Source organism: Streptomyces sp. NPDC003943 (assembly GCF_053605265.1).
In genome coordinates this window covers 57,672-105,585 of record NZ_JBSGIW010000017.1, presented here as the reverse complement: position 1 = coordinate 105,585, position 47,914 = coordinate 57,672, and the positions used below count along the sequence as shown (strand labels likewise).

The window sequence follows — 47,914 nt, the reverse complement described above, 5'->3', positions numbered from 1 at the left end:
GGTCGACCGCCGGCTCCGCGGCCGGGTTGGGCGTGGCGTAAGCCTCCGCCACGCCCTACGGCCCTCCGACCTTCCGACCTTCCGACCTTCCGGTCTTTCGGCCCTTCGGTTCAGCGAGAGTGACGTCGGCTCAGCGCCGGCCCTCGTCGCGGTCCGCGGCCCCTTCCGCATCGGCTTTCGCCTCGGCCTCCTTGGCCTCCACCTCGGGATCGAGGGACGCGTCGTCGTCGACCGACGACCGTGCACTCCCCTCGTCCACCTCGGTGGGCGCGGGCGGCTCGACCAGCCAGTCGGGGTTGGCCTGTTTGTCCCACCACTTCCAGGCGGCGAACGCGCCGCCGACCAGCACGCCGAGGATCAGCAGACCCTTGGCGACGCGTCCGGCCCTCGCCCGGCGCTCATGCCTCCTGATGATCATCCGAACGTCCTTCGGCGTCACCTGACCGCGCAGCGCGGCCCAGGCGGCTGTCGAACGCGACCCGGCCTCCTCGTAGAGCTCCTCGAGGACGGGACCGGTCGCGGAGACCGCGTGTTCGACACGCGGAACGGTGTAGTCGGTCGCCTGACGGGCGGCCTTACGGGTCACGGCCGCGGCACGTTGCGCGACTTCGTCGACCCGCGACGGCACGTGTGGCGCGACATACGCGTCGTACTGCAGACGTGCCTGATTACGGGCCTGTGACGCGGCCTTCGAGACCTTCGGCGCGAGGTAGACGCGCGCCTCGTGCGCGTACTGAACGGCCTGGTCCCTGGCCGAGCCGGCGTACGGCGCCACCACTTCCGCGGCGTGCAGAACGCTCTCCTTCGCCGAACCTGTCGCGGCGCGCACGCTCTCCATGCGGGTCACGGGATTCCTCCTCCTCGGTGGCGATGTCGGGTTTTCACCTTTCCATCCTTTTCGGAATCATGCCTGCCCGGCCGTTCCCCGGCATGCGGGACGGGCATCCGGGGCATGCGGCCATGCGAGGATGCGCACGAACGTGTAGTGCGTGGAGTGGTGGAGGAAGGCAGAACGTGGCCGAGCAGCTGTACGCGACCCTGAAGACCAACAAGGGGGACATCGAGATTCGGCTGCTGCCGTTCCACGCCCCCAAGACGGTCCGGAACTTCGTCGAACTCGCCCGCGGCGAGCGCGAGTGGACCCACCCGGCGACCGGCGAGAAGTCCACGGCCCCGCTCTACGACGGCACGGTCTTCCACCGGGTGATCAAGGGCTTCATGATCCAGGGCGGCGACCCGCTCGGGAACGGCACCGGCGGCCCGGGCTACGAGTTCGCCGACGAGTTCCACCCCGAGCTCTTCTTCGACAAGCCGTACCTGCTCGCGATGGCCAACGCCGGCCCGGGCACCAACGGCTCGCAGTTCTTCATCACGGTCGCCCCGACGAACTGGCTCACCCGGAAGCACACGATCTTCGGCGAGGTTGTCGGCAAGGACAGCAAGGCGGTCGTGGACGCCATCGTCGCGACCGAGACCAACCCGCGCACGGACCGCCCGGTGGACGACGTCGTCATCGAGACCGTCGTCATCGAGAGCCGCTGACACCCGCCCCCGCCGGCTCTCCGGGAACCTTCCGGGGGCCTTCCGGGAACCTTCGCGCCCCGCCCGTCCGTAAGGAGGGCGGGGCGACGTGCTGACCGCGCCCGCCGCCCGCAGACCCGTCCGTCCTCGGAGGACTCGATGCACTGCTACCGCCATCCGGACCGCGAGACCGGCATCCGCTGCACCCGCTGCGACCGGCCGATCTGTCCGGAGTGCATGGTTCCGGCCTCCGTCGGCTTCCAGTGCCCGGACTGCGTCAGGAACGGCTCGGGTACGGGCCACGCGCCGCACGTCAACCAGCCGCGGACCATCGCGGGCGGCCGGGTGTCGAAGGACGGGCGGCTCGTCACCAAGATCATCATCGCGGTCAACCTGGCACTGTTCATCGCGGTGCAGGCGGCGGGCGCCCGCTTCGTGGACGAGCTGGTCATGATCGGGTACGCCTACAACCCGGCGCTCGGCGAGGTCGTCGGCGTCGCGGACGGCGAGTGGTACCGGCTGATCACCTCGGCCTTCCTGCACCAGGAGGTCGCCCACTTCGTCTTCAACATGCTGGGGCTGTGGGTGATCGGCGGGATCGTCGAACCGGAGCTCGGCCGGATCCGCTACGCCGCCGTGTGCCTGATCTCCGGGCTCTCCGGCTCCGCGCTGGTCTATCTGCTCGACGCCCCGAACCAGGCGTCGCTCGGCGCCTCCGGGATCGTCTTCGGCCTGATCGGCTCCTGGGTGGTGCTCGCCCGGCGCCGGCGCTACGACATGCGGCCGGTCTTCCTCTTCGTGGCGATCTCGCTCGTCTTCACCTTCGCCCGGCCCGGCGTCTCCTGGGAGGCGCACATCGGCGGCCTGGTGGCCGGCGCGCTGGTGACGTACGGGCTCGTGCACGCGCCGCGGGCCAGGCGGGACCTCGTGCAGTACGGGGTCTGTGCGCTGATGCTGCTGATCGACCTGGGGATCGTGCTCGGCCGGACGGCCGCGCTCACCTGAGCGGAGAGGGCTGTGGACGAGCTTCCGGGAAAGCTTTCCCCAGAGTTATCCACAGTGTGTGTCGATCGGCACACTCTGGTCTGGACATGACCAAGCCCTCCGCCTCTGACCTGGGATTTCCGGTCAGAAGCGGAGGGCGAAGTACGTATGCGAACAGGTTCGATCAGAGGTCTCGCGGTCGTACTGGCGTCAACCTGGTGCGAGTTATCCACAGATCTTCGTAAGTTATCCAGTGCTGTGCACAACACTGTGGATAACTCAGGGCAGAGCTTTGCGCGTCACTTCCACTGCGTGGAGACGCCGAACCCGGCCGCGATGAAACCGAAGCCCACCACGATGTTCCAGTTGTTGATGGCCTTGACCGGCAGAGTGCCGTCGGTGACGTAGAAGACCACGATCCACACCAGCCCGATGGCGAACATCGCCAGCATCACCGGCGCCACCCAGCTGCGGTTCGTCAGCTTGATGGACGCGGCCTGCTTCGTCGCGGGCGGCGGCGTGTAGTCGGCCTTCTTGCGGATCCGTGACTTCGGCACGAGGGACTCTCCTGTCGATGCGCTGCGTGACCGCGCAGGGAACTGTGGCTGGCGCCGGGACGGGACGGGGGCGGGACGTGACGAAGCGGACCGCTGAGTCCCCCCGGGCGTCCGTTAGCGTAGTGGTTCCGCGGCACCGAAGGGGATCAGGGTACGTTGAGCAATTCCGCCGACTCTCCCGAACGGCCGGGCCGAAGCCTCAGGTGGCGCCCGGTCCGGGTGCTGACCGCTGCCGTCTTCGCCCTCGCCGGACTGATCTTCGTGACCAGCTTCCTCGCCGCGAAGGGCACCAACCTCCGCACCGACGCGTCGCTGCTGCGGCTCTCCGACCTGATCGAGGAGCGCAGCCACAAGAACGCCGTGCTCGACGAGAACGCCGCCGGCCTGCGCCACCAGGTCGACGCCCTCGCCGCCCGCGACGACGGCTCAACCAAGGCCCAGGACGCGCGCCTGCGCGCCCTGGAGAACGCCGCCGGCACCACCGAGACCTCCGGCCCCGGCCTCAGCGTCACCCTCAACGACGCCCCGCCGAACGCCCAGGCCGCCCCCGGCTACCCCGAGCCGCAGGCCAACGACCTGGTCATCCACCAGCAGGACCTCCAGGCCGTCGTCAACGCCCTGTGGCTGGGCGGTGCCAAGGGCATCAAGGTCATGGACCAGCGGCTCATCTCCACGAGCGCCGTGCGCTGCGTCGGCAACACCCTGATCCTCCAGGGCCGCGTCTACTCGCCGCCCTACAAGATCACCGCTGTCGGTGACCGCGACAAGCTGAACAAGGCCCTCGCCGACTCCCCGGCGATCCAGAACTACCGGCTCTACGTGAAGGCGTACGGGCTCGGCTGGAAAGTGGACGAGCACAAGGCGGTGACTCTGCCCGGCTACTCGGGCACAGTGGACCTCCACTACGCGAAGCCGGTGAGCTGACAGCGGGAGGGCCGCTTGCGTCTCGTCGTCAGGACCCTCAGCGAGCTGTGCATCACCGCCGGAGCCCTGATCGTCCTCTTTGTCGCGTACGTCATGTACTGGACCGGCGTCCAGGCCGAGGACGCCGTCGCCGGACAGCTCGACACCCTCCAGCAGGAATGGGCGGCCCGCCCCGTCGACCCCGCGCCGGCCCCGCCCCCGGGGGCCGGTACCCAGGAGGCCGCGCCCGAGCCGTACACCGCCGGCAAGGGCATCGCCGTCATGTACGTGCCCCGGCTCGGCGCGGACTGGGAGTGGCCCGTCCTGGAGGGCACCGGGCCGGGCATCCTGAAGAAGGGCCTCGGCCACTACGCCGGCACCGCCCGCCTCGGCGCCACCGGCAACTTCTCCGTCGCCGGACACCGCCGCACCCACGGCGACCCCTTCAAGGACTTCCCCCGGCTGCGCCCGGGAGACGCCGTCGTCCTCAACGACGGGACGACCTGGTACACGTACCGGATCGACCGCGCGCCCTACCGGACCGTCCCCACCGACACCGGCGTCATCGACCCCGTACCGCGCAAGTCGCCCTTCCGGAGCCCGGGCCGCTACCTCACCCTCACCACCTGCGACCCGGAGTGGGGCAGCAGCCACCGGCTGATCGTCTGGGGCCACCTGGACGCCACCCGGCCGGTCACGGCCGGTCGTCCACAGGGTTTGGACAGCTGACCCCTGACCGCCGCTGCGACCCGTACTCTGGTCCCCGTAACGAACGGAAGGGGCTGCGGACGTCATGTACGGATGGATCTGGCGGCATCTGCCGGGCAACGCCTGGGTGCGGGCGCTGATCTCGGTCGTGCTGGTCCTCGCGGTCGTCTACGTCCTCTTCCAGTACGTGTTCCCCTGGGCGGAGCCCCTGCTTCCGTTCAATGACGTGACGGTGGACGGCCAGTGAGCGCGCGAATTCTCGTCGTCGACAACTACGACAGCTTCGTCTTCAACCTCGTTCAGTACCTCTACCAGCTCGGTGCCGAGTGCGAAGTGCTCCGCAACGACGAGGTGGAGCTCTCCCACGCGCAGGACGGCTTCGACGGCGTGCTGCTGTCGCCCGGTCCCGGCGCGCCCGAGCAGGCCGGCGTGTGCATCGACATGGTGCGCCACTGCGCCGCGACCGGTGTGCCGGTCTTCGGCGTGTGCCTCGGCATGCAGTCGATGGCCGTCGCGTACGGCGGAGTCGTCGACCGGGCCCCCGAGCTGCTGCACGGCAAGACCTCCCCGGTCACGCACGAGGGCAAGGGCGTCTTCGCGGGCCTGCCTTCGCCGTTCACCGCGACCCGCTACCACTCGCTGGCCGCCGAGCCCGCCGCGCTGCCGGCCGAGCTGGAGGTCACGGCGCGCACCGAGGACGGCATCATCATGGGGCTGCGCCACCGTGAACTGCCGGTCGAAGGCGTGCAGTTCCACCCCGAGTCGGTGCTCACCGAGCACGGCCACCTGATGCTCGCCAACTGGCTGGTGGAGTGCGGCGACAAGGGAGCGGTCGCACGGTCCGCGGGGCTCGCCCCGGTGGTGGGCAAGGCCGTCGCGTGACGGCCGGGTCGCCGTGGTTCCGGGCGACGAACCCGCCCGGACCGGAAGGCGAGCCCGGCCCCGTACAGCCGCCACAGGCGCCGTACGAGGCGGAGACGGCCGTCTACGGGGCGATACCGGCCCCGGGCGGCTACGGGGCCCCTGAGCCGCCCCAGGCGCCACAGGAGGCCTATCAGGCCCCGTACGAGGACACGGCCTACCCGACCCCGACGTACGAGACGCCGTACGAGACCTCGCCGCACGGGACGGCGCCGTACGAGACGCCGTCTTACGAGGCGCCGCAACACACCTCCTCGTACGAGGCGCCACAGACACCCCCGCCCTCCTACGAGACGCCGTACGAGCCGCCGTACGACACCCCCTCGTACGAGCCCGCCCCCGAGCCCGTCGTCGACGAGGAGCCTCCCGCGCGGGCCGCCGAGCCGCTTCCCGGGCCCGGGCGGGCCGAGCGCCGCCGTGCCGCCAGGCGCAAGGGCCGCGGCGCACCCGAGCCGGCCCCCGCAGTCACCGCGCCGGAGCAGCCCGACCGGCCGCTCTCCCGCGTGGAGGCCCGGCGCGCCGCCCGCGCCGCCAAGGAGTCCTTCGGCGTCGTCCTCAGCAGGGGCGTCGGCGAGCTCTTCATCACCTTCGGCGTCGTCATGCTCCTGTTCGTCACCTACCAGTTGTGGTGGACGAACGTCCGCGCCGGACAGCAGAGCGACGAGGCCAAGCAGGAGATCGAGAACTCCTTCAACCAGGGCGGCGACCCGGCGGGAGCCTTCGAACCCGGCAAGGGCTTCGCCATCATGTACATCCCCAAGCTGGACGTCGTCGTCCCCATCGCCGAGGGCATCAGCAAGACCGAGGTCCTCGACAAGGGCATGGTCGGCCACTACGGCGAGGGCAGGCTGAAGACCGCCATGCCCGCCGACAAGCAGGGCAACTTCGCCGTCGCCGGCCACCGCAACACCCATGGCGAGCCGTTCCGTTACATCAACCAGCTGAAGCCGGGCGACCCGATCGTCGTCGAGACCCGCGACGCGTACTACACGTACGAGATGGCGAGCATCCTGCCGCAGACCTCGCCGTCGAACGTCACGGTCATCGAGCCCGTGCCGAAGCAGTCCGGCTTCAAGGGGCCCGGCCGCTACATCACCCTCACCACCTGCACGCCCGAGTTCACGAGCACCTACCGCCTGATCGTGTGGGGCAAGATGGTCGAGGAACGCCCGCGCAGCAAGGGGAAACCGGCCGCGCTCACAGGCTGACCCCTCACACTCAGGCTCAGGCTCAGGTCATTCAGGACGGGACGACGCAGTGGCACGTGCGCGCAACCGGATCGCCGGGATCATCAGCGTCTTCGGTGAACTCCTCATCACCGCGGGCCTGGTGCTCGGCCTCTTCGTCGTCTACTCGCTGTGGTGGACCAACGTCGTCGCCGACCGCGCCGCCGACAAGGAAGGCGACCAGGTCCGCGACCACTGGGCCGCCGCCGGCCCCGGCGCGCTCGACACCAAGGACGGCATCGGCTTCCTGCACGTGCCCGCCATGGGCGACGGCGAGGTCCTCGTCAAGAAGGGCACCGGCACCGACGTCCTCAACGGCGGCGTCGCCGGCTACTACACCGACCCGATCAGGGCCGCCCTCCCGCAGGACAAGCAGGGCAACTTCACGCTCGCCGCGCACCGCGACGGCCACGGCGCGAAGTTCCACAACATACACAAGCTCAGGACCGGCGACCCGATCGTCTTCGAGTCCAAGGACACCTGGTACGTCTACAAGGTCTACAAGGTCCTCCCGGAGACCACGAAGTACAACGTGGACGTCCTCAAGGCCGTCCCGGAGGAGTCCGGCAAGCACAAGCCGGGCCGCTACATCACCCTGACGACCTGCACCCCGATGTACACCTCGGACTACCGCTACATCGTGTGGGGCGAACTGGTCCGCACCCAGAAGGTCGACGCGGCGCGCACGCCGCCGGCCGAGCTGCGGTAGGCACCGCACGGTACGGAGCAAGCCCCGGCATCCATGGATGCCGGGGCTTGCTTCACGAACCGGGGTTCTTCAGCGGGTGGGGGCTGCTACTGGCCGAACCAGCCTCCGCCGCTCTTCTCCGTCTTCACGTTGACCGCCTGGTTCGGCTGGCCCGGAGTGCCGGGCTGCGGGTCCTGCTCCTTGACCTTGGCGTCGCCGCCGTTGGGGCCGTCGACGTTGCCGAGCTGGTAGCCGAACGCGGCGAGCGTGGCGCGGGCCTGGTCGAGGGTCATGCCCGTGATCGGCGGGACCGGCTGCCCGGTCGGCTGCTGCGGGCCCTTGGAGACCTTCAGCGTGATCTGGACGTCCTTCGGCTGGCCCGTGTTGCCCTTCGGGGTCTGGTCGATGACCGTGCCGGCGGGCTGGTCCGAGTCGACGTCCTGCCGGGCGATGTTGCTGAAGCCGAGCGTCTGGAGCTGCTGGACGGCCACGTCGTACTGGCGGCTGGTGACGTCCGGCAGGTTCGACTTCTGCTTCTTCGCCACGGTGATCGTGACCTTGGAGTTCTTCTCGGCCTTGGAGCCGCCGTCAGGGCTCTGCTTCAGGACCCGCCCCGGCTCCTGGTCGGACTCCTCCTCCTCGATGGAGACCTGGAAGCCCTTCTCCTTGAGCAGCTCCTCGGCCTTGTCCTGGAACTTGTCCGTGACGTCCGGGACCTCGACCTGCGGCGCGCCCTCCGACACCACGACGGAGATCGTGTCGCCGACGTTCATCTTGGCGTCCGCCGTGTACGCGGGGTTCTGGCTGCAGATCGAGCCCTTGGGCTGGTCGCAGCGCTCGCTGCCGCTCTGCTCGACCTTGACCTGCGAGTTCGTCGCGAGGCCCTGGGCCTCCTTGAACGACTTGCCGACGAGCAGCGGTACGGGCACCTGGTCCGCGTTGTCGTTGCCGGAGGTCAGCGAGCGGCCGATCAGGATCGCGCCGACGAGCACCAGGAGGCCGGCCACGGCCAGCAGTATCGTCGAGGTGTTCGACTTCTTCTGGCGGTTCTGGCGGCGGCCGCCCGTGTGGTCGTCGTAGCCGTAGCCGCCGTTGTCCGGGTTCATGGGCGGCAGCATCGTGGTCTGCGCGCCCGCCGAATCCGCCTGGCGCAGCGCCGTCGTCGGCTGGTCCTCCGGGTAGCCGCCGTAGCCGCCGCCGTAGCCGACCGCGCCCATCGCGGCGGTCGCCGCGACCGGCTGGCCGTCCAGGCACGCCTCGATGTCCGCGCGCATCTCGTCGGCGGACTGGTAGCGGTAGTCGGGGTCCTTGACCAGGGCCTTCAGGACGATGGCGTCCATCTCGGGCGTGATCTCGGGGTCGTAGACGCTCGGCGGCTGCGGCTCCTCGCGCACGTGCTGGTACGCGACGGCGACCGGCGAGTCGCCGACGAACGGCGGCCGCACGGTCAGCAGCTCGTAGAGCAGACAGCCGGTGGAGTAGAGGTCGGAGCGGGCGTCGACCTGCTCGCCCTTGGCCTGCTCCGGGGAGAGGTACTGGGCCGTGCCGATCACCGCGGCCGTCTGCGTCATGGTCATGCCCGCGTCGCCCATGGCGCGCGCGATGCCGAAGTCCATGACCTTGACCTGGCCGGTGCGGGTCAGCATGACGTTCGCCGGCTTGATGTCGCGGTGCACGATCCCGGCGCGGTGCGAGTACTCCAGCGCCTGGAGGATGCCGACGGTCATCTCCAGCGTGCGCTCGGGCAGCAGCTTGCGCCCGGAGTGCAGCAGCTCGCGCAGGGTGGACCCGTCGACGTACTCCATCACGATGTACGGGATGGAGACGCCGCCCGCTCCGGCGGCGCCGTCGTACACCATGTCTTCGCCGGTGTCGTAGACCGCGACGATCGCGGGGTGGTTCAGGGAGGCGGCCGACTGGGCCTCACGGCGGAACCGGGCCTGGAAGGACGGGTCACGGGCGAGGTCGGCCCGCAGCGTCTTCACGGCGACGGTGCGGCCGAGCCGGGTGTCGTGCGCGAGGTACACCTCGGCCATGCCACCACGGCCGAGCACCGAGCCCAGCTCGTACCGGCCGCCGAGGCGACGCGGCTCTTCCATAGCTACTCCAGCCCTCTCCGTCTGTCCCGACCGCACCCGTGTGTGGTCCGGCGGTGTGCTGTTCGCGCATACGCTACCGGCCGCGAGGAGGCGCTTCGCCCGCCGACCGCCACCTGATACCCGACCGGTACACGGCCCCGAGCGCCCCGGAACCGCTCCGGAACGGTCCCTTCCCAGGTCGCGGGCGGGGACCCGGCCGCGGGCGTGGTATCGGTCACGGTTCCGTCCGTTTCCATCCGGTCTGTCCAGTTCCGTCGGATTCCGGCCACTCTTCGGCCGGTTACCCGCTCCGGTCATCCGCTCCGGTCATCCGCTCCGTTCATTCGCCGGTCGGCGGACGGTGCCGGTCGGTCCCGGGCCGGGTTCCGGTCGGAAGGCTCAGTTGCGGTTCTTGAGGACCGCCTTCATCACGGCCTTGGCGATCGGCGCCGCCAGACCGCCACCGGAGATGTCCTCGCGGTCGATGCCGGCCGAGTCCTCGACGATCACGGCCACCGCGACCGGCGAACCCTGGTCGGTCCTCGCGTACGAGATGAACCACGCGTACGGCCGCTTCGAGTTCTTCTCGCCGTGCTGCGCCGTACCGGTCTTGCCGCCGACCTTCACGCCGCCGCCGAGGGCCGCGTTCTGGCCGGTGCCGTTCTCGACGACGTTCTCCATCATCGACTGGAGCTGCTGCGCGGTCTTCTGCGAGATCGGGCGGCTGAGCTCCTCCGGCTCCGTCTTCTTGATGACGTCCAGGTTCGGCGCCCGCAGCTCGTCGATCATGTACGGCTTCATCAGCTTGCCGTCGTTGGCGATCGCGGCCGTCACCATCGCCATCTGCAGCGGCGTCGTCGCGGTGTTGAACTGACCGATCGAGGAGAGCGCGTTGCCACCGCGGTCGGCGTTCTTGTCGTAGACCGAGGCGACGGCGCGGACCGGCACGAACTGCTCGGAGTTGAAGCCGAACTTCTGCGCCATCTCGAGCATCTTGTCGCGGCCGACGTCGTCACCGAGCTTCGCGAACACCGAGTTGCAGGAGATCCGCAGCGCCTCGTTGAGGCTGGCGTTGGCGCAGCCGGAGGCGTGGTTCTTCATCGGCATCGTCGAGAGCGGGATCTTCCAGCCCTCGGGGGTGTCCGTCGGCGCGTTGATGTCGGTGATCTTGCCGCTCTCCAGCGCCGCCGCGGCCGTGACGACCTTGAAGACGGAGCCGGGCGGGTAGATCTCGCGCAGCGCGCGGTTCAGCTTCGGCTTTTCCTTGTCCTTCTCCAGGGCGTTCCACGCCTCGGAGTCCTTGTTGTGGTAGCCGGCGAAGGAACCGGGGTCGTACGACGGCGTGGAGGCGAGCGCCAGGATCTTGCCCGTCGACGGCTCGATCGCCACGACGGCGCCCGTCTTCGAACCGAGCCCCTTGAACGCGGCCTTCTGCGCTTCCCCGCTCAGGGTGGTGACGACGTCGCCGCCCTTCTTCTTCTCGCCCGTGAACATGGCGAGCGTGCGGTCGAAGAACAGCCGGTCGTCGTTGCCGGTGAGGATGCCGTCCTCGATCTTCTCGATCTGGCTGGCGTCGAACGCCTGCGAGGCGTACCCCGTCACCGGCGCCCACATGGGGCCGTCGACGTACGTCCGCTTGAACGCGTAGAAGTCGTCACCGGAGTCGACCGAGCCGGTGATCGGCTTGCCGTCGACGATGATGTTCCCCCGCGCGTTGGAGTAGCGCTCGATCGTCACCCGCTTGTTCTTCGGGTTGGCGTTCAGCTCTTCGGCGCGGGCGAACTGCAGCCAGTTGTCCCGCAGCAGCAGGGCGAGGACCAGCAGGCCGCAGAAGATCGCGACCCGGCGCAGCGGCTTGTTCACGGACGGACCACCTGCGTCATCTCGGCGTCGGGGTTCGGGGCGGGGGAGGGCGCGGGACGGCGCGCGGTGTCGCTGATGCGGATCAGGATGCCGATCAGCGCCCAGTTGGCGATCACGGACGAACCACCGTAGGCGAGGAACGGCATCGTCATACCGGTCAGCGGGATCAGGCCCATCACACCGCCGGCCACCACGAAGATCTGCAGCGCGAACGCGCCGGACAGACCCATCGCGAGGAGCTTGCCGAACGGGTCGCGGGCGGCGAGGGCCGTGCGCACACCGCGCTCGATGATCAGCCCGTAGAAGAGCAGGAAGACCATCACGCCGGTCAGACCGAGCTCCTCGCCGACGGTGGCGAAGATGAAGTCGGAGTTGGCGGCGAAGCCGACCAGGTCGGAGTTGCCCTGGCCCAGGCCGGTGCCGAGGATGCCGCCGGAACCGAACGACATCAGCACCTGCGTCATCTGGTCACAGGCGGCGGCCATGTTCGATCCCTCGGGCGCCGTCTTCAGGCACTCGAACGGGTCGAGCCACGCGGCCACACGCGACTGCACGTGGCTCGCCGTGGAGCCGACGACGACCGCGCCCGCGGTCGACATCAGCAGACCCATCACGACCCAGCTCGTCCGCTCCGTGGCCACGTACAGCATGATCACGAACATGCCGAAGAACAGCAGCGACGTACCGAGGTCGTTCTCGAAGACCAGGATGAGCAGGCTGATCGCCCAGATCGTCAGGATCGGGCCCAGGTCACGGCCACGCGGCAGGTAGAGCCCCATGAACCGGCGGCTGGCCAGGGCCAGCGCGTCCCTCTTCACCATCAGATAGCCGGAGAAGAACACGGCCAGGACCAGCTTGGCGAACTCACCGGGCTGGATGGAGAAGCCGGCGACGTTGATCCAGATCTTGGCGCCGAAGACGTCCGCGCCGAGGCCGGGCACGAGCGGCAGCAGCAGCAGGACGAGCGCCGCGGCCATGGAGATGTACGTGTAGCGCTGCAGCACCCGGTGGTCCTTCAGGAGCAGCAGCACGCCCACGAACATCGCGATGCCGATCGCCGAGTACATCATCTGGTTCGGCGCGTCGGGGCTGAAGGTCTTGTACCGGGCGATGATCCGCGGCGACTGGTCGAGCCGCCAGATCAGCACCAGGCCGAGCCCGTTGAGCAGCGTCGCCAGCGGCAGCAGCAGCGGGTCCGCGTACGGGGCCCACTTGCGCACCACGAGATGCGCGACGCCCGCGAGCAGGGTCAGGCCGGCCCCGTACCCGAGCATGCCCGGCGGCACCTTGCCGTCGATCGCCAGACCGACGTTGAGGTACGCGAACACCGGGATGGCGACGGCGAACGCGAGCAGCGCCAGCTCGGTGTTGCGACGGCTCGGCGCCTCGATGGCGCCGATGGTGGTCGTGTTGGTGACAACGCTCATGGTGGTGAAAGGCCCCCTACGGGTCTGCTTACTGCTTGCCGCAGTTCGAGGCCAGCTTCTGCTCCTCCGCGGACAGGGTCGGTCCGGGCGACGGCGCGGCCGTGGTCGGCTTCTTGTTCGACGAGCTGGGCGACGCGGCGCCGTCGGTCGGCGGCGGGTTGCTCGCCTTGTCCGCGGCCTCCGCGGCGGCCTTGTGACGCTGCTCGGTCTTCTTGCAGGCCGACGCCTGCAGCCCGAGCTCGGCGATCTTCGTCTGCGCCTTGTCGAGGCTGCCGCCCGCGATGGTGTCCTCGACCTGCTTGCGCTGGTACGCCGGCAGGTACTTGAGTTCGATCTCGGGGTGGTCGGTCTCGACCTCCGAGAGCTTCAGCCACGCCAGGTCCTGGCTGATGCCCCGGTACAGCGCCACGTGCTCGTCCTTCGAGCCCACGAAGTACTGCGTCTGCGTCCAGCGGTATCCGCCGTAACAGCCGCCGCCGACGACGGCGAGGGCGAGCACCAGGAAGAAGGAGCGCTTCAGCCACTTCCGGCCCGCCGAACGCGGCTTGACGAAGTCGTCCTCCGTGTACGCGTCGAAGGAGCCCCGCGGCGGCATCCCGCCGTACCCGTAGCCGTGGTCCTCGCCGCTGCCGGGCGGGCCGAAGCTGCCGGCGGGCGGCTGCTGGTGCGGGGCCGGCCGGCCGAGGCCGGAGGCCCGGCCCGCGGGCGTGTGCATGGCGCCGCCGTCGTGCAGCTGCGGCTGGTTCTCGGCGACCGCGCCCACGATCACCGGGGTGTCGCTGATGTGGCCGGCGAGGGTGTCGCCGCCGTCGACGTCGAGGACGTCGGCGATGATCACCGTGATGTTGTCCGGGCCGCCGCCGCGCAGCGCGAGCTGGATCAGCTCCTGCACGGTCTCCTGCGGGCCCTGGTAGCTGGCGAGGGTCTCCTCGAGCGTCTGGTGCGAGACGACACCCGACAGGCCGTCGGAGCAGACCAGATAGCGGTCACCGGCCCGCACCTCGCGGATGGAGAGGTCCGGCTCGACGTGGTCGCCGCTGCCGAGCGCCCGCATCAGCAGCGAACGCTGCGGATGGGTGGTCGCCTCCTCCTCGGTGATCCGGCCCTCGTCGACGAGCCGCTGCACCCAGGTGTGGTCCTGCGTGATCTGCGTGAGCACGCCGTCGCGCAGCAGATAGGCGCGGGAGTCGCCCACGTGCACCAGGCCGAGGCGCTGGCCGGTCCACAGCAGGGCGGTGAGCGTGGTGCCCATGCCCTCCAGCTGCGGGTCCTCCTCGACCATCATCCGCAGTTGGTCGTTGGCGCGCTGCACCGCCGTACCCAGCGAGGTGAGGATGTCGGAGCCGGGGACGTCGTCGTCGAGCGTCACCAGCGTGGAGATCACCTCCGACGAGGCGACCTCACCGGCGGCCTGGCCGCCCATGCCGTCGGCGATCGCGAGCAGCCGGGGACCGGCGTAGCCGGAATCCTCGTTGCCCTCGCGGATCATGCCCTTGTGCGAGCCCGCGGCGAAACGCAGTGAAAGACTCATGCCCACCTGCCCTGTCGGCGCCGCCTGGGGGTGCCGCCGGTCTCGAGCCACACTGCCCACCCTCCGGTCGCTCCGGTCGGGAGCCCGTACCCGCCCTGGCCCGCTGCCCGGGCTGCCGCGCGGTTCCCGGGGCGGCCCGTCGTGGGGACCGTCCCGGCGCGCCTGCTCCGCTCGCTCATTGTCGTACTACTTCCGCAGCTCGATGACGGTCTTGCCGATGCGGATCGGCGCGCCCAGCGGAATCGGGGTGGCGGTGGTGAGGCGGGTCCGGTCGAGATACGTGCCGTTGGTGGACCCGAGGTCCTCGACGATCCACTGACCGTCCCGGTCCGGGTAGATCCTGGCGTGCCGGCTGGAGGCGTAGTCGTCGTCCAGCACGATCGTCGAGTCGTGTGCCCGGCCCAGCGTGATGGTCTGGCCCTGCAGGGCGACCGTCGTGCCGGTGAGGGTGCCCTCGGAGACGACGAGCTTGGTCGGCGCGCCGCGGCGCTGCCGCCCGGCCGCCGCGCTCGGCTGGCCGCCGCGCTGCTGCGGGGGCGCGGCCTGCTGCCGCCCGCCCTGCTGAGGGCGCGCCTCGGCACGGCGGGAACCTCGCTGGGTGACCCGCGTGCCGAACAGGTCGCTACGGATGACCTGGACGGCCACGATGACGAACAGCCACAGAACGGCCAGGAAACCCAGCCGCATGACCGTCAGGGTCAGCTCTGACATTGCCCCCGCTTCACCCTTCGGCTTGCCGGTAAACGATGGTGGTGCTGCCCACGACGATCCGCGAGCCGTCGCGGAGCGTAGCGCGGGTGGTGTGCTGCCCGTCCACCACGATGCCGTTGGTGGACCCGAGATCCGCGATCGTCGAGGGCGTTCCGGTCCGGATCTCGCAGTGCCGGCGCGAGACGCCGGGATCGTCGATCCTCACGTCCGCGTCGGTGCTGCGGCCGAGGACCAGGGTCGGGCGGGAGATCTGGTGACGCGTGCCGTTGATCTCGATCCAGCGGCGCACCTGGCCGCCGCCGCCCGCGGTGGGCGCCGGCGGACGGTGCGCGGGCATGGCCGGGGCGCCGGGCGGCGGGGCCGCGGGCATCGGCGGAGCGCCGGCCGGCGGGTAGCCGTAGCCGCCGCGGGCCGGCTGCTGCGCGTGGCCCTGGCCCGGGTGCTGGCCGGGGTGCTGGGGCTGGCCGGTGGGCGGCTGCGGCTGTGACGAACTCGACGCGAGCGTGCGGCTGCGCACCCGGTACAGACCGGTGTCGAGGTCGTCGGCCTTCTCCAGGTGGACCTTGATCGGGCCCATGAAGGTGTACCGCTGCTGCTTGGCGTAGTCCCTGACCAGGCCGGCGAGCTCGTCGCCGAGCTGCCCCGAGTAGGGGCTGAGGCGCTCGTAGTCCGGCGCGCTCAGCTCCACGATGAAGTCGTTGGGGACGACGGTCCGCTCGCGGTTCCAGATCGTCGCGTTGTTGTCGCACTCGCGCTGGAGCGCGCCGGCGATCTCGACGGGCTGGACCTCGGACTTGAAGACCTTGGCGAAGGTGCCGTTGACGAGACCTTCGAGTCGCTGCTCGAACCGCTTCAGGACTCCCATGGGGCACCTCCTCCGTCGTTGTCGTCCTGGTACTGCTTACTGATCGTATCCACGCGTCGGGAAATCGGCTGGTTCCCCTTCTCTGCCCTGTGGACGAGTGTCACCTCTCACAGGCATTCCGCCAGGCTTTCCCCACGGATCGTAGAGGCGGCCTGTGGACAGTGTCCCGCACCGGGCGTTGGAGCAGGAGGGTCTGGTGCGTCACCTGTCTCACCCTGTCCCCCCGTCTCCCCCCGTTCTCCCGTCCCATCCCTCTCCCGCACCCGTCTCCTGACTCTCCTCCTGACGCACCTCCCGCCTCTTCTCCCGCCTCTTCTCCAGCCCCTTCCCTGCCTCCTCCTCCGTCCCTGCCCCGTCCCTGCCCTGCCCCTGCCCCGTCCCTTCCCTGCCCTTTCCCTGCCTCTGTCCTGCCTCTGTCCTTGGTCGGTCGGGGCGGGGGCGAAACAACGGATGTGAATCCACGGCCTGCGACGTGCTAATCTTCAGATGTCGCCAGGCGAACGAACCGAAAGGGGAGGGAGCCGGGAGACCACCCAATGCGCGGGTGGCGGAATAGGCAGACGCGCTGGATTCAGGTTCCAGTGCCCGCAAGGGCGTGGGGGTTCAACTCCCCCCTCGCGCACCAGACGGAAGCCCCGTAGGTCCAAGACCTACGGGGCTTCCGCGTTGTTGTCGCCCTGTTCGTTCTCCTTCCGCGTGGCGTTCGTCGACCTTCGTCGGTGCGGGGAACGACGAAAGAGGAACGCGGACGGGCCGGGCCGGTGCCTATCGTTCGGGCGTGGAAGCTCGTACGAAGATCCGCGATGTCATGAACATCCGGACCGTCAGGTCGTGGCCGGCCGCCGCGTGGCACTGGTTCGTGGTGCCCGGGCACTGGTCGCGCCGCAGGACCGCGGGCGAGCTGGTGCTCGCGGTCGTCATGGCGCTGCTGGCCGCCGGCACGCAGGAACTCATCGGCGGGGAGGGCTGGAAGACCGCCGCGGTCGCGGTGGCCTCCGCCGTGCTCTCGCTGGTGCGGCGCCGGCTGCCCGCGAGTGTGCTGGTCGTCACATCGCTCCTCGCGCCGTTCATACCGGGCTTCCTGGCGCTGCTGATCCTCATCGGCTGGTCGGCGGGCCGCTACATCGCGGGCGCCGGGCGGGCGCTCGCCGCCTTCTCCACCGCGTACGCGCTGAACATCGTGGCCACGCTGCTCGAGGCGTGGGACCAGCACCGGATGCTGACGGTGTCGTTCGTCTCGACGCTGTACTTCCTCGGTACGACGCTGGCGCCCGGCCTCGCCCACCGCTACTGGACCCAGCGGCGGACCCTGCTGCACGCCCTGCAGGAGCGCAACGTGCAGCTGCTCCGGGAGCGGGCCATGCTCGTCGGGCAGGCCAGGATGCGGGAGCGGCAGCGCATCGCCCAGGACATGCACGACAGCCTCGGCCACCAGCTGGCGCTGATCTCCGTGCACACCGGCGCCTTGGAGGTCGACCCGCACCTGACCGACCGTCAACGGCAGGCGGTCGCGGTGCTGCGCAACGCCTCGGTGGACGCCATGCACGAACTGCGCGAGGTAGTCGGCATCCTGCGCGACGGCGTGGAGGCCCCCGACGACGGCCAGGGCGTCCCGGTCCTGCCGCCCGGCGACGAGACGGGCAAGGCCGCGCGCGGCACCGCCGGCATCGAGGGGCTCGTGACGGCCGCCCGGCACGCCGGGACCACGATCGGCCTGACCCGGCACGGCGACGCCCGGGCGCTCGCGCCGGCCGTCGACCACGCCGCGTACCGGATCGTGCAGGAGGGCCTGACGAACGCGTACAAGTACGCGCCGGGCGCCACGATCGCCGTCGAGGTGCGCTACGAGCCCGACGCGTTCATCGTCGAGGTCTTCAACGAGGACCCGGCCGAGAAGCCCGTCGGGGTCGTCAGCGGCGGCCAGGGCCTCACCGGACTGCACGAGCGGGCCCGGCTGGTCGGCGGCATGATCCACGCCGGACCCGCGGACGGCGGCGGCTTCCGGGTCGCCGGCGTACTGCCGTACGGGGCGGTGGAGGCCGCGCCGTACATGGACCCGTTCGCCGTCCCGGACGACGACAACCCGTACGCGGCGCCTTCCGTCGCGCCTTTCGTCGATGCGGCCGACGACTTCCGGCAGCAGAGGAAGGGACCCCCGCGCGGCCATCGTGGTCGGGTCGCAGTCGGACCGTCCGACTGGACGGTGAGCGAGCGGGAGCTGGCGATGGCGATGCAGGCAGGCAGGGGTCGGAGCACGGGCGCCGGGATCGCGATCGGCTGCGGGATAGCGGTCGCCGCGGTGGTGCTGCTGATCGTGGCGGCGGGCTTCGGTCTGTTCTTCGGGGTGAAGAACGCGATGAGCGACGGAATGATCGACCAGGGACAGTACGACGCGGTCACCATCGGCCAGAGCGAGAAGGACGTCCGCGACAGCCTTCCTTCGGGGGACACCATCGCCACCACCGGCCTGCACGGAAAGGGCCCCAAGGAGCCCGAGGGATCCAAGTGCCTGGTGCTGATGAGCGCCGAGATCGGCGACGACCCGGAGGGGGAGCCGGTTTTCCGGTTCTGCTTCAAGGACGGCAAGCTGATCGAGAAGAAGTCGTACGACGTGGTGCGCTAGCGCGGACCGGCGCCGGAGGCGAGCGGCCAGTGGCCGACGCCGTGGCCGGCTGCGGGACGCGCCCGGGCGAACCGGTAGCCGGTGGGGAGTGGCTGTGGCTGGGGCAGGGGCGGGGCAGCGGATCAGGGTCGTGATCGCCGATGACGAACCGCTGATCAGGGCGGGCATCCGGATGATCCTCACCTCCGACCAGGAGATCGAGGTCGTCGCGGAGGCCGTCAACGGCCGGGAGGCGGTCGACCTGTCGCGCGCGCACGCGGCGGACGTGCTGCTGCTCGACATCCAGATGCCCGTCCTCGACGGCCTGTCCGCCCTGCCGGAGCTGCGCCGTGCGGCGCCCGCGACCCGGGTGATCGTGCTGACCACCTTCGGCGAGCGGGAGAACGTGCTGCGGGCCCTGGAGCACGGCGGCGCCGGGTTCCTGCTCAAGGACACCGCCCCGGCCGAGCTGATCCGGGCCGTGCGGGCCGCCGCGGCGGGCGACGCCTATCTGTCGCCGGCCGCCACCCGGCATGTGGTCGAGCGGCTCGCCTCGGGCCGGGAGGCGGCCCGCGCCGAGGAGGCACGCGGCCGGCTGACGGCGCTCAGCGAGCGCGAGCGCGAGGTGCTCGCGCTGCTCGGGGAGGGCCTCTCCAACGCGGACGCGGGACGGCGGCTGCACATGAGCGAGGCCACGGTGAAGACGTATGTGAGCCGGATCCTGGCCAAGCTGGGCTGCGAGAACCGGGTGCAGGCGGCGCTGCTGGCCCGGGACGCCGGCCTGTAGCCGCCCGGGAGCCCTGGTAGGGCGGCGTCGGGTGGTCAGGCCGTGGTGTCGGGGGTGGGGAGGCCGGCGTCGCCCGCCGCGTTGTAGCGGAGCAGATAGCCGGCGAAGGCGGCGAGGTCCTCGGCGGACCAGTCCTTGAGGCGTTCCTCGTACGCGGCGAGGCGGCTGGCCTGCGTCGAGGCGAGGACCTGGGTACCCGCCTCGGTGGGGTGCAGGACCTGGACCCGGTGGTCGTCCGGGTCGGGACGCCGCTCGACCAGACCGAGCTTCTCCAGGGTCGCGATCTGCCGGCTGACCGTCGACTTGTCCAGGAGGTAGTGGGCGGCGAGGTCGGTGGCCCGGCAGCCCTTCTGGTCGTCGATATGGGCCAGGAGCGTGTACGAGACGAGCGGCAGCTCCGGGTGGAGCCGGGCCGCGGCGGCCCGGGCCCGGCGGGCGAAGGCCGTCAGTTCCCGCTGGATGGTGTCGAGAGAGGTCTCCCGCGCGCCGCCGCTCATGGTGGCTCCTAGGTGCTGCCGTGGGGGTGCTGCTGTGTGTGGGGGGGGCATTCGCGACACCCGCCCTGTCGGTTGTATAGTACAACGTTGTTTAGTTGTAAAAGCCAACCATGGAGGTTCAGGTGTCCGCAGGACCCACCACCAAGGGAGCATTGCGCCACGTCCTCGGGCATCTGCTCACCCCGCTGCTGATGTGCGTCGGCATGGGCCTCGCCTACCTCGGTGCCTTCCACGCCCCGGAACCCCACGATCTGCGCGTCGACATCGTCGGCTCCGGCCCCCAGGTGCAGGTCCTCGCCCAGACCCTCCAGGACAAGGGAGCCGGCGCGCTCGACGTCCGTACGGTCCCTGACCGAGCCACCGCCACCGCCGCCCTGCGCGACCAGTCCAGCTTCGGCGCGTACATCCCGGGCGCGGGCGCAGGTGCGAGGGCGGGTGAGGAGACGGGCGCGGCCAGGGGCACGGGCGCGGGTGCCCGTTCGCCTGAGCTGCTGGTCGCCTCCGCCGCCTCCGACACCAGCGCCATGGCCGTCGAGAAGGTCTTCACCAAGGTCGCCGCCACCCAGGGCGAACCCCTCAAGGTCACCGACGTCGCCCCCGTCTCCTCGGGTGACCCCACCGGCCAGGGCGTCTTCTTCCTCCTCGTCGCCCTCAGCATCGGCTCCTACGCCTCCGTGGCCGTCATCGGCGGCGCCGGAGCCGTACTGCCCATGCGCATCCGGGCACTCCTCGCCGCCGGCATGTCGCTCGTCGTCAGCCTCGTCGGCGCCGTCTTCGCCGGACCCCTCTTCCACCTCGTCGACCACGGCCTCGGCGGCGTCTGGGCGCTGTCCTGGCTGTACAGCGCGGGCATCCTGTTCATCGGCGTCGGACTGCACACGTATCTGAAGCGGTGGACCACCCTCGGCGTGATGGTGCTGTTCGTGATGCTCAACTTCACCAGCTCCGGCGGCATCTACCGGCCCGAACTCCAGCCCGGCTTCTTCGGCTCGCTGCACGCGTTCTGGAACGGCGCCGGATTCGTGGAGGGCGTCCGCGGCCACGTCTACTTCGACGGCCACGCGCTGGGCGGCAACGTCCTCGTCCTCGGGCTGTGGTTCCTCACCGGTCTGATCCTCGTCGCCGCCGCCGGATTCACCGAGAGCCGCCGCCGGGCCGCCGCCGTGCCCGCGCCACGCGCCGAGACCGCCGCCGCCGTCACCGCCGACGCTGCCGCGGCCGCCGAGGCCGAGGAGGAGATGGAGGAGGCGGTCGGCGTCTGAGCGCTGCGAACCGGGCCGCCGAAGTTGTCCACAGGCCGTTGTCCACAGGGGGAGACGGCCTGATGGCCCCGGCTGTACCGTCATGCCCAGTCGACCGAGTTGATGTTGGTCAGCCGGTCGGCACAGGCACGACAGCGAACAGCGGGGGAGGGCGTCCGATGGACGAGACCACGACAGCGGTACCGGAACAGCGCGGGCACGAGCGCACCGCCGACAGCGGCGCCGTCATCACCGTCGACGGCGCCGCCCTCACGATCGGCGGCAGCGGCAGCGGCAGCGGCACCGGCAGCCAGGCTCGTATCCCGCATGTCCCCGGCTTCGCCCGGCGCACCGCCGGCACCACCGCGGCCGACGCCACCACCGCCACCGCCCGGCAGCGGGGCAAGGAGCTCCGGCAGCGCGTCCCCCGCTCCGCGCACGCCCACCTCGAAGCCGTCCCCGGCCGGCCCGACGCCGTGGGCGCCGTCGAGGAGTCCAGCCGGGGCCGCGTACCCGAACTCACGCCGATCAGGGTCGGCCGCATGGCGGCCAGCCCCTTCGCCTTCCTCCGCGGCTCCGCCGGACTCATGGCCCACGACCTCACCGGCGCCCCCGTCACCGGCATAGCCGCCCAGCTCTGCGGCGACGCCCATGCCGCCAACTTCGGCCTCTACGGAGACGCCCGAGGACGACTCGTCATCGACCTCAACGACTTCGACGAGACCGTCGTCGGCCCCTGGGAATGGGACCTCAAACGCCTCGCCACCTCCCTCGTCCTCGCCGGACGCGAGGCCGGCGCCGACGAGGACACCTGCCGCGCCGCCGCCTTCGACACCGTCGGCGCCTACCGCCGCACCATGCGGCTGCTCGCCAAGCTCCCCGCCCTCGACGCCTGGAACGCGATCGCCGACGAGGAACTCGTCTCCCACACCGACGCCCGCGACCTCATAGGCACCCTCGAACGCGTCGAGGCCAAGGCCCGCAACAACACCAGCGCACGGTTCGCCGCCCGCTCCACCGAAGCCGTCGCGGACGCCGAGGGCGGCGGCAGACGCTTCGTCGACGCGCCCCCGGTGCTGCGCCGGGTCGGCGACGCCGAGGCCGCGGCCGTAGCCGCCGCCCTCGGCCCCTACCTCGACACCGTCTCCGAGGACCGGCGGCCGCTGCTCGCCCGGTACGCCGTCCACGACGTGGCCTTCCGCGTCGTCGGCACCGGCAGTGTCGGCACCCGCTCCTATGTGGTGCTGCTCCTCGACCACCGTGGCGAACCGCTGGTCCTCCAGGTCAAGGAGGCCCGACCCTCCGCACTGCTGCCCCACCTGCCGGCCGTCGGCTTCACCACGCCCGACACCGGACACGAAGGCCGGCGCGTGGTGCTCGGACAGAAGCGGATGCAGGTCGTCAGCGACATCCTGCTCGGCTGGACCACGGTCGAGGGCCGGCCCTTCCAGGTACGGCAGTTCCGCAACCGCAAGGGCAGCGTCGACCCCGCCGCCCTGACCGCCGACCAGTTCGACGACTACGGCCGCATGACCGGCGCCCTGCTCGCCCGCGCCCACGCCCACAGCGCCGACCCGCGCCTGATAGCCGGCTACTGCGGCAAGAACGAGGAGCTCGACGACGCCGTCGCCACCTTCGCCGTCACCTACGCGGACCGCACCACAGCGGACCACGCCGACCTCCTGTCGGCCATCCGTACGGGCCGCATAGCGGCGGAGACCGGCGTCTGAGTCGACGACGCCCGGCTGCAGAGCCACAGCAGGACCAAGACCAGGGGGAGAAGGGGGAGGGGAGGGGGAGGGAGGGGGGGGAGGCCCCCCTGGAGGACCGTACGCTGGGTGGGACCAGCCGGAACAAGGACGTGGACGGGCGTGGACGTGAGCGTGGACCAGGGCGTGGGTGGCGAGTCCCAGGACCGGCCCCAGGGCGAACCGGGTGCGGGCGGGCAGCCCGTCGGCGAACACCTTCCCGGCGCCGACCAGACGGGCGGTGCGCCGGCCGCCGGCGACCTGCATGCGGGCGACCTGTCCGAGGATGACCGGCCCGAGGGTGACCTGTCCGAGGGTGATCGGCCCGCAGGTGATCGGCCCGAGGGCGGGCAGGATGGTGGCGAGCGGCCCGAGGCGCGGCTGGATCAGGCTGTCCGGGTCGCGGAGCAGGCGCTGATCGAGTTCGAGATCGCGGTGGAGACGTTCCGGGTCGAGGTGGAGAACTTCTCCCGGCTGCACCACCAGAGGCTGGGCCCGATGTACGCGCGGCTGGACGAGCTGGACGCGCAGATCGCGGAGGCGAAGGCGGCGCGGACCGGCGACCCGGAGGATGTGCGGCGGGCGCGGGAGGCGCGGGCGGCGGTCCTGCCGATGCCCGGGGTCGAGGAGCTGTTCGACGACTGGATCGACTCCGAGGGGCTTTCGGCGGAGGCGTCGGCGATGCTGACGGAGCGGTCGGTGCAGCCGCCGAAGCGCGTGCGGCCGTCGGACGAGGCGCGGAAGCTGTACCGGGATCTGGCGCGGCAGGCGCATCCGGATCTGGCGCGGGAAGAGGACGAGCGCAAGCGGCGCGAGGAGTTCATCACGCGGGTGAACGCGGCCTACGCCCGGGGCGACGAGGCGCTGCTGCGTGAGCTGGCGGCGGAGTGGGCGGCGGGGCCGGTGCCGGAGGTGCGGCTCAGCGAGGCCGAGGAGCTGTACGCGCGTCTCGAATGGCTGGCGCAGCGCAAGGAGATGCTGTCGCTGGTCGCGCGGGAGCTGGAGGAGAGCGCGATCGGCGCGATGCTGCGGCTGGCGCCGGACGACCCGGACCGGCTGCTGGAGGAGATCGCGGAGCAGCTGCGTACGCAGGTCGCCGAGCGTGAGTCGGAGCTTGCGGCGCTCCTTCAGTAGGCGGTGTGCAGTAGGTTCGATGGTGGTGCGCCCGGGTGTGGCGCGGAGTTTGCAGAGAGAAGGCCAGGTCCATGAATTTCGCCCCGCTGCCGTCGGTCGACGTGGCTGCCGTACCGGCCGATGCTCTGGTGCTCGACGTCCGTGAGGACGACGAGTGGGCGGCCGGTCATGTCGAGGGTGCGCTGCACGTGCCGATGAGCGACTTCGTGGCGCGGTTCGGTGAGGTGACCGAGGCCGTGGCCGACGGGCGTCGGGCGTTCGTGATGTGCCGGGTGGGCGGCCGGTCGGCGCAGGTCACGCAGTACCTGGTGCAGCAGGGCATCGACGCGGTGAACGTCGACGGCGGCATGCTGGCCTGGGACGGTGCGGGGCGCCCGATGGTGACGGACAGCGGAAACCCCGCCTTCGTGCTGTAGTTCCCGGGGCCGGTACTGGTACCGGCCCCCGTTCCCGGTGCGCCTCTTTCAGGCGAGGGGGTGGGTGGCGAGCAGGTCGCCGAGTTCCTCTTCGTGCTGGGCGGCGGGGCCGAGGGACAGCTCGAGGTGTTTGGCCCAGGCGTGGTAGCGGTGCAGGGCGTAGTCGGTGTCGGCGCCGAAGCCGCCGTGGAGGTGCTGGGCGGTCTGCACGACGCGGCGGACGCCTTCTGCGGCCCAGATCTTGGCGACGGCGATGTCCGCGGCCGCGGGTAGTGCGGCGCCGGCGCCGGTGCTGATGCGCCAGGCGGCCTGCCAGAGGGTGACCTCCATGGCGCGCAGGTCGATGTAGCGGTCGGCGGCTTGGACGGCGACGGCCTGGAAGGTGGCCACGGGGTGGCCGAACTGTTCCCGTTTGCCGGTGTACTGGCTGGTCAGCGTCAGGACCTGTTCGCCGAGTCCGAGGGCGAGGGCGCAGGTGCCGGTGGCGAGGAGGCCGTGCAGCCGTTCCCAGGCGCCCTCGGTGTCGATGACGTCGGCGGTGCCGAGGCGGACGTCGTCGAGGTGGAGTGCGGCGAGGAGTTCGCCGTGGGTGCCGTACTGGTCGGTCAGGGTGAGGCCGTCGTGGTCGCGGGGCAGCAGGGCGAGGACGGTGCGGCCGTCGGGGGTGTGCGCGGGTACGGCGATGTGGTCGGCGTGGTGGGCCCAGGGGACGTTGGTGGTGTGGCCGTCGAGGGTCCAGCCGGTGGTGTCGCGGTGGGCGGTGACGGCGAGCGGGGCCGGGTCGTGGCCGGTGCGGCCGTGGGCGGCGGCGGTGAGGACGAGTTCGCCGCGGGCGACCCGGGGCAGCAGGGCGGCCGCCGTGTCGGGGGCGTATCGCTGCAGGGTGAGCGCGACGGCGCTGGTTTCGAGGAGCGGGACGCGGGCGAGGACGTGGGCGGATTCGCGCAGTACGAGGCAGAGGGCGACGGGGTCGAGTCCGGAGCCGCCGTGGGCGGGGTCGAGGACGAGGCCGAGGAGGTCGGCGCCGGCGAGGCGGGCCCAGAGGGCGCGGTCGTGGTCGTCGGCGACCGCGCCGGGGGTGAGGGCGGGGCTGGGTACGGCGTCGGGGGTGACGTCGGCGAAGACGGCCTTGGCCGCCTCGACGGCGGCTTGCTGCTCTTCGGTGAAGGTGAAGTCCACGGTCCTGTCCCTTCCGGCCCTGCCCTGACGGGATCTGACGGATCGTCAAGATAGAACAGGTTCTACCGGAAGGGAATGGGCGGGCAGCGGCCGAACGGTGCCCTTCGGCGGTCTCCGTCAGCCGTGTCCGTCAGCCGTGTCCGTCAGCGGTGTCCGTCAGCGGTCGAAGTCGAGCTCGACCTCCGGGGTGGCGGGGTGGGACTGGCAGGCGAGGACATAGCCGGCGTCGGTCTCCTCGGGCTCCAGCGCGAAGTTGCGGTCCATCCGGACCTCGCCGGAGACGACGAAGGCGCGGCAGGTGCCGCAGACGCCGCCCTTGCAGGCGTACGGGGCGTCCGCCCGGGCGCGCAGCACCGTTTCCAGGAGCGTCTCGCCCTGCTGGACCGGCCAGTTGCCGGAGCGCCCGTGCAGGGTGGCGGTCAGCGTGGCGTCCGCGGGGGCGTCGGCCGCGGCGGCCGGGGCGGGCGCGGAGCCGTCGTCGACGTGGAAGATCTCCTGGTGGATGCGGGTGCGGTCGACGCCCAGGCCGCGCAGCGCCTGCTCGGCGCTCTGCACCAGGCCGAACGGCCCGCACAGGAACCAGCCGTCGATGTCGCCGACCGGCAGCAGCGCGGGCAGCAGGCCGGTGAGCCGCTCGCGGTCGAGCCGGCCGGAGGGCAGGCCGGACTGCTGCTCCTCGCGGGAGAGCACGGTGACCAGCTGGAAGCGGTCGGGGTAGCGGTCCTTCAGGTCGGCGACCTCGTCGAGGAACATCGTGGAGGACGCGGTGCGGTCGCTGCGGACGAGGCAGAAACGGGCCTCGGGCTCGCGGGCGAGCAGGGTGGCTGCCATGGACAGGACCGGGGTGATGCCGCTGCCGCCGACCACGGCCGCGAAGTGTCCGGGGCGCGGGGGCAGCACGAAGCGGCCCATCGGCTCCATGACCTCGACGGTGTCGCCGACGGCGAGCTCCTTGAGGGCGTACGTGGAGAACTCGCCGCCGTCGACGAGGCGGATGCCGACGCGCAGGACGGGCGGCTCGCCTTCGGTGACGGCCGGGGCGCAGATCGAGTACGTGCGGCGGATCTCCTCGCCGTGCTGCCCGGTGCGGCGCAGGGCGAGGTGCTGGCCGGGAGTGTGGCGGTAGGAGTCGCGCAGCTCGGGCGGGACCGCGAAGGTGACGGCCACGGAGTCGTCGGTGAGCGGCTCGACCTCGCTCACCCGGAGCGGATGGAACCCGGCCCGTGCGGAGCTTGAGGACGCCATCTACAACTCCTTGAAGTGGTCGAACGGTTCGCGGCAGGACGCGCAGCGGCGCAGTGCCTTGCACGCGGTGGAGGAGAAGCGGCTGAGGAGTTCGGTGTCGGTGGAGCCGCAGTGGGGGCAGCGGATCGCCAGGGCGAGCGGCACCGGTCCGCCGGCGGGGCCCTGCGGACGGGGTGGCGCGATGCCGAACTCTTCGAGTTTGCGGCGGCCTTCCTCGGTGATGTCGTCCGTGGACCAGGCGGGGCTGAGGACGGTGACGACGGAGACCTCGGGCACTCCGTGCTCGCGCAGCGCGTGCTCGATGTCGGAGGACATCGCCTCGATCGCCGGGCAGCCGGTGTAGGTAGGGGTGAGCTCGACCTCGACGCGGCCGGGGGCGTGCACATGGACGCCGCGGAGCACGCCGAGTTCGGCGAGGGTGAGGACCGGCAGCTCGGGGTCGGGGACGGCGCCGGCGATCCGGGCCAGTTCCTGCTCCAGGGCGGTCGGAGCGGCAGCCGGGGCCGTCGGGGTGCTCGGAGTGCCGACGGCGCTCGTGGCGCTGGGGGCGGTGGTCACCATGACGCCCCCGGGTGGCTGCGGTGCAGGTGCTGCATCTCGGCGAGCAGACGGCCGAAGGACTCGGTGTGCAGGCCCTGGCGGCCGGCGCCCGCGCTCCACGCTCCGGTGCGCGGGCCGGCGGGCACGGTGAGCGTGGCCCGGTCGAGGACGGCGGTGACGGAGTCGAGCCAGGCACGCTCCATGGCCGCGGTGTCGATGTCGAGGCCGTCGAGGGGCTCGAACAGCTCGCCCGTGTACCGCCACAGGGCGTCGCAGGCGTGCTGCATCCGACGGTGGCTCTCGTCGGTGCCGTCACCGAGGCGCAGGGTCCAGTGCTCGGCGTGGTCCTGGTGGTAGGCGACTTCCTTGACGGCCTTGGCGGCGAGTCCGGCGAGCGGTCCGTCGCCCGCGGCGAGCTGCCCGTAGAGGAGCCGCTGGTAGGTGGAGAAGTAGAGCTGGCGGGCGATGGTGTGCGCGAAGTCGCCGTTCGGCTGCTCGACGAGCTGGCAGTTGCGGAAGGCGCGCTCCTCGCGGAGGTAGGCCAGTTCGTCCTCGTCGCCGACGAGGGAGAGCAGCACCCGGGCCTGGCCGAGCAGGTCGAGCGCGATGTTGGCGAGCGCGACCTCCTCTTCGAGGACGGGCGCGCTGCCCGCCCACTCCCCCAGGCGCTGGGCGAGGATCAGGGCGTCGTCGCCGAGGGCGAGCGCCGCCGCCGGGACGGCGGCGGCCGCCGTGGCGGTGGGAGTGGCGGTGGGCCGGGCGCCGGTCACAGGTGCTTCACCCCGTCCGGGATCTCGTAGAAGGTGGGGTGGCGGTACGGCTTGTCCGCGGCCGGCTCGAAGAACGGGTCCTTCTCGTCCGGCGAGGAGGCGGTGATCGCGCCGGACGGCACGACCCAGATCGACACGCCCTCGTTGCGACGGGTGTAGAGGTCGCGGGCGTTGCGCAGGGCCATCTCGGCGTCCGGGGCGTGGAGGCTGCCGGCGTGGGTGTGGGACAGGCCGCGGCGCGAGCGCACGAAGACCTCCCACAGCGGCCATCCTTCGGTGGTCATGCCCGTGCCTCCCCGATCCCGTTCCCGTGCGTGTGCTGGTCGTGCTTGGCGGCGTAGGCCGCGGCGGCGTCCCTGACCCAGGCGCCGTCCTCGTGGGCCTGGCGGCGCTTGGTGAGCCGCTGTTCGTTGCACGGCCCGTTGCCCTTCAGGACGTTCCAGAACTCGTCCCAGTCGATCGGGCCGAAGTCGTAGTGCCCGCGCTCCTCGTTCCACTTCAGGTCGGGGTCGGGGAGGGTGAGGCCGAGGGACTCGGCCTGCGGGGCGGCGATGTCGACGAAGCGCTGGCGCAGCTCGTCGTTGGAGTGGCGCTTGATCTTCCAGGCCATGGCCTGGGCGGAGTGGGTCGACTCGTCGTCCGGCGGGCCGAACATCATCAGCGACGGCCACCACCAGCGGTTCACCGCGTCCTGGGCCATCGCGTGCTGGGCCTCGGTGCCGCGGGAGAGGGCGAGCAGCGCCTCGTACCCCTGGCGCTGGTGGAAGGACTCCTCCTTGCAGACGCGGACCATCGCGCGGGCGTACGGCCCGTAGGAGCAGCGGCACAGCGGGACCTGGTTGGTGATGGCCGCGCCGTCCACGAGCCAGCCGATGGCACCGACGTCGGCCCAGGTCAGCGTGGGGTAGTTGAAGATCGACGAGTACTTCTGGCGGCCGGAGTGGAGCTTGTCGAGCAGCTCGTCGCGGCTGGTGCCCAGCGTCTCGGCGGCGCTGTACAGATACAGCCCGTGCCCGGCCTCGTCCTGGACCTTGGCCATGAGGATCGCCTTGCGCCGCAGGCTGGGCGCGCGGGTGATCCAGTTGGCCTCCGGCTGCATGCCGATGATCTCGGAGTGGGCGTGCTGGGCGATCTGGCGGATCAGACCGGTCCGGTAGGCGTCCGGCATCCAGTCGCGCGGCTCGATGCGCTCGTCGGCTGCGACGGCGGCGTCGAAGACCGCCTCCAGGGCGGCCTGGGTCGCGGCCTGGATCGCCGTCGACCCCTCTGTCGCTGTGGCCTCTGCCGTACCTGCGGTCATCGGAACCCCCTACCGACCGATCGTTCGGTTGAATGACTTCAATGGTCGTTCGGGGGCCCGTATGGTGTCAACCTCTGTGGATAACTCCTTAGGCCGAGCGGGAGCGGGGCGCGATGGACTCGTACGACGACAGGGGCGCGGACGAGCCCGGACCGGACGGTTCGCCCGAACGGGTGGCCGAAGGAGTGGCCGAGTCGACGGCCGAGTCGACGGCCGAGTCGACGGCCGAGCGGACGGCCGAGCTGATGGCCGAGCGCGTGGCCGGGCCGGCGACCGCGCCCCGGGCCGGTATCGCCGCGCTCTCGATGCCGTACCAGGTGGCCGCCGCCGTCGCCCTCGCCGTCCTCGGCGTCTTCGCCTGCGTCCACCTCGCGATGGTGTTCCTGCACGTCGCGCCGTCGAACACGCTGACCAAGCAGCACGGCGAGGCCGTCGACGACTGGATCTACCCCGAGTTCGAGCAGAACTGGAAGCTCTTCGCGCCCAACCCGCTCCAGCAGAACATCTCCGTCGAGGTCCGCGCCCAGATCGCCGGCGCGGACGGCAGCCGCCGGACCACCGGGTGGATCGACCTCACCGCCCAGGACGCCGACAGGATCCGCGGCAGCGTCGTCCCCAGCCACACCGTCCAGAACGAGCTGCGCCGGGCCTGGGACTTCTACGTCGGCTCGCACACCGACGACGACCGGCCCAACGGGATGCGCGGCGAACTCTCGGCGAGCTACCTGCGCCGGATCGTGCTCTCCCGCCTCGACGAGCGCGAGCTCGGCGGCCGGGTCCTGAAGATCCAGCTGCGCTCCGCCACCCGGTCCGTGCCCGCGCCGGCGTGGAGCACCGAGAAGATCGACACCCGGCCCTCGTACCGCAGCTACGCCTGGTGGCGGATCACCGACGCCGACCGGCCCGCGGGAGCGGCCGGGACCGGGACCACCGACACCGAGGCGGCCGCCCGATGACGACCCAGAGCCCCTCCTCCACGTCCGCCGTCGCCCTGTCCGGCCCGTCCGGCCCGTCCGCCGGCCGCCCGCCCCTCGACCGCCGGCTTGCCGCCGCCGTACAGAAGGTCACCGCGCACGCCCTCGGCCCGTACCAGACGGCGATCGTCCGGATCGGGTTCTCCCTCACCTGGCTGCTGTTCCTGCTGCGGGAATGGCCGCACCGCCTGGAGCTGTACGGGCCCGACAGCCCCTGGTCCTGGGAGATGGGGCGGCGGCTGATCGCCGACAACCGCTCCTTCAGCGTGCTGATGTGGTCCGACGGACGGCTCTGGTTCGAGATCGTCTACGCGCTCGCCGTGCTCTCCGCCGTGCTGCTGCTGTTCGGCTGGCGCACCCGCGCCGTCTCCGTGGTCTTCATGGCGGGCGTGCTGTCCCTGCAGAACCGCGCCATCTTCATGGGCGACGGCGGCGACAACGTCGTCCACATCATGTCGCTCTACCTCGTCCTCACCCGCTGCGCCCAGGTCTGGTCGCTCGACGCCCGCCGGGCCGCCCGGGGCAAGGGGGACGACCGTGTCGTCGGGCCCCTCCTGTGGACCGTGCTCGGCGGCTTCCTGCTCGCCGCGACCTGGTTCTTTGACATCACCGGCGAGTGGTGGCTGCTGGTGCTGCTGTGGGTGCTGTGGCTGGGGCACGGCCTGTGGTGGCTGGTGTGCCGGTACGCGCCCGACGAGCCGCGCACGCTCCTCGACGTCGTCGCCAACCTCGCCCACAACACGACGCTCGTCGTGATCATGGCGGAGGTCTGCCTGATCTACGCGACGGCCGGCTGGTACAAGGTCCAGGGCTCGCGCTGGCAGGACGGCACCGCGCTCTACTACCCGCTGCACCTCGACTACTTCTCCCCCTGGCCCGCCCTCTCCGGCCTGCTCGGCGACAGCGGCACGATGGTGCTGCTGCTGACCTACGGCACGGTGATCGTGCAGGTCGCGTTCCCCTTCACGCTCTTCAACCGCAAGGTCAAGAACGTGCTGCTCGCGGCGATGATGCTGGAGCACGCGGGTATCGCGCTGCTGCTCGGGCTGCCGTTCTTCTCGCTCGCGATGATCGCCGCGGACGCGGTGTTCCTGCCGACCGGCTTCCTGGTGTGGGCGGGGGCGCGGGTCGTGCGGGTCCGGGACCGGGTGTTCGGGCGGGTGCTCGGGCGGGCCGCCGACGTCGCGCCCGTGCCCGAGCAGAACCGTACGGAGACCGGTCCCCGTACCCTCGTCGGGTGAGCACCACCGAAGAACAGCCCATCCAGTACGACGAGGGGTTCGGCCCCGAGATCGGCGTCGGGCCGCACCCGCGGCCGTGGCCCGAAGGCGTCGAAGGCGAGCGCTACGACCCCGAGCTGCTCGCCGGCGGCGACCGGCGCAACGTCGTCGACCGCTACCGCTACTGGACGCGCGAGGCGATCGTCGCGGACCTCGACACCCGCCGCCACGACTTCCACGTGGCGGTGGAGAACTGGGGCCACGACTTCAACATCGGCTCCGTGGTGCGTACCGCCAACGCGTTTCTCGCGAAGGAGGTGCACATCGTGGGGCGCCGGCGCTGGAACCGGCGCGGGGCCATGGTCACCGACCGCTACCAGCATGTGCGCCACCACCCCGACACCGCTCGGCTCACCGCGTGGGCGGCCGCCGAGGGCCTGCCGATCATCGGCATCGACAACCTGCCGGGCGCGGTGCCGCTGGAGCGGACGGTGCTGCCGCGGCGGTGCGTGCTGCTGTTCGGGCAGGAGGGGCCGGGGCTGACGCAGGAGGCTTGGGAGGCCTCGGAGATGGTGTGCTCGATCGCGCAGTTCGGTTCGACGCGGTCGATCAACGCGGGCGCGGCGGCGGCGATCGCGATGCACGCGTGGGTGCAGAGGTACGCGGAGATCGACTGAGGGGCTCCGCCCACTGGACCCCGCGCCGTGCGCGGGGTCCCAGCGTCGTACGGAGGGCTCCCGCGTCGTACGGAGGGCTCCCGCGTCGTACGGAGAGCCGCGCGTCGTACGGACAGCCTCGCGTCGTGCGTCGGGGCCCCGCCCCTCCTCGGGGCCCCGACGGTTCGTGGGTCAGGCCTGGCGGCGTACCTCCACGACGCGGAAGCGGTTCGAGACGAAGGCGCCGTCGCACAGGGCGGCGTTCGCCGCCGGGTTGCCGCCGGAGCCGTGGAAGTCGGAGAAGGCGGCGGTCTGGTTGACGTAGACACCGCCGGTGAGGTTGAGGGAGAGCTGGGCGGACTCGTCCAGGCAGACCTCTTCGACGGCACGCTCGGTGTCCGGGGAGGTGGTGTAGGCGCCGACGGTCATGGCGCCCTTCTCACGGACGGTGCGGCGCAGGAGCTCCAGGGCGTCGGCGGTGGAGTCGACCGAGACGGCGAAGGAGACGGGGCCGAAGCACTCGGAGAAGTAGGCGGCCTCCGAGTCGGGCTTGGAGCCGTCGAGCTTCACGATGACGGGCGTACGGACGACCGCGTCCGGGAACTCCGGGTTGATGATCTCGCGGGAGGCGAGAGCCACCTCGCCGAGGCCGGCTGCGGCTTCCAGGCGGGCCTTGACGTCGGGGTTGACGAGGGCGCCGAGGAGCGCGTTGGCGCGGGCGTCGTCGCCGAGGAGGCCGCCGACCGAGGCGGCGAGGTCGGCGACGACCTCGTCGTAGGACTTGGGGCCCTGGTCGGTGGTGATGCCGTCGCGGGGGATCAGCAGGTTCTGCGGGGTGGTGCACATCTGGCCGCTGTACAGGGACAGCGAGAAGGCCAGGTTGGAGAGCATGCCCTTGTAGTCGTCGGTGGAGTCGACGACGACCGTGTTGACGCCGGCCTTCTCCGTGTAGACCTGGGCCTGGCGGGCGTTGGCCTCCAGCCAGTCGCCGAAGGCGGTCGAGCCGGTGTAGTCGATGATCCGGATCTCGGGGCGGACGGCCAGCGTCTTGGCGATGCCCTCGCCGGGCCGCTCGGCGGCCAGCGCCACCAGGTTGGGGTCGAAGCCGGACTCGGCGAGGACCTCGCGGGCGACGCGGACGGTGAGGGCCAGCGGCAGCACCGCGCGCGGGTGCGGCTTGACCAGCACCGCGTTGCCGGTGGCGAGGGAGGCGAACAGGCCCGGGTAGCCGTTCCAGGTCGGGAAGGTGTTGCAGCCGATGACGAGGCCGATGCCGCGGCCGACGGCCGTGAACTCCTTGGAGAGCTCCAGCGGGTCGCGCTTCCCCTGGGGCTTGGACCAGGCGGCGCGGCCGGCCGGCGTGCGGGTCTGCTCCTCGTACGCGTACGCCACGGCCTCCAGGCCGCGGTCCTGGGCGTGCGGGCCGCCGGCCTGGAAGGCCATCATGAACGCCTGGCCGCTGGTGTGCATGACCGCGTGGGCGAACTCGTGCGTGCGGGCGGAGATCCGGGCGAGGATCTCCAGGGACACCAGCGCGCGGGTCTCGGGCCCGGCGTCGCGCCAGGCGGCGAGGCCGGCGCGCATCGCCGGGAGCAGCACGTCGAGGTCGGCGTGCGGGTACTCCACGCCGAGCTCGGGGCCGTACGGCGAGGTCTCGCCGGGGACCCAGCCGTCGGTGCCGGGCTGGTCGAGCTCGAAGCGCCGGCCCAGCAGCTCCTGGTAGGCGGCGAGGCCGGCGGCGGCGTCCAGCGAGCCGTTCTCCCCGTACGCCTTCGGGTGCTCCGGGTACGGAGACCAGTAGGCACGGGTGCGGATCGTGGCGAGCGCCTGATCGAGTGTGGACCGGTGCTTCTCGGCCAGAACGTCGGTGGTCAGCTGAGCGGTGGCCATGGATGGACCAACTCCTCGTCGAGCTGGGCAGGGAGACGCGTACGGAGTTAGAGTAACCGAACGATCGGTCGGGACAAGGGGGTCCGGCGGTCCTGTGGAAAACCCATCGGGGAGGATCACTCCTATGAGCGCCAGCACGACCGTCCAGGGGCAGGGGAACGGCGACACGGTGCCGGCTGCCGACGGAGCCCGTCCCACCGAGCCGGCCGTCCAGCCGGTCGCCGAGCCCGGCATCGGGCCGAGCGGCGTCGTCGCCGTCGTCGGCACCGGCACCATGGGGCAGGGGATCGCCCAGGTCGCCCTGGTCGCCGGCCATCCCGTACGCCTCTACGACAGCGCCCCCGGCCGGGCCGCGGAGGCCGTGAAGGCCGTCGCGGGCCGCCTCGACCGGCTGGTCGAGAAGGGACGGCTCGACGCGGCGGAGCGCGACGCGGCGCTCGGCCGGCTGCACGCGGCCGACGAGCTCGCCGGCCTCGCCGACACCGCCCTGGTCATCGAGGCGATCGTCGAGCAGCTCGCGGTCAAGCAGCAGCTCTTCGCCGAGCTGGAGCAGGTCGTCGGCGCGGACACCGTGCTCGCCACCAACACCTCCTCCCTCTCCGTCACTGCCATCGCGGGAGGGCTCCGGCTGCCCGGCCGCTTCGTCGGCCTGCACTTCTTCAACCCGGCGCCGCTGCTGCCGCTCGTCGAGGTCGTCAGCGGCTTCGCCACCGCCCCGGCCACCGCCACGCGCGCGTACGAGACGATGAAGCGCTGGGGCAAGACGCCGGTTCGCTGCGCCGACACGCCCGGCTTCATCGTCAACCGGGTCGCCCGCCCCTTCTACGCGGAGGCGCTGCGGATCTTCGAGGAGGGCGCCGCCGACCCCGCCACCATCGACGCGGCCCTGCGCGAGTGCGGCGGCTTCCGGATGGGCCCCTTCGAGCTGACCGACCTGATCGGGCAGGACGTCAACGAGGCGGTGACCCGTTCGGTGTGGGAGTCCTTCTTCCAGGACCCCAAGTTCACCCCCTCGCTCGCCCAGCGGCGGCTCGTCGAGTCCGGCCGCCTCGGCCGCAAGACCGGGCACGGCTGGTTCCCGTACGCGGAGGGCGCCGAGCGCCCCGAGCCGCACACCGCGCCGGCTGCCGAGGCGCCCGCGCGGATCACCGTGCGCGGCGACCTCGGGCCCGCCGAGCCGCTCGTCGGCCTCTTCGAGCGGGCCGGGATCACGGTGCGGCGTCGCAGGGCCTGGGGGGACGGGCGGATCGTCCTGCCCGGCGGTGGGCAGCTTGAGCTCGCGGACGGCTACGCGGGCTTTGAGCGCCACCAGGACGACATCGTCCACTTCGACCTCGCGCTCGACTACGAGAAGGCGAGCAGGATCGTTCTGTCGGCCCGGCGCGGCCTCGACCCCGGCATCCTGGCCGAGGCCGTGGGCCTGTTCCAGGCGCTCGGCAAGCAGGTGTCGGTCATCGGCGACGTACCCGGCATGATCGTGGCCCGTACGGTCGCGATGCTGGCGGACGTCGCCGCCGACGCCGTCGACCGGGGCGTGGCCTCCGCCGAGGACGTGGACACCGCGATGCGGCTCGGGGTCAACTACCCCGTGGGGCCGCTGGAGTGGGCCGCGCGGATCGGTCACGCCCGCGTGCGGGACCTGCTCGGCGAGCTGCACGAGCGCTACCCCACCGGCCGCTACGCGCCCTCGCTCGCGCTCGCGCGCCGGGCGTCCGAGGAAGAAGCCGCAGAGGCGGAGGAGAGCCGATGACCACCGCCCGACGCGACACCTACACCCCCGAGACGCTGCTCACGGTCGCCGTGCAGGTCTTCAACGAGCGCGGCTACGACGGCACGTCCATGGAGCACCTGTCCAAGGCGGCGGGGATCTCCAAGTCGTCGATCTACCACCACGTCGCCGGCAAGGAGGAGCTCCTGCACCGGGCCGTCAGCCGGGCGCTCGACGGGCTCTTCGCGGTCCTCGACGAGTCGGCGGCGGGCCGCGGCCGGGCGATCGAGCGGGTCGAGTACGTGACCCGGCGCACGGTCGAGGTGCTCATCGAGGAGCTGCCGTACGTGACGCTGCTGCTGCGGGTGCGGGGCAACACGAAGACGGAGCGGTGGGCGATGGAGCGGCGCCGCGAGTTCGACCACCGGGTGGCCGAGCTCCTGAAGTCGGCCGTCGTCGACGGCGACCTGCGGGCCGACCTGGACATACGGCTCGCGACCCGGCTGCTCTTCGGCATGATCAACTCGCTGGTGGAGTGGTACCGGCCGCAGTACGACTCCCAGGCGGAGCGGGAGCAGCTGGTGGACACGGTCGTCCACATGGCCTTCGACGGGCTGCGGACGGCGAGCTGAGAACGCCTGTCCGCGCCGTCGTGCCGAGCCCGCCCGGGTCGCCCGGGCGGGCTTTCGCGTTTCCCGCCTCTCAGTCCCTCAGCTCCGTGCACGGGTCCAGGTCCGTCTCCTCGAAGACCAGCAGGGTGTGGGTCGACAGGACCTCGGGGATCGACTGGAGCCGGGTGAGCACCAGCTCGCGCAGGGTGCGGTTGTCCGGGGTGTGGACGAGCAGCAGGACGTCGAAGTCGCCGCTGACCAGGGCGATGTGGGCGGCGCCGGGCAGGGCCCGGAGCTGTTCGCGGACGGTCCGCCAGGTGTTCTGGACGATCTTGAGGGTGATGTAGGCGGAGGCGCCGTGCCCCGCCCGCTCGTGGTTGACGCGGGCGCCGAAGCCGCGGATCACGCCGTCCTCGATGAGCCGGTTGATCCGCGCGTACGCGTTGGCGCGCGAGACGTGGACCCGTTCGGCGACCGAGCGGACCGAGGCGCGGCCGTCGGCCTGGAGCAGCCGCAGGATGTCCCGGTCGATCGCGTCCAGCGGGCGGGCCGGCCCGCCCGGGGGGACCATGGCGGGAGGGCCGGAAGTCGTCCCCTGGTACGCCTGCGGCCCGCCGGCCGGAGCCGCCGGGAGGGCGGCGCCGGGGAGCGTGTTCAGGCGCTCGTCGTCCGAGCGCCCCTCGAAGTCGGCCATTTGTTCTTCCGCCATAGCCCCCCGCCTCTCTATCGTGGACGCCTTGCACCCATCCCAGGCTGTGGAAAACCGTTTGTCCACAGGCTGAAGGCGCCTGTAGCCAAAATGCCTCCACGACCGAACAATCGGTAGGTGAGGCGCGCCACATTCGCGCCACCCGCCTTCGGGTCTTATGCCCGCTCCCACGAGGAGGTGGACTCGTTGCAACAGCGCAGTTCGACAGTCCAAGCGCCCCCCGGTGCCCCCCGCGCCTACCGGCCCACCCCGCCCCCGGCCTGGCAGCCGCGTGTCGACCCCGCCCCGCTGCTGCCGGACGCGGAACCGCTGCGCGTGCTCGGCACGGACGCCGTGGCCGATGCCGATCCCGCGCTGCTGCGCCGCCTCTACGCGGAGCTGGTCCGCGGCCGCCGGTACAACGCGCAGGCCACGGCCCTGACCAAGCAGGGCCGGCTCGCCGTCTACCCGTCCACGACCGGCCAGGAAGCCTGCGAGGTCGCCGCCGCGCTGGCCCTGGAGGAGCGGGACTGGCTCTTCCCCTCGTACCGCGACACGCTCGCGGCCGTCGCCCGCGGGCTCGACCCCGTGCAGGCACTGACGCTGCTGCGCGGCGACTGGCACACCGGCTACGACCCGCGCGAGCACCGCATAGCCCCGCTGTCCACGCCGCTCGCGACCCAGCTCCCGCACGCCGTGGGCCTGGCCCACGCCGCCCGGCTGAAGGGCGACGACGTCGTGGCGCTCGCCATGGTCGGCGACGGCGGCACCAGCGAGGGCGACTTCCACGAGGCGCTGAACTTCGCCGCGGTCTGGCAGGCCCCGGTGGTCTTCCTGGTGCAGAACAACGGCTTCGCGATCTCCGTGCCGCTCGCCAAGCAGACCGCCGCGCCCTCCCTCGCCCACAAGGCCGTCGGGTACGGGATGCCGGGCCGGCTCGTCGACGGCAACGACGCGGTCGCCGTCCACCAGGTCCTCACCGAGGCCGTCGCCCGCGCCCGGCGCGGCGGCGGACCCACGCTCGTCGAGGCCGTCACGTACCGGATCGACGCCCACACCAACGCCGACGACGCCACCCGCTACCGCGGCGACGCCGAGGTCGAGGCGTGGAAGGCGCACGACCCGGTCCTGATCCTGGAGCGGGAGCTGACCGAGCGCGGACTGCTCGACGAGGACGGCCGGCGCGCCGCCGCCGAGGACGCCGAGGAGATGGCGGCACGGCTGCGCGAGCGGATGAACGCCGACCCCGTGCTCGACCCGATGGACCTGTTCGCCCACGTGTACGCCGAGAAGACCGCGCAGCTGCGCGAGCAGGCGGAGCAGCTGCGGGCGGAGCTCGACGCCGAGAGTGAGGCGGGATGACCACCCAGGCCACAGCGAGGCGATCCGCCAAGGCGGCCAAGCCGGCGACCATGGCGCAGGCCCTCCAGCGGGCCATGCGCGACGCCATGGCCGAGGACCCGACCGTCCATGTGATGGGCGAGGACGTCGGCACGCTCGGCGGCGTCTTCCGCGTCACCGACGGGCTCGCGAAGGAGTTCGGCGAGGACCGCTGCACCGACACCCCGCTGGCCGAGGCGGGCATCCTCGGCACGGCCGTCGGCATGGCGATGTACGGGCTCCGGCCGGTCGTCGAGATGCAGTTCGACGCCTTCGCCTACCCGGCGTTCGAGCAGCTCATCAGCCATGTCTCGCGGATGCGCAACCGCACCCGCGGCGCGATGCCGATGCCGCTCGTGGTCCGCGTGCCGTACGGCGGCGGAATCGGCGGCGTCGAGCACCACAGCGACTCCTCCGAGATCTACTACATGGCCACCCCCGGCCTCCACGTCGTGGCGCCGGCGACCGTCGAGGACGCCTACGGGCTGCTGCGGGCCGCCATCGCCTCCGACGACCCGGTGGTCTTCCTGGAGCCCAAGCGGCTCTACTGGTCGAAGTCCGACTGGTCGCCCGAGGCGCCGGCCGCCGTGGAGCCGATAGGCAAGGCGGTCGTGCGCCGCCCCGGCACCAGTGCCACCCTCATCACCTACGGCCCGTCCCTGCCGGTGTGCCTGGAGGCCGCCGAGGCGGCCACGGCCGAGGGCTGGGACCTGGAGGTCGTCGACCTGCGCTCGCTCGTGCCCTTCGACGAGGAGACCGTCTGCGCGTCCGTGAAGCGCACCGGACGGGCCGTCGTCGTGCACGAGTCGACCGGCTTCGCCGGGCCCGGCGCCGAGATCGCGGCCCGGGTCACCGAGCGCTGCTTCCACCACCTGGAGGCGCCGGTGCTGCGGGTCGCGGGATTCGACATCCCGTACCCGCCGCCGATGCTGGAGCGCCACCACCTGCCGGGCGTGGACCGGATCCTGGACGCCGTCGCGCGGCTCCAGTGGGAGGCGCAGAGCTGATGGCCCAGGTGCTCGAATTCAAGCTGCCCGACCTCGGCGAGGGCCTCACCGAGGCCGAGATCGTGCGCTGGCTCGTCGACGTCGGCGACGTCGTCACCATCGACCAGCCGGTCGTCGAGGTCGAGACGGCCAAGGCGATGGTGGAGGTGCCCTGCCCGTACGGCGGTGTGGTCACCGCCCGCTTCGGCGACGAGGGGACCGAACTGCCCGTCGGCGCCCCGCTCCTGACGGTCGCCGTCGGCGGCTCCCCGGAGCGGACCGGCGCGGCCGAGGCCCCGGAGCCCTCGAAGGCCCCGCAGGTTCCGAAGGCGTCGGACGCCGAGTCCTCCGAGTACTCGGGCAACGTCCTCGTCGGCTACGGCACCACCGGGCCCGCCGCCCGGCGCCGCCGGGTCCGGCGCGAGCCGCCCGTGGCCGCCGCACCCGCGCCCGCTCCCGTGATCCCGGCTCCGGCGCAGGTCGCCGCGCCGCAGGGGCCCGTGGCCGTCATCTCGCCGCTGGTGCGCAAGCTCGCCCGGGACCGGGGGCTCGACCTGCGCGAGGTGCGCGGCTCGGGGCCCGAGGGGCTGATCCTGCGCGCCGACGTGGAGAACGCGCTCGCCGTACGGGACCGGGCCGCCGAGGCCCCGGCCGCCGCTCCGGCCGCTCCGGCACCGGCGCGCGTCGCCGTGGCCGCCGCAGGGGAGCGCGTCCCGCTGCGCGGAGTGCGCGGCGCGGTCGCCGACAAGCTGTCCCGGAGCCGTACGGAGATACCCGACGCGACCTGCTGGGTGGACGCCGACGCGACCGAACTCATGGCCGCACGGGCGGCGATGAACGCGGCGGGCGGACCGAAGATCTCCGTCCTCGCGCTGCTCGCCCGGATCTGCACGCACGCCCTGTCCCGCTTCCCGGAGCTCAACTCGACGGTCGACACGGCCGCGCGGGAGATCGTCCGGCTGCCGTCCGTGCACCTCGGGTTCGCGGCCCAGACCGAGCGCGGTCTGGTCGTCCCCGTCGTCAAGGACGCGGGCGGCCGCACGGCCGAGTCGCTGACCGCCGAGTTCGCCCGGCTGACCGAGGCCGCGCGGGCCGGGTCCCTGACCCCGGCGGACCTGACCGGTGGCACGTTCACGCTGAACAACTACGGGGTGTTCGGGGTCGACGGCTCCACGCCGATCATCAACCACCCCGAGGCGGCCATGCTCGGCGTCGGCCGGATCGTGCCCAAGCCGTGGGTGCACCAAGGTGAGCTGGCGGTCCGTCAGGTGGTGCAGCTGTCGCTCACCTTCGACCACCGGGTCTGCGACGGCGGGACGGCCGGCGGCTTCCTGCGCTATGTCGCGGACTGCGTCGAGAACCCGGCGGTGCTGCTGCGCACGCTCTGACCGCACGACCGCGGGACTGCATGCGGGATCGCAGGACCGCACCGACTCCGCCGGGGCGGAAGCCGGCAGGGCAAGGGGCCCGGCCGGTTCCCGGCGGCCTCGTCCGGGGCCCAACCCCACGCCGGGCCCCGGACCGTTCGGCCCAGGGTCGTCTCCTTCCGTGAGACGACCCGGCCATGGCCGGGCGATCCCGGACCATACTGCTGGGATGACGACCGCTTACGACGCCATCGTGCTCGCGGGAGGCTCGGCCCGGCGGCTCGGCGGGGCCGACAAGCCCGGCGTACGGGTCGGGGGCCGCGCCCTGCTCGACCGGGTCCTCGCGGGCTGCCGCGACGCCGGGCGCACCGTGGTCGTCGCCGCGCCGCGGGCCACCGCCCGACCCGTCGAATGGACCCGCGAGGACCCGCCCGGCGGCGGCCCCGTCGCCGCGCTCGACGCGGGCCTGCGCCGCCTCGCCGGCGGGACGCCCGCAGGGCCCTCCGAGGGCTCGGACGTGGGTGCGGACGTCGGCCCGGACGTCGGCTTGGGCGGGAGCCCGGATGTCGGCACGGACGTGGGCAAGGACGCCGCCGCCGCGCGGGTCTCCGGCGCTTCGGCCCCCGGCACCGGCCCGGACGTCCCCGCGCCCCTCATCCTCCTCCTCTCCGCAGACCTTCCCTTCTTCGCACCCGGCACCGCCCGGCGGCTCGTGGCCGCGCTCGACGCGGAGCCCCGGGCGGAGGCGGCGGTCACCGTCGACGCGGACGGGCGGGAGCAGCCGCTCGTCGCCGTGTACCGGGCCGGGGCCTTGCGACGGGTGCTCGCGGGGCTCGCGGCCGAGCGCGGCACCCTCACCGGGCTGCCGTTGCGCCTGGTCACGGGTGCCCTGACCGTTGTCCGCGTGGCGGCGACCGAGTCGGGGGACGCCCTGGGCGCGTCCTTCGACTGCGACACCTGGGAGGACATCGCAGCGGCCCGTGCGCGGATCAGGGAGCATGGGCACGTGCTGAACGAATGGATCACCGCGGTCAAGGACGAGCTGGGCATCGACCTGGACGTCGACACGAACGTGCTGCTGGACCTGGCGCGGGACGCGGCGCACGGCGTCGCACGGCCCGCCGCGCCGCTGACCACGTTCCTGGTCGGGTACGCGGCGGCGCAGGCGGCCGGCGGCAAGGGCGGCCCGGAGGCCGTGGCGGAGGCCGCGCACAAGGCGGCCGCGCTGGCCCAGCGGTGGGCCGCCGAGCAGGACGAGGCCGGATGACCATGACCGAGCGCGCGCCCGACGGCGCCGAGAGGCCCGCCGCACAGCCGTCCGACGCCGAGATGCCTGACGACGGTATCGACGAGGCCATCGCGCTCGTCGGCCGGAACCGGACCCAGGCGTCGGCGGAGCCCATGGTGCCTGTGGACCCCAAGGCCCCGGAGAAGCCCGCGGACTCCCAGGGGTGCACGGCCTCCCTGGCCCCTACGGCCTCCCAGGCCCCAGCCGAACCTCCCCGGGGCTCCGCCGAGCCCACGGGCCCAGCGGAACCCACGGCCCCCGCGGAACCCACGTCCTCCCAGGCGCCCACAGCCCCCTCCGACCCCCCGGCTCCCCAGGTGCCCACAGCCGCCACCGAGCGACACCGCGCCACCCCCTGGCCCGACGCCCGGGCGCTCGCCACGCTGGCCGGGGAAAGGGCGGCGGCGGGCCGAACGCCCGAGGCGGTGCCGCTGGCCGAGGCGCTCGGGCGGGTACTGGCCGGGCCGCTGGAGGCGCTCACCGATCTGCCGTCCTTCGACACCTCCGCCATGGACGGCTGGGCGGTCGCCGGGCCCGGCCCCTGGCGGATCGACCCCGAGGGCGCGGTCCTCGCCGGGCACGCCCCCGCCGGGGCCCTTGCCGACGGCGACGCCGTACGGATCGCGACCGGCGGCCGGGTGCCGGCCGGGACCACCGCCGTGGTCCGCAGCGAGCACTCCCGTACCGACAGCACGGACCGGGCCGACGGCACCACCGACAGCACCCTCAGCGCCCGCACCGCAGGCCGGCTCCACGCCCTGCGCGACGTCGTCCCGGGCCAGGACATCCGTCCGCGCGGCCAGGAGTGCCGCACCGGCGACCGGCTGCTGCCCGCCGGGAGCACGGTGACCCCGGCCGTGCTCGGGCTGGCCGCCGCGGCCGGCTACGACGAGTTGTCCGTGCATCCGCGCCCCCGCGTCGAGGTCCTCGTCCTCGGCGACGAGCTGCTGACCTCCGGACTGCCCCACGAGGGCCTGATCCGTGACGCGCTCGGTCCGCTGCTCGCCCCGTGGCTGCGGGCGCTCGGCGTCGAGGTCCTCGGCACCCGCCGGATCGGCGACGACGCCGAGGCGCTGTACGCGGCGGTCACCGGCTCCGCCGCCGACGTGGTCGTCACCACCGGCGGCACCGCCGCCGGGCCGGTCGACCACGTCCATCCGGTGCTCGCGAAGGCCGGCGCGACCCTGCTCGTCGACGGCGTGAAGGTCCGCCCCGGCCACCCGATGCTCCTGGCCCGGCTCGCGGACGGCCGCCATCTCGTCGGACTGCCCGGCAACCCGCTCGCCGCCGTCTCCGGGCTGCTCACGCTCGCCGAGCCACTGCTGCGCACGCTGGCCGGGCGGCCCGCCCCGGCCCCGTACCGGGCGGTCGTACGCGACGAGGTGCACGGCCATCCGTACGACACCCGGCTCGTCCCTGTCCTGGTGCGCGGCGCCGAGGCCGTACCGCTGCACTACAACGGCCCCGCGATGCTCCGGAGCATCGCCGCAGCCCACGGCATGGCCGTGATCCCGCCCGGCGGGGCCCGGCCCGGGCAGTCGCTCGACGTGCTCGACCTGCCCTGGCCGGCCACGGCCGGCCTGTCGGCAGACGCCCCCGGCGGAGGACGTTTCACGTGAAACTTCCCAGCCGTGACGCGATGGCCCGGCAGGCCGACGAGCGGGTGGTGGGCGCCCGGCTCAGGCTGCCCCGGCGGGTGGTCGAGAAGCCCCTGCAGCAGGTCGCCAAGCGGCTCCTGATGGCGCTCGGCGTGCTGGTCGCGACGGTGCTCATCGTCTATCTCGACCGGTCCGGCTACCACGACAACGCCGACGGGACAGTCGACTTCCTCGACAGCGTCTACTACGCGACCGTCACGCTCTCCACCACGGGCTACGGCGACATCGTCCCGTACAGCGACTCGGCGCGGCTCGCGAACATCCTGCTGGTCACGCCGCTGCGCGTGCTGTTTCTGATCATCCTGGTCGGAACCACCCTCGAGGTCCTGACGGAACGGACCCGGGAGGAGTTCCGGCGGAAACGCTGGAGGGCCACCTTGCGCGACCACACCGTCATCGTCGGCTTCGGCACCAAGGGGCGCTCGGCGATCCAGACGCTGTGCGCGACCGGACTGCGCAAGGACCAGATCGTCATCGTCGACCCGGCGACCAAGGTCATCGAGGCGGCCAACGCCGACGGTTTCGTCGGCGTGGTCGGCGACGCGACCCGCAGTGACGTGCTGCTGCGCGCCGAGGTGCAGAAGGCCCGTCAGATCGTCGTCGCCACCCAGCGCGACGACACCGCCGTCCTGGTCACACTGACGGCCCGCCAGCTCAACAAGGGCGCGAAGATCGTGGCCGCGGTCCGCGAGGAGGAGAACGCCCCGCTGCTGCGCCAGTCCGGGGCCGACGCCGTGATCACCAGCGCCAGCGCCGCCGGCCGGCTGCTCGGCCTCTCCGTCCTCAGCCCCAGCGCGGGCACGGTGATGGAAGACCTCATCCAACAGGGCTCCGGACTCGACCTCGTGGAACGGCCGGTGACCAAGGCCGAGGCGGGCAAGAGCGTGCGCGAGACGAAGGACCTGGTGGTCAGCGTGCTGCGCGGCCACCGGCTGCTCGGCTACGACGACCCCGCCGCGAGCCCGCTCCAGCTCACCGACCGGGTCATCACCATCGTGCGCGCCACCCCGGCCATGCCGCTGACCAATCCCGCCGAGGACTGAACCCACCAGGGCGGCACCGGGAGTAGCCTCGCCGGCATGCATGCGATCACGATTCCGGAACCCGGCGGACCCGAGGCGCTGGTCTGGGCCGAGGTGCCCGACCCCGTCCCCGCCGAGGGCGAGGTCCTCGTCGAGGTGGTGGCGAGCGCCGTCAACCGTGCCGATCTGCTCCAGCGCCAGGGCTTCTACGACCCGCCGCCGGGCAGCTCCCGCTACCCGGGACTCGAGTGCTCCGGCCGGATCACCGCGCTCGGCCCCGGCGTCTCGGACTGGTCCGTCGGAGACGAGGTGTGCGCGCTGCTCGTCGGCGGCGGCTACGCGGAGAAGGTCGCCGTGCCGGTCGGGCAGTTGCTGCCCCGGCCGCAGGGCGTGGACCTGGTGACGGCCGCCGCGCTGCCCGAGGTGGCCTGCACGGTCTGGTCGAACGTCTTCATGCTGGCGCATCTGCGGCCCGGCGAGACGCTCCTGGTGCACGGCGGCGCGAGCGGCATCGGCACGATGGCGATCCAGCTGGCCAAGGCCGTCGGCGCCCGGGTCGCGGTCACCGCCGGCAGCGCCGAAAAGCTGGCCCGCTGCGCCGAGCTCGGCGCGGACATCCTCATCGACTACCGCGAGCAGGACTTCGTCGAGGAGCTCCACAAGGCCACGGACGGGGCCGGGGCGGACGTCATCCTGGACATCGTCGGCGCCAAGTACCTGGACCGGAACATCAAGGCCCTCGCCGTCAACGGCCGGCTCGTCGTCATCGGTCTCCAGGGCGGCGTCAAGGGCGAGTTGAACCTCGGCGCCCTGATGGCCAAGCGCGCCGCCGTCCTGGCGACGACCCTGCGCGCCCGCCCGCTGAGCGAGAAGGCGGCGGTGGTGGCCGCCGTCCGCGAGCACGTCTGGCCGCTGGTCGAGGCGGGCACGGTCACCGCGGTCGTGGACCGCACGGTGCCGCTGGCGGACGCCGCCGAGGGCCACCGGGCCGTCGAAGCGAGCAGTCACGTCGGCAAGGTGCTGCTCCTGGCGCCGAACGCGCCGACCCCGTAGGCCGCGCGCCGACAGCGCGATCGCGTAGGCCGCGCTCACCGCGTAGGCCGCGCGCCAACAGCGCCGCACGTGCGACCGCGCCGTGCGCGTAGCCGCATACGACGGGGCCCGGGCCGCGGAATTCACCGTGGCCCGGGCCCCGACTCGTTCGGCCCTGGTCGTCTACAGATACGGGCCGGAGCCGACCGCCCGGCCGTGGTGCGGGCCGTGGTCGTCGTCATCGTCGTGCGGCGCGCCCGACGGGAGCGCCCTGCGCATCTGCTCCAACTGGGCGCGGGCCGCCATCTGCTGGGCGAACAGCGCCGTCTGAATGCCGTGGAAGAGCCCTTCGAGCCAGCCGACCAACTGGGCCTGCGCGATGCGCAGTTCCGACTCCGAGGGGATGGCCTCGTCGGTGAACGGCAGGGAGAGCCGCTCCAGTTCCTCGACCAGTTCCGGGGCGAGCCCGTCCTCCAGCTCCTTCACCGAGCTGGCGTGGATGTCCTTGAGCCGGACGCGGCTGGCCTCGTCGAGAGGTGCCGCCCTGACCTCCTCCAGCAGCTGCTTGATCATGCTGCCGATGCGCATGACCTTCGCGGGCTGCTCCACCATTTCCGTCACCGGGACCTCGCGGGGTTCGTCGTCACCCTGAGTGCCGCCGAGCGGCATCCCGTCCTGGCCCACTACGAGGACCTTGGGGCTGCTCTCCTGCGACCTGTCATTCCTCGGCATATCCATGCCGCCATTCTCTCGCACACATGCCTCATCACACGGTGTGCCCCTGGAGGAGGGTGATCCACCCTCCTCCAGGGGCAGGACATGTGTCTCAGTGCGCGGCGCGGCGGGCCAGCGCCCCGCGGGAGCGGGTCACCAGGGCCGCGAGCAGCGCGGCGCCGAGCGGCACGAACACCAGGAGCGCGGCGAGAGTCGTCCAGGGCACGACGATCGGCACGTACGGCGGGCCGTCCGTCACACCGCCCCAGCCGTTGTCGAGGCTCTCCTGGTAGTACGCCAGCTGCTGGCGCTCGTCGGTGAGCCGCAGACCCATCGCGGGCAGCACGCCGGCGAGCGAGCCGAGCAGCACGCCCATGGCCGCGACCACCCCGCACTGGAAGCCGCTGAGGATGCGCCGTACGCGGGGCGGGGCCCCGACCGCGGCGAGCGTCTTCAGGTCGGCCTCGGCGTCGGCCTGGGCGAGGCCGGTGGCGATGCCGGCGGCGCCGATGGTGACCAGGCCCGCGAAGATGGTCAGCGCGATCAGGACGATGCTGTTCTCGCTGACGTAGCCCTGCTCCAGGGTGAGGTCGATCTTGCCGCCGAGCTTGGCGAGCTCGGCGTCGAGCTTCTGCTGCTGCTCCGTGCTCGGCATCCGGTCGGTGGTGAAGAACGAGCCGAGCGGGACGGTGGCGATTCCGGCGGCCTTGGCGGCGGCGGGGCTGAGCACGCCCTGCACGCCGTAGGCGTTCGGGGAGCCGGGCACCGGGTAGGCGGTGAAGGTCTTCAGCACGCCGGGCGTCGGCTTGTTCTGCTCCGCGGCGCGCTGGGCGGCCTGGTTGTCGCTGACCAGCTTGATGCCGACCTTGCCGGCCTGGTCGACCTGCCTCCGGTCGAAGCTGACGTACCTGCCGTCGGCGAGGGCCCGGACGGCGCCGGGGTCCGTGATGCCGAGGACCTTGAGCAGCGTAGCGTCGGCGATCAGCAGGTTGCCCTCGGTGGGGACGGCAGCGCCGCTGTCACCCGTGGCGCAGCGCCAGTCCTTGGCGAGCGCGCGCCGCTGTTCCTTGGTGAACTTCGACGCCGGGTCGTCGTCGGAGCCGTTCGCCGCGGTCCACAGCGGGCACTGGTTGGCGTCCGGGACGACGACCTCGTAGGTGCCGCAGCCGGGGCTGGCGTCCCAGGTCGAGCAGCCGGTGCGGCCGACGGCGATCCGGGAGACGTCGGCGCGGACGTCGACGGGAAAGGTGCGCTGCACGGCCTCCCGGGCCGCCGGGA

At 72.1% G+C, this 47,914-nt stretch carries 45 protein-coding genes and 1 tRNA gene (1 of these 46 running past the window's edge); 27 read left to right on the top strand and 19 right to left on the bottom strand.

Going from position 1 to position 47,914, the window contains the following annotated elements; all coding sequences use genetic code 11:
• Positions 1-130: 130 nt before the first annotated feature.
• The gene (locus ACWEV0_RS10600; protein ID WP_453148287.1) at positions 131-847 is read right to left on the bottom strand and encodes a DUF5324 family protein; all 717 of its coding nucleotides are present in this window, start codon (positions 845-847) and stop codon (positions 131-133) included.
• 167 nt (positions 848-1,014) lie between these two features.
• Between ACWEV0_RS10600 and ACWEV0_RS10595 the strand changes: the two genes are divergently transcribed.
• Both ACWEV0_RS10595 and ACWEV0_RS10590 read left to right on the top strand, forming a co-directional pair.
• Positions 1,015-1,542 (top strand): peptidylprolyl isomerase, encoded by a 528-nt coding sequence (locus tag ACWEV0_RS10595; RefSeq protein WP_453148285.1) that lies wholly within the window; start codon positions 1,015-1,017, stop codon positions 1,540-1,542.
• Between the two features lie 138 nt (positions 1,543-1,680).
• A complete protein-coding gene (locus tag ACWEV0_RS10590; RefSeq protein ID WP_453148283.1) occupies positions 1,681-2,526 on the top strand; it encodes a rhomboid family intramembrane serine protease in 846 nt (281 codons plus the stop codon).
• A gap of 278 nt (positions 2,527-2,804) precedes the next feature.
• On the opposite strand, the gene crgA is transcribed toward ACWEV0_RS10590, so the two are convergent.
• Positions 2,805-3,062, bottom strand: coding sequence for a cell division protein CrgA (gene crgA, locus ACWEV0_RS10585; RefSeq protein WP_389210809.1), 258 nt, complete (start codon positions 3,060-3,062; stop codon positions 2,805-2,807).
• Positions 3,063-3,218: 156 nt separating this feature from the next.
• Here crgA and ACWEV0_RS10580 point away from each other — a divergent pair, with 156 nt between their 5' ends.
• From ACWEV0_RS10580 to ACWEV0_RS10555, 6 genes are all read left to right on the top strand, one after another.
• Positions 3,219-3,986, top strand: coding sequence for a DUF881 domain-containing protein (locus ACWEV0_RS10580; protein WP_453148281.1), 768 nt, complete (start codon positions 3,219-3,221; stop codon positions 3,984-3,986).
• A gap of 15 nt (positions 3,987-4,001) precedes the next feature.
• A complete protein-coding gene (locus tag ACWEV0_RS10575; protein ID WP_453148279.1) occupies positions 4,002-4,694 on the top strand; it encodes a class E sortase in 693 nt (230 codons plus the stop codon).
• A gap of 64 nt (positions 4,695-4,758) precedes the next feature.
• Positions 4,759-4,920: a hypothetical protein gene (locus tag ACWEV0_RS10570; protein WP_030685828.1), complete on the top strand. Its 162-nt coding sequence runs from the start codon at positions 4,759-4,761 to the stop codon at positions 4,918-4,920.
• Complete coding sequence (locus ACWEV0_RS10565; protein WP_451609355.1) at positions 4,917-5,555, top strand: aminodeoxychorismate/anthranilate synthase component II; 639 nt, start codon at positions 4,917-4,919, stop codon at positions 5,553-5,555. Before ACWEV0_RS10570 ends, ACWEV0_RS10565 begins: the two co-directional genes overlap by 4 nt.
• The gene (locus ACWEV0_RS10560) at positions 5,552-6,802 is read left to right on the top strand and encodes a class E sortase (protein ID WP_453148276.1); all 1,251 of its coding nucleotides are present in this window, start codon (positions 5,552-5,554) and stop codon (positions 6,800-6,802) included. Before ACWEV0_RS10565 ends, ACWEV0_RS10560 begins: the two co-directional genes overlap by 4 nt.
• Positions 6,803-6,851: 49 nt before the next feature.
• Positions 6,852-7,529 (top strand): class E sortase, encoded by a 678-nt coding sequence (locus tag ACWEV0_RS10555; RefSeq protein ID WP_453148275.1) that lies wholly within the window; start codon positions 6,852-6,854, stop codon positions 7,527-7,529.
• An 86-nt stretch (positions 7,530-7,615) separates the two neighbouring features.
• Here the strand turns inward: ACWEV0_RS10555 and pknB are convergent, their stop codons facing one another.
• From pknB to ACWEV0_RS10525, 6 genes are all read right to left on the bottom strand, one after another.
• Positions 7,616-9,607: a Stk1 family PASTA domain-containing Ser/Thr kinase gene (gene pknB / locus ACWEV0_RS10550; protein ID WP_453148273.1), complete on the bottom strand. Its 1,992-nt coding sequence runs from the start codon at positions 9,605-9,607 to the stop codon at positions 7,616-7,618.
• Between the two features lie 378 nt (positions 9,608-9,985).
• Entirely contained in the window at positions 9,986-11,449 is a 1,464-nt protein-coding gene (locus ACWEV0_RS10545; RefSeq protein ID WP_453148271.1) for a penicillin-binding transpeptidase domain-containing protein, read from the bottom strand.
• Positions 11,446-12,876, bottom strand: a complete 1,431-nt coding sequence (locus ACWEV0_RS10540) for an FtsW/RodA/SpoVE family cell cycle protein (protein ID WP_403794266.1) — start codon at positions 12,874-12,876, stop codon at positions 11,446-11,448. The genes ACWEV0_RS10545 and ACWEV0_RS10540 overlap by 4 nt, the downstream gene beginning before the upstream one ends.
• Positions 12,877-12,904: 28 nt before the next feature.
• Positions 12,905-14,407 carry a Stp1/IreP family PP2C-type Ser/Thr phosphatase gene (locus ACWEV0_RS10535; protein ID WP_453148269.1) on the bottom strand — a complete coding sequence of 501 codons (1,503 nt, stop codon included), beginning with the start codon at positions 14,405-14,407 and terminating at the stop codon, positions 12,905-12,907.
• 186 nt (positions 14,408-14,593) lie between these two features.
• On the bottom strand, positions 14,594-15,118 hold the full coding sequence (locus ACWEV0_RS10530; RefSeq protein WP_453148267.1) for an FHA domain-containing protein FhaB/FipA: 525 nt from the start codon (positions 15,116-15,118) through the stop codon (positions 14,594-14,596).
• Positions 15,119-15,128: 10 nt separating this feature from the next.
• A complete protein-coding gene (locus ACWEV0_RS10525) occupies positions 15,129-15,983 on the bottom strand; it encodes an FhaA domain-containing protein (RefSeq protein WP_453148265.1) in 855 nt (284 codons plus the stop codon).
• 538 nt (positions 15,984-16,521) lie between these two features.
• On the opposite strand from ACWEV0_RS10525, the gene ACWEV0_RS10520 reads away from it, so the two are divergent.
• From ACWEV0_RS10520 to ACWEV0_RS10510, 3 genes are all read left to right on the top strand, one after another.
• Positions 16,522-16,608 (top strand) — tRNA-Leu (locus ACWEV0_RS10520).
• 153 nt (positions 16,609-16,761) lie between these two features.
• Complete coding sequence (locus ACWEV0_RS10515) at positions 16,762-18,606, top strand: sensor histidine kinase (RefSeq protein WP_453148263.1); 1,845 nt, start codon at positions 16,762-16,764, stop codon at positions 18,604-18,606.
• A gap of 130 nt (positions 18,607-18,736) precedes the next feature.
• Positions 18,737-19,372, top strand: a complete 636-nt coding sequence (locus ACWEV0_RS10510; RefSeq protein WP_403794257.1) for a response regulator transcription factor — start codon at positions 18,737-18,739, stop codon at positions 19,370-19,372.
• Between the two features lie 35 nt (positions 19,373-19,407).
• Here ACWEV0_RS10510 and ACWEV0_RS10505 read toward each other — a convergent pair whose 3' ends face one another.
• Positions 19,408-19,869, bottom strand: coding sequence for a MarR family winged helix-turn-helix transcriptional regulator (locus tag ACWEV0_RS10505; protein ID WP_453148261.1), 462 nt, complete (start codon positions 19,867-19,869; stop codon positions 19,408-19,410).
• A 122-nt stretch (positions 19,870-19,991) separates the two neighbouring features.
• On the opposite strand from ACWEV0_RS10505, the gene ACWEV0_RS10500 reads away from it, so the two are divergent.
• The 4 genes from ACWEV0_RS10500 to ACWEV0_RS10485 all read left to right on the top strand — a co-directional run bounded on the left by ACWEV0_RS10500 (position 19,992) and on the right by ACWEV0_RS10485 (position 24,408).
• Entirely contained in the window at positions 19,992-21,131 is a 1,140-nt protein-coding gene (locus tag ACWEV0_RS10500; RefSeq protein ID WP_453148259.1) for a hypothetical protein, read from the top strand.
• Between the two features lie 158 nt (positions 21,132-21,289).
• Positions 21,290-22,840: a DUF2252 domain-containing protein gene (locus tag ACWEV0_RS10495; protein ID WP_453148257.1), complete on the top strand. Its 1,551-nt coding sequence runs from the start codon at positions 21,290-21,292 to the stop codon at positions 22,838-22,840.
• Between the two features lie 324 nt (positions 22,841-23,164).
• A complete protein-coding gene (locus ACWEV0_RS10490) occupies positions 23,165-23,992 on the top strand; it encodes a hypothetical protein (RefSeq protein ID WP_453148292.1) in 828 nt (275 codons plus the stop codon).
• Between the two features lie 71 nt (positions 23,993-24,063).
• Positions 24,064-24,408, top strand: a complete 345-nt coding sequence (locus ACWEV0_RS10485; protein ID WP_453148255.1) for a rhodanese-like domain-containing protein — start codon at positions 24,064-24,066, stop codon at positions 24,406-24,408.
• Between the two features lie 48 nt (positions 24,409-24,456).
• Here the strand turns inward: ACWEV0_RS10485 and ACWEV0_RS10480 are convergent, their stop codons facing one another.
• From ACWEV0_RS10480 to paaA, 6 genes are all read right to left on the bottom strand, one after another.
• Complete coding sequence (locus ACWEV0_RS10480) at positions 24,457-25,587, bottom strand: acyl-CoA dehydrogenase family protein (protein ID WP_453148253.1); 1,131 nt, start codon at positions 25,585-25,587, stop codon at positions 24,457-24,459.
• A gap of 156 nt (positions 25,588-25,743) precedes the next feature.
• A complete protein-coding gene (locus tag ACWEV0_RS10475; protein ID WP_453148251.1) occupies positions 25,744-26,832 on the bottom strand; it encodes a 2Fe-2S iron-sulfur cluster-binding protein in 1,089 nt (362 codons plus the stop codon).
• On the bottom strand, positions 26,833-27,393 hold the full coding sequence (gene paaD, locus ACWEV0_RS10470) for a 1,2-phenylacetyl-CoA epoxidase subunit PaaD (RefSeq protein WP_453148249.1): 561 nt from the start codon (positions 27,391-27,393) through the stop codon (positions 26,833-26,835).
• The gene (gene paaC, locus ACWEV0_RS10465) at positions 27,387-28,142 is read right to left on the bottom strand and encodes a 1,2-phenylacetyl-CoA epoxidase subunit PaaC (RefSeq protein ID WP_453148247.1); all 756 of its coding nucleotides are present in this window, start codon (positions 28,140-28,142) and stop codon (positions 27,387-27,389) included. Before paaC ends, paaD begins: the two co-directional genes overlap by 7 nt.
• Positions 28,139-28,426, bottom strand: a complete 288-nt coding sequence (gene paaB, locus ACWEV0_RS10460) for a 1,2-phenylacetyl-CoA epoxidase subunit PaaB (RefSeq protein ID WP_389210854.1) — start codon at positions 28,424-28,426, stop codon at positions 28,139-28,141. The genes paaC and paaB overlap by 4 nt, the downstream gene beginning before the upstream one ends.
• The gene (gene paaA, locus ACWEV0_RS10455) at positions 28,423-29,442 is read right to left on the bottom strand and encodes a 1,2-phenylacetyl-CoA epoxidase subunit PaaA (RefSeq protein WP_453148245.1); all 1,020 of its coding nucleotides are present in this window, start codon (positions 29,440-29,442) and stop codon (positions 28,423-28,425) included. The genes paaB and paaA overlap by 4 nt, the downstream gene beginning before the upstream one ends.
• Positions 29,443-29,555: 113 nt before the next feature.
• On the opposite strand from paaA, the gene ACWEV0_RS10450 reads away from it, so the two are divergent.
• Genes ACWEV0_RS10450 through ACWEV0_RS10440 form a run of 3 tightly spaced genes read left to right on the top strand, consistent with a single transcriptional unit; the run spans position 29,556 to position 32,313 of the window.
• Complete coding sequence (locus ACWEV0_RS10450) at positions 29,556-30,398, top strand: DUF5819 family protein (protein ID WP_453148244.1); 843 nt, start codon at positions 29,556-29,558, stop codon at positions 30,396-30,398.
• Positions 30,395-31,657, top strand: a complete 1,263-nt coding sequence (locus ACWEV0_RS10445; RefSeq protein WP_453148242.1) for an HTTM domain-containing protein — start codon at positions 30,395-30,397, stop codon at positions 31,655-31,657. Before ACWEV0_RS10450 ends, ACWEV0_RS10445 begins: the two co-directional genes overlap by 4 nt.
• On the top strand, positions 31,654-32,313 hold the full coding sequence (locus tag ACWEV0_RS10440) for a TrmH family RNA methyltransferase (RefSeq protein WP_453148240.1): 660 nt from the start codon (positions 31,654-31,656) through the stop codon (positions 32,311-32,313). Before ACWEV0_RS10445 ends, ACWEV0_RS10440 begins: the two co-directional genes overlap by 4 nt.
• A gap of 171 nt (positions 32,314-32,484) precedes the next feature.
• Here ACWEV0_RS10440 and paaN read toward each other — a convergent pair whose 3' ends face one another.
• Positions 32,485-34,182, bottom strand: a complete 1,698-nt coding sequence (gene paaN, locus ACWEV0_RS10435) for a phenylacetic acid degradation protein PaaN (RefSeq protein ID WP_453148238.1) — start codon at positions 34,180-34,182, stop codon at positions 32,485-32,487.
• A 124-nt stretch (positions 34,183-34,306) separates the two neighbouring features.
• Between paaN and ACWEV0_RS10430 the strand changes: the two genes are divergently transcribed.
• Both ACWEV0_RS10430 and ACWEV0_RS10425 read left to right on the top strand, forming a co-directional pair.
• Entirely contained in the window at positions 34,307-35,932 is a 1,626-nt protein-coding gene (locus ACWEV0_RS10430; RefSeq protein WP_453148236.1) for a 3-hydroxyacyl-CoA dehydrogenase, read from the top strand.
• Positions 35,929-36,522 carry a TetR/AcrR family transcriptional regulator gene (locus ACWEV0_RS10425; RefSeq protein ID WP_453148234.1) on the top strand — a complete coding sequence of 198 codons (594 nt, stop codon included), beginning with the start codon at positions 35,929-35,931 and terminating at the stop codon, positions 36,520-36,522. The genes ACWEV0_RS10430 and ACWEV0_RS10425 overlap by 4 nt, the downstream gene beginning before the upstream one ends.
• 70 nt (positions 36,523-36,592) lie before the next feature.
• Here ACWEV0_RS10425 and ACWEV0_RS10420 read toward each other — a convergent pair whose 3' ends face one another.
• Positions 36,593-37,210, bottom strand: a complete 618-nt coding sequence (locus ACWEV0_RS10420; protein WP_453148232.1) for an Lrp/AsnC family transcriptional regulator — start codon at positions 37,208-37,210, stop codon at positions 36,593-36,595.
• A 177-nt stretch (positions 37,211-37,387) separates the two neighbouring features.
• Between ACWEV0_RS10420 and pdhA the strand changes: the two genes are divergently transcribed.
• The 7 genes from pdhA (at position 37,388) to ACWEV0_RS10385 (ending at position 45,943) form a co-directional block, all read left to right on the top strand.
• Positions 37,388-38,551 carry a pyruvate dehydrogenase (acetyl-transferring) E1 component subunit alpha gene (gene pdhA, locus ACWEV0_RS10415; protein ID WP_453148230.1) on the top strand — a complete coding sequence of 388 codons (1,164 nt, stop codon included), beginning with the start codon at positions 37,388-37,390 and terminating at the stop codon, positions 38,549-38,551.
• A complete protein-coding gene (locus ACWEV0_RS10410; protein ID WP_453148228.1) occupies positions 38,548-39,576 on the top strand; it encodes an alpha-ketoacid dehydrogenase subunit beta in 1,029 nt (342 codons plus the stop codon). The genes pdhA and ACWEV0_RS10410 overlap by 4 nt, the downstream gene beginning before the upstream one ends.
• On the top strand, positions 39,576-40,943 hold the full coding sequence (locus tag ACWEV0_RS10405; RefSeq protein ID WP_453148226.1) for a dihydrolipoamide acetyltransferase family protein: 1,368 nt from the start codon (positions 39,576-39,578) through the stop codon (positions 40,941-40,943). The genes ACWEV0_RS10410 and ACWEV0_RS10405 overlap by 1 nt, the downstream gene beginning before the upstream one ends.
• A 208-nt stretch (positions 40,944-41,151) precedes the next feature.
• Positions 41,152-42,189, top strand: coding sequence for a DUF6457 domain-containing protein (locus tag ACWEV0_RS10400; RefSeq protein ID WP_453148224.1), 1,038 nt, complete (start codon positions 41,152-41,154; stop codon positions 42,187-42,189).
• 2 nt (positions 42,190-42,191) lie between these two features.
• Complete coding sequence (locus tag ACWEV0_RS10395) at positions 42,192-43,829, top strand: molybdopterin-binding protein (protein ID WP_453148290.1); 1,638 nt, start codon at positions 42,192-42,194, stop codon at positions 43,827-43,829.
• Complete coding sequence (locus ACWEV0_RS10390) at positions 43,826-44,911, top strand: potassium channel family protein (protein WP_453148222.1); 1,086 nt, start codon at positions 43,826-43,828, stop codon at positions 44,909-44,911. Before ACWEV0_RS10395 ends, ACWEV0_RS10390 begins: the two co-directional genes overlap by 4 nt.
• A gap of 36 nt (positions 44,912-44,947) precedes the next feature.
• Positions 44,948-45,943 (top strand): NAD(P)H-quinone oxidoreductase, encoded by a 996-nt coding sequence (locus ACWEV0_RS10385; protein ID WP_453148220.1) that lies wholly within the window; start codon positions 44,948-44,950, stop codon positions 45,941-45,943.
• A 162-nt stretch (positions 45,944-46,105) separates the two neighbouring features.
• Here ACWEV0_RS10385 and ACWEV0_RS10380 read toward each other — a convergent pair whose 3' ends face one another.
• Both ACWEV0_RS10380 and ACWEV0_RS10375 read right to left on the bottom strand, forming a co-directional pair.
• Entirely contained in the window at positions 46,106-46,660 is a 555-nt protein-coding gene (locus ACWEV0_RS10380) for a bacterial proteasome activator family protein (RefSeq protein ID WP_453148218.1), read from the bottom strand.
• A gap of 88 nt (positions 46,661-46,748) precedes the next feature.
• Positions 46,749-47,914, bottom strand: the 3' end of a protein-coding gene (locus ACWEV0_RS10375; protein ID WP_453148216.1) for an FtsX-like permease family protein. Its footprint extends 1,732 nt past the window's final position; 1,166 of the gene's 2,898 nt are visible here — the last part of the coding sequence; its start codon lies beyond the right edge, outside the window — the gene reads right to left on this strand; the stop codon is at positions 46,749-46,751.

Coding starts and splice junctions, on each gene's coding strand:
- ACWEV0_RS10590 (WP_453148283.1), top strand. CDS start 1,681: ATGCACTGCTACCGCCATCCGGACCGCGAGACCGGCATCCGCTGCACC.
- ACWEV0_RS10570 (WP_030685828.1), top strand. CDS start 4,759: ATGTACGGATGGATCTGGCGGCATCTGCCGGGCAACGCCTGGGTGCGG.
- pknB (WP_453148273.1), bottom strand. CDS start 9,607: ATGGAAGAGCCGCGTCGCCTCGGCGGCCGGTACGAGCTGGGCTCGGTG.
- ACWEV0_RS10540 (WP_403794266.1), bottom strand. CDS start 12,876: ATGAGCGTTGTCACCAACACGACCACCATCGGCGCCATCGAGGCGCCG.
- ACWEV0_RS10535 (WP_453148269.1), bottom strand. CDS start 14,407: ATGAGTCTTTCACTGCGTTTCGCCGCGGGCTCGCACAAGGGCATGATC.
- ACWEV0_RS10530 (WP_453148267.1), bottom strand. CDS start 15,118: ATGTCAGAGCTGACCCTGACGGTCATGCGGCTGGGTTTCCTGGCCGTT.
- ACWEV0_RS10525 (WP_453148265.1), bottom strand. CDS start 15,983: ATGGGAGTCCTGAAGCGGTTCGAGCAGCGACTCGAAGGTCTCGTCAAC.
- ACWEV0_RS10505 (WP_453148261.1), bottom strand. CDS start 19,869: ATGAGCGGCGGCGCGCGGGAGACCTCTCTCGACACCATCCAGCGGGAA.
- ACWEV0_RS10495 (WP_453148257.1), top strand. CDS start 21,290: ATGGACGAGACCACGACAGCGGTACCGGAACAGCGCGGGCACGAGCGC.
- ACWEV0_RS10485 (WP_453148255.1), top strand. CDS start 24,064: ATGAATTTCGCCCCGCTGCCGTCGGTCGACGTGGCTGCCGTACCGGCC.
- ACWEV0_RS10475 (WP_453148251.1), bottom strand. CDS start 26,832: ATGGCGTCCTCAAGCTCCGCACGGGCCGGGTTCCATCCGCTCCGGGTG.
- paaD (WP_453148249.1), bottom strand. CDS start 27,393: ATGGTGACCACCGCCCCCAGCGCCACGAGCGCCGTCGGCACTCCGAGC.
- paaB (WP_389210854.1), bottom strand. CDS start 28,426: ATGACCACCGAAGGATGGCCGCTGTGGGAGGTCTTCGTGCGCTCGCGC.
- paaA (WP_453148245.1), bottom strand. CDS start 29,442: ATGACCGCAGGTACGGCAGAGGCCACAGCGACAGAGGGGTCGACGGCG.
- ACWEV0_RS10450 (WP_453148244.1), top strand. CDS start 29,556: ATGGACTCGTACGACGACAGGGGCGCGGACGAGCCCGGACCGGACGGT.
- ACWEV0_RS10445 (WP_453148242.1), top strand. CDS start 30,395: ATGACGACCCAGAGCCCCTCCTCCACGTCCGCCGTCGCCCTGTCCGGC.
- paaN (WP_453148238.1), bottom strand. CDS start 34,182: ATGGCCACCGCTCAGCTGACCACCGACGTTCTGGCCGAGAAGCACCGG.
- ACWEV0_RS10430 (WP_453148236.1), top strand. CDS start 34,307: ATGAGCGCCAGCACGACCGTCCAGGGGCAGGGGAACGGCGACACGGTG.
- ACWEV0_RS10425 (WP_453148234.1), top strand. CDS start 35,929: ATGACCACCGCCCGACGCGACACCTACACCCCCGAGACGCTGCTCACG.
- ACWEV0_RS10420 (WP_453148232.1), bottom strand. CDS start 37,210: ATGGCGGAAGAACAAATGGCCGACTTCGAGGGGCGCTCGGACGACGAG.
- ACWEV0_RS10410 (WP_453148228.1), top strand. CDS start 38,548: ATGACCACCCAGGCCACAGCGAGGCGATCCGCCAAGGCGGCCAAGCCG.
- ACWEV0_RS10405 (WP_453148226.1), top strand. CDS start 39,576: ATGGCCCAGGTGCTCGAATTCAAGCTGCCCGACCTCGGCGAGGGCCTC.
- ACWEV0_RS10400 (WP_453148224.1), top strand. CDS start 41,152: ATGACGACCGCTTACGACGCCATCGTGCTCGCGGGAGGCTCGGCCCGG.
- ACWEV0_RS10395 (WP_453148290.1), top strand. CDS start 42,192: ATGACCGAGCGCGCGCCCGACGGCGCCGAGAGGCCCGCCGCACAGCCG.
- ACWEV0_RS10385 (WP_453148220.1), top strand. CDS start 44,948: ATGCATGCGATCACGATTCCGGAACCCGGCGGACCCGAGGCGCTGGTC.
- ACWEV0_RS10380 (WP_453148218.1), bottom strand. CDS start 46,660: ATGGATATGCCGAGGAATGACAGGTCGCAGGAGAGCAGCCCCAAGGTC.